Here is a 57,671-nt window from a genome sequence, read left to right on the forward strand (position 1 = left end):
CGCCACGATCGCTACTGATAGCAGAAGCTTTTTCACCGTCGCTCTCCCACGCCATACCGCCTCGCCGATGTTCGGGATGGCAAACGCGGCAGGATGACGTCGTCCCGACGCGTCTCCCCCGTGATTCGGATCTCGGGGGAGCGGTCGCAATCTGCGCGCGTTCGGCGCAAGCGGCGAAACCATTTGCTGTGCCCATCCGCTGCATGGCTGTGCTCGTGGATAGGCATACGGCGCGTCGAACCAGGTTTTCGCGTATACTTGCGAAGTGGCGATCAGCGGTGGGGGAATAAGCGCGTGAGTGTACGTCATCGACTGATCGGCAAGGCGGCGCGGCTGGTCTGGCGTATCGGCAAGCCACGCACGATCGGCGTTCGCGCGCTGCTGCTGGACCGCGACGGGCGGGTCGCGCTGGTGCAGCATACCTATGCCGATCACTGGTATCTGCCGGGCGGCGGCGTGAAGAAGGGCGAGAGTATCGCCGCCGCGCTGTTGCGCGAGCTTGCCGAGGAAGTGGCGATCGCCGACCCGGTGATCGAGCGGGTGCTCGGCGTCTATCACAGCCGCGGGGAGGGCAAGGACGACCACATCGTGATCTTCGTCGTACGAACCGCGGCGAGCGGTGTTCTCGCCCGCGCCGACTTGCGGGAGATCGAACAGGCAGGCTGGTTCCCGCTGGGCGACCTGCCGGAGACAACATCGCCGGCGACCCGACGGCGCATCGCCGAATACCAGCAGGGCGCGACCGGTACCGGGGCCTGGTAACGCGGGCGCTGGTCGGCCCACCGGACTGCACGATAAAAGCAACGATGCGCATAACGTGAGTTCGCGACGTACTTTGCCGGACTGCTACCTTAGTCCTCCGACCGCGGCTGCGGATTGGGAGGAGAGAACATCGTGAGCCAACCCATCGTCTCGACCGCCGACGGTATCGTGCAGGGGAGTGCCGCGGGCGACGTACGGCGGTTCGTCGGCGTGCCCTACGCCGCGGCGCCGGTGGGTGCGAACCGGTTCGCGCCGCCACAACCGGTCGTGCCGTGGCGAGGCGTGCGCGACGCGACGGTGACCGGCCCCAATGCGCCGCAGCGGACCAAGGCGTTTCCCGGCCTCGATACCGTGCCGCTGATCGGCGAGGGTTGGGCGCCGGGCGACGACTATCTGACGGCGAATATCTGGCGGCCCGATGACCACCGGACTGGCCTGCCGGTGATGGTGTTCATCCACGGCGGCGGGTTCGTGATCGGTAGCAAGGATGCGCCGGTGCAGGACGGCAGCACGTTCGCGCGAGACGGCGTGATCTGCGTCGCAATCAATTACCGGATGGGCGTGGACGGCTTCCTGCCAATCCCCGGCGTGCCGACCAACCTTGGTCTGCGCGACATGATCGCGGCGCTGACATGGGTACGGGACGGGATAACCGTGTTCGGCGGCGACCCGGGCAACGTCACCGTGTTCGGTGAGTCCGCGGGCGCGATGGCGATCGCCGACCTGATCGCCTCGCCGCTCGCCAAGGGATTGTTCCGGCGCGCGATCATTCAAAGCGGGCATGGCGGAATGACGCGCCCGGTCCCGGTGATGCAGCGGCTGGTGAAGAAGCTGGCCAAGATCCTGAAAATCACGCCCGACGCCGCCGGTTTTGGCAGCGTAGCGTATGACCGCCTGATCGACGCGGTCGAGGCGGTATCGACACCGACCGCGCGGATCGATTTGCGCGACGAGGCGGGTCGCGAACCGGTGTTCGGGATCAGCCGCTTCGTTCCCGTCCACGGCGACGACGTGCTGCCCCAGCGTCCGCTCGAAGCGCTGGCGAACGGCGCTGGCGCGGAGGTGGACCTGCTGATCGGTACCAATGCCGAGGAGATGAACCTGTATCTCGTTCCCACCGGCGTGCGTGACAAGATCGGGCGGTTGCTGGCGACCTATGTCCTCCACAAGTCGCAACCGCAGGCGCGCAAGGTGCTGAAGGCCTACGGGATCGGGACGAAGGGCAGGAAGCCGGGGCAGGCGCTGACCGATGCGATGAACGATCTCGTCTTTCGCTGGCCCGCGCGTAGGTTTGCCGAGGCGCACAAGGGGCGCACGCACATGTACGAGTTCGACTGGCGCTCGCCGATGTTCGGTGGCGAGCTGGGCGCGTCGCACGGCATGGAACTGCCGTTCGTGTTCGACGCCTTGGCGTGTGCGACCGGCGAGCAGGGTCTGTGCGGACCCAATCCGCCACAGGATCTGGCCGAACGGATGCACGCGCTGTGGATCCGGTTCGCGACCGACGGCCGCCTGCCCTGGGGCGAATTCGATGCCGAGACGCGGCAGGTCTATTCGCTTGTCCAGCAGAATGCGCGACATGAGCCCGTCATGCCGGCCGCACCCTTCCTGCCCTGAGGACCGACGATGTATTTCGAAAGACTGAAACTGACCGGCCGCCGTGCCCTCGTGACGGGTGGCGCGGCGGGGATCGGCCTCGCCTGTGCCCAAGCGCTGGCGGAGATGGGTGCGCACGTGACGATTGCCGACCGCGACGAGACGGCGATCGCGGCAGGACAGGCGGCGCTCTCAAGCAAGGGCTATGCGGTCGAGCGTATCGCGATGGACGTTACCGATTCCGCCCGCGTGACCACCGTCGCCGATCAGCTCGGGGCGATCGACATCCTCGTCAACAACGCCGGCATCGCACGCAGTGAAACCCCAGCCGAAGACGTCGCCGACGAGCATTGGCTGAACGTACTCGACGTCAATCTCAACGGCACCTTCTGGTGTGCGCGCGCCTTTGGCCGGCACATGCTGGCGGCGGGGAAGGGTGCTATCGTCAATGTCGGGTCGATGAGCGGTTTCATCGTCAACCGACCGCAGCCGCAAAGCTATTACAACGCGTCGAAAGCCGCGGTGCACCAGCTGACCAAGAGCCTCGCTGCCGAATGGGCGCCACGCGGCGTCCGCGTCAACGCGGTTGCGCCGACCTATATCAACACCGTTCTCAACAGCTTCGCGGACCGCGAAGGTGAAATGTACAAGCGCTGGATCGACGGCACGCCGCAGGGCCGTCTTGGCGAACCCGAAGAAGTCGCGTCGATCGTTGCATTCCTAGCGTCGGATGCGGCGAGCCTGATGACCGGCAGCATCGTCCTCGCCGACGGCGGCTATAGCTGCTGGTAGCGCACCGATCGGCGAAGCCCGCGAGCCGGACGGCATAGCGCGAGACCTTTCATACAGGTAAGCTATCGGATAGCTCTGACTGTAGAAGTAGCCGGCGATGGATCGGCGCTCTAAAGGGATGAGGATCCAATGCGCTTTAAGACATTGCTCGCCGCAGGATGCGCCGCCGCCGCCTTCACCACCGTGCCAGCCTTCGCTCAGGACGCCGCCGTATCGGCGACGCAGGACGCTGCCGATACGGCCAAGATCGCAACGCCCGTCAGCTCCGATGACATCGTCGTCACCGCCCGCCAGCGCCAGGAGTCGCTGAAGGATGTGCCGATCGCAGTCACCGCGATCACGGGCGACCGGCTGAAGGAGCTCCAGGTCAACACCGTCAAGGACGTCGCGTCCTACACGCCGGGCCTCAACATCAATTCGGACAGCGTGGGCCGCGCGTTCGTGTCGATCCGCGGCATCGGCACGACGCTGATCGACACGGTGCAGCCAGGCGTCGGTATCTTCATCGACGGCGTATATCAGCCGAACACTTCATATTTAAACTCGCCGATCGTCGACGTCGCGCGGATCGAAGTGCTGCGCGGACCGCAGGGGACGCTGTTCGGCAACAACACGCTGGGCGGCGCGATCAACGTCATCACACGCCAGCCGGGCAACGAATGGGAAGGGCGGTTCGACGCCGCGGTCGCCGGCACGGACAATTACGCGTCGGTTTCGGGCTCGGTCAGCGGGCCGATCGTGCGCGACCTGCTGCAGTTCCGCCTGGGCGCGTCCTATCATGAGCAGGACGGCTTCATGCGCAACACGCTGACGATCGGCGACATGAACCCGCTGAAACAGCAGAGCGTCGGCGGCACGTTGCGCTTCACGCCGGCCGACTGGGCGGTGTTCACCGTCAACGGCAATTACGACCAGACCGCGGGCGGCAGCACGTCATATATTCATGTCGCCGGGCCGACCGATTACCGCCTCGACGGCGCGACCAACGTCCTCAACCGCGCGGTGATCGACTATTACGGCGCGAACGTGAAGGGCGAGTTCGATGCCGCCTCGCTGAAAACCAAGATCACCGCGATCGGCGCTTACAACCAGAAGAATGTCGCCGGAATCAACGACGGCGATTTCGGCCCCGTCGACCTGCTCCGCACCCGCGGCGGTTCGACCTTGAAGACCAAGACCGCTGAACTGCGCTTCGATACGCAGTGGAGCGATGCGTTCTCGACATTGATCGGCCTGTACGGCAACCGCTACACGCAGACGAGCGACCAGCTCACGACGATCGATTTCCGTGCGCTGCTGGGGCCGACCTTCCCGGCGCCGGCCTCGACCACGCCGTCGTCTACCTATGTCCGCAACGACACGCGCGCGATCTTCGCCACCGCGTTCCTGAAAGTCGGCACGCTGGATCTCGCCGTTGGCGGCCGTTACGATCACCAGAAGCTGGTCGCGAGCCAGGTCAACGGCACGACGCCGTATACGGCGCCCGAGTACAAGAAGGACCAGTTCCAACCGCGCGTCACGCTGACCCAGCACTGGACACCGGCGGTGATGAGCTACGCCTCGGTCGCCAAGGGTATCCGCGGCGGTGGCCAGAACGGTCCGGGTACGCGGCCGGAGGATGCGACCTACAAGGGCGACAATGTCTGGACCTACGAACTTGGCACAAAGTTCGACGCGTTCGACCGTCGCCTGACGATCAACGCCGACGTGTTCTACAACGACTATAAGGACTTCATCGGCCAGAACTCGCTCGCTCCCAACACCAGCGGGGGATTCGTTGCGATCAACCTCAACACCGGCACCGTCGAAAGCTACGGCGCCGAAGTGGAGGCACATCTGCGCGTGACGAACCAGTGGCGGATCGATGCCGGCGCATCCTATCTCCATGCCCGCATCACCGACGACAGCCAGTATTTCGCGACCACCGGCGTCCACGTATCGAGCGATCGGATCATCTTCACGCCCGATTACAACTTCAACTTCAATACGACCTACACCGTGCCGGTCGGCGCCAATGCGGTGCTGCTCGACGCCGGCATCTTCGGGAAGGGCAGCCGGATCGGCTCCTCGCTCGATCCCAATGTAGCGCCGAAACTATCGGCTTATGCGATCACCAACGCCTCGCTCGGCTTCCGTTTCTCGAGTGGCCTGACCGTAACGGCGTTCGGCACGAACCTGTTCAACACCAAGTTCATCGAGAGCTATATCGACAAGTCGGCGCTGGTTCGCGCCGGGCTCGCGCCGCTGGCGTCGAACCTCGCCATCCAGGGCGACCGCCGCCGCTACGGCGTACGCGCCAGCTTCCGGTTCTAGGATGACCATGCATTTCGACCCAATAGAGCGCGCACCGCTCGACCCGGCGTTCGTCGCGGCGCTCAAGCAGCGGTTCGGCGATGCGCTCCAGATGAGCGACGCAATGCGGCTTCACCACGGCAGCAGCGAGGCGCATTTCGCACCGATGCTGCCCGACGCGGTCGTCTTCGCGCGATCGACCGAGGAGGTGGTCGATCTCGTCAAGCTGTGTACCGCGGCCAAAGTGCCGATCGTGGCGTTCGGCGCGGGCACCTCGATCGAGGGCAACACGCTGGCGGTGCAGGGTGGCGTCTCGGTCGACTTGTCCGAGATGACACAGATCGTGTCGATCAACGCCGAGGATTTCGACTGCACGGTGCAGGCCGGCGTCCGCCGCGAGCAGCTGAACGAACATATACGCGACCTGGGGCTGTTCTTTCCGATCGATCCCGGCGCCAATGCGACGATCGGCGGGATGGCGGCCACGCGGGCGAGCGGCACCAACGCGGTGCGCTACGGCACGATGCGCGAGGCGGTGCTGAGCCTGCGCGTGGTGACGCCCGACGGGCGCGAGATCCGCACCAGCCGCCGCGCGCGGAAGTCGGCGGCGGGATATGATTTGACCCGGCTGTTCGTCGGCTCGGAGGGCACGCTCGGTATCATCACCGAGGTTACGCTGCGGCTGCACGGCATTCCCGAGGCGATCTCGTCCGCGGTGTGCAGCTTCGACACGCTGAACGGCGCGGTCGATACGGTGGTGCAGGCGATCCAGATCGGCGTGCCGCTCGCCCGCGTCGAGATCCTCGACGACATGCAGATGAAGGCGGTCAACGCCTGGTCGAAGCTCGATTACCCCGAACTGACGACGCTGTTCTTCGAATTCCACGGCTCGCCGCGCTATGTCGACGAACAGGCCGAAACGGTGCGTGAACTAGCGGCCGCGAACGGCGGCGGCGATTTCCGCTGGTCGAACCTGCCAGAAGAACGCTCGAAGCTGTGGAAGGCGCGACACGAGGCGTATTACGCGGCGGTCAACCTGCGTCCGGGCGCGGTCGGCTGGGCGACCGACGTGTGCGTGCCGATCAGCCGCCTGGCGGAGTGCATCGGCGAGACCAAGGCCGATTTGCAGGCGTCGTCGGTCCCCGCCACGATCCTGGGGCATGTCGGCGACGGCAATTTCCACGTCGTCTTCTCGATCGATCCTGAGTCCGAGGCGGAGCTCGCCGAGGTGTCGGCGATCAACGCACGGATGGTCGAGCGGGCGCTGGCGATGGACGGCACCTGCACCGGGGAACACGGCATCGGCATTGGCAAGCAGGACTGGCTGGTCGCGGAACTGGGCGATGCGGTCGATCTGATGCGGACGTTGAAGCATGCGCTCGATCCCGACAACCTGTTCAATCCGGGCAAGATCTTCGCGTTCTGAACTACCCCCCCTGCCTGAAGGGGGGCTGGGGGTGGGTCGGCTTGTTGGCAGGCGCTAGTGTGCGCCCCGAGCCGACCCACCCCCGACCCCTCCCTTCCAGGGAGGGGGAAGAAGGATTTGATATGGACAGCCTGCACCTCGTCGACCCTACGCTCCGCCCACTGCTGGATATGTTGCCGCGGATATCGCTCACGGACGACATCCTGCCGGCGATGCGCGACCGGCCCTCGATGTTTCCCCCGGCCGACGAGTCGCTGGCGACGCTGGAGATCCATACGGTTCCAGGGCCTGCCGGAGCCCCGGATATCGACCTGCACGTCTTCCGTCCGGTGGGCGTCACTGGCGTCCTGCCCTGCATCTACCACATCCACGGCGGCGGCTATGTGATGGGCAAGGTCAGCGATTATGATCCACTGGTCCGTCCGCTGATCGCCGACCTGCAATGCATCATGGTGTCGGTCGAGTATCGCCTCGCGCCCGAGACGAACTTTCCAGGTCCGATCGAGGATTGCTATGCCGGGCTCGCCTGGACGATCGCGAATTCCGACAGGCTCGGGATCGATCCGACGCGACTCGGCCTGATGGGGCAGAGTGCAGGCGGCGGGTATGCCGCGGCGCTGGCGCTGATGGTGCGCGACCGTGGTGAGTATGCGCTCGCGTTCCAGCACCTGATCTACCCGATGCTCGATGATCGCACCTGCACAGCGCCACCGCATCCGTACGCCGGTGAGTTTATCTGGACTGCGCAGAGCAATCGCTTCGGCTGGAGTTCGTTGCTCGGCCACGCGCCCGGTGGCGACGACGTTTCGCCCTACGCGGCACCAGCCCGCGCGACCGATCTCGGCAACCTGCCGCCTACCTATATCGCGACCGGCGCACTCGATCTCTTCGTCGACGAGGACATCGATTACGCGACGCGGCTGATCCGCGCGGGCGTGCCGGTCGAGCTTCACGTCTATCCCGGCGGCTATCACGCCTTCGATGTCTTCGCCGACGGTCCGGTCTCGCAACAGGCGCGCCGCGACAGCCACGAGGCACTGCGCCGTGCGCTTGCATAAGGACCTCCCATGACCGATTTCGCCCGACCGTTGGATGCGGCCTCTCCGCCGTTCGCAAGAACGCTGTTGCCGTTGCTCGCGCTCGCGCTGGCGATGGCGGTCGGCTTCACGATGATGGGCTCGTTCGGGACGGTGCAGGAGGGCGCAAAGGCCGAACTCCACCTCAGTGATTACACGCTGAGCTTGATCCAGGGACTGTCGGCGGCACTGCCGCTTGCCGTGTTCTCGATCCCGATCGGTATCCTGGTCGATCGCTACAACCGCGTGCGGGTGATGATCGCGCTCGCGCTCGTGTGGACGCTGGGCACCGTGCTCACCGCCTTCGCGCAGGGCGTGCCGGTGCTGTTCGTCTCGCGCATGCTGACCGGGATCGGCACGACCGGCGCGCTGACCGCGGCGCTATCGCTGTGCGCCGACTTCTGTGTCCCTACGCAGCGGGGCAGGGCGATGTTGATCGTCAACCTGGGCAAGTCGCTCGGCGTTGCGCTCGCCCTGGGCTTGTCAGGCGCGCTGTTCGGCCTGTTCGCCCATGGCGGCGCGCCGTCATGGTTCGCAGGCATGATGCCGTGGCGCAGCGTCCATCTGGGCCTTGCAGTGATCAGCGTGTTTGCCATCCTGCCGCTGTTGCTGTTGCGCGAGCCGGCACGACAGGAGGTTGCGAAGGGCACGCATGCCCCGTTCAAGGTCGTCGCTGGCGAGCTCTGGGCGCGTCGTGTGTTCCTGATCCCGTTGTTCATCGGCCAGATCAGCGTGGTGATGGCCGATGCCGCCGCGGGGATCTGGGTCTCGCCGGTCCTGTCGCGTAATTTTCATCTGCAGCCCGACCAGTTCGCCGGCTGGATGGGCACGCTGCTCTTTGGCTCGGGCGTCGTCGGTGCGATCGTCGGTGGCCTGTCCGCCGACCGGGGGCAGAAGAGCGGGCGGCGTGGCGGCCTGCTGATCGGTGCGATCGTTGCCGCGGCGGTTGGCGTGCCCGCGGCGTTGTTCCCGATCATGCCCTCGGTCCCGCTGTTCGGGGTCGCGGTCGGCCTGCTCGTGACGTGTGGCGCGGTGACGGGCGTGGTGACTTCGGTGGCGTTGACCGTGCTCATTCCCAACGAACTGCGCGGGTTGTGCATCGGCGCGTTCATCGCGATCGCCGGGCTGATCGGCTACGGTCTCGCACCGACGCTGGTCGCGGCGGCAAGCGGCATGCTGGGCGGCGAGGCGCATCTCGCGCAAGGTCTCGCGATCGTCGGCGTCGTGACCAGCGCGATCTCCGTCATCGCGTTCACGGTGGCGATGCGGCGCGCACCGGTATCGGCAACCGCCTGACCTGTAAGATAGCTCTTGCGTGAGCTATCGGATAGCTGCATGATCTACCCAATCCCGGCAATCGGGAACAGGAGATCGGTGTTGGGCGAGGGTAGCATGCAGAAGGAACGGGTCACGGTGTCGCCCGAGATGGCGGCCTTCATCGGCGAAGGCCTGGTCGACCCGACGGCTGTTTCCGCCGACGCGGTAGTCCTCTGCTTCACGGTAGGCGAGGACGCGCCGGCGCAAGTCACCGTCACCACCGACACGGTTCCTTCGGAGGAGCGTGCGATCCTCGTCCTTGCGGTCGAACGTGGCGCTTGCCTGCGGGTCTTCGATTACGCGCCCGACGCGAACATCGCGTGCCATCTGCCGAGCGAATTGCGAATGATGGTCGCGGCGATCCTCGATTGCACGCTGCCCGAACCCTGGCGCAGCACGCATCGTTCGGCAAAATGCATCGAGCTCCTGTCCAGTACGTTCCAGCGGATCGTCGAGGACGACCTTGTCCCGCTCGCAGGTGCCGGGCAATTGTCCGCCCGAGACAGCCAGCGGATCGTCGCGGCGAAGCGGATGATCGACGAGCGCTGGGGCGAGAAGATGACGCTCGACTCGATCGCGCGCGCCTGTGGCCTGAACCGGGCCAAGCTCACGCGCGGCTTCCGCGACATGTTCGCCTGCACGGTCGCCGACGCGCTGCTCGACCGGCGGCTCGGGGCGGCCCGTCAGCTGCTGATCGCGACCGACCTGCCGGTATCGTCGATTGGGTACCAGTGCGGCTATCTCAACAACGCCAGTTTCACGCGGGCCTTCTCGCGCCAGTTCGGCACGACCCCGTCGTCGCTGCGCGCACCACGGCTCGCGGCATGAGCGCGGCGAGCCTGCGACTGGTCGAGGGCGGCTCGCTCGTCGACCAGGCGGTCCACGCGGTCCGTACGCATATCCGCGCCAATGACATGAAGGTCGGCGATACGCTGCCGTCCGAAGGTCATTTCGCGACCGAGCTGGGCGTCAGCCGGCCGGTGCTGCGCGAGGCCTTCGGCGCTCTGGCGGCGTTGCGGCTGATCGACGTGGGCAATGGCAGGCGTGCACGGGTCGCGGCGATCGACGGATCGGTGATGGCGACGTCGCTCGATCACGCGGTGGCGACGGCGCAGATCTCGATGGTGCAGATCTGGGACGTGCGCCGCACGCTGGAACTGCGCACCGCCGAACTCGCCGCGATCGAACGCACCGACGACGAGGCGCGGATGATCGTTGGCTTAGCCGAGGCGATGGAAGCGGCCGGTACCGATGTCGATGCGCTGACCCGCCACGACATCGCGTTTCACCAGGCGATCGCGCAGGCGGGGCGCAACATGCTGTTCCTGCAGATCGTCCGCTCGTTCGCACCGATGATGGTCCACGCGGTGCCTGCCGCCTGGGCAACGCGGACCACCGCGCGGCAGCGTACCGCCGTGTTGGCGCACCATCATAACCTAGCGCGCGCGATCGCCGACCGTGACCCGAAAGCGGCGATCGCAGCAATGAGCACGCATTTCGTCGCGTCCATCGGCGATCTTTTCGCGCGTCTTTGAAGTGCGCCAGGCCCGCATCGTTTTCTCCGGGGTCGGTAACTTTTGAATCTTTCGACTTCGACGCGTACGCGCAGGCGTGGGCATCATCTACCGCATGGGACGTGGTCGCGGCGACCGCTGCCATATCAAAAGCGACGGGCGGAAGAGCAAGATACCGGACATGGCTGGCTTCGCTACCCGTCGCATGCCATTCGCCGTTGTTCGTTCCTCAGCGGCATGCAACATGATGCGTTCATGTTTTTCGGTCTAGCATCTCCACTTCGACGACGGACGACATTCAAGGACGACTGATGCGCGCACCTCGGCTTTCCTGCCTGTTTCTCTCGAGCATCGCCGCTAGCCTCCTCGTTGCGACACCGGCGACTGCAGACTCGATTGCGCCTACCGGGCTCGAACGCGTGTTGAGTTTGCTGGTCGCGGAACGCTCCGGAGACTACGGCATCGCAGCCCTGGACCTTCGCGATGGCTCGACCGCGTCCGTCAGGGGGGACACGCCGTTTCCGATGGCGAGCACGGTCAAGATCGCGATTGCCGCCGCCTACCTTGCGGATGTCGATCAAGGTCGCCGCACCCTCGGCGATATGATCGTTGGTCGTCCTGCCGCGAAGGTCATGGAATTGATGATCGTCCATAGCGACAACCAGGCGACCGACCAATTGCTTGCCGCTCTCGGGGGCCCCGTCGCGATCCAGCAGTGGCTCTCGTCGCACAGGATTACCGGCATCCGAATGGACCGGACTATCGCCCAGTTGCTGAGGGAGCGTGGCCACCTTGCCGACAGCAAGGATGTTGCCACGCCGATCGCGATGGTCACGCTGTTGAACAAGCTCGACAACGGCACCGTCCTGGCGGCCCAAAGTCGTCAATTCCTGCTCGAATTAATGAGCCGTTGCCAGACGGGCACGCGCCGTATCCGCGCCCTGCTTCCCGCGGGTACCAGGGTGGAGGACAAGACGGGTACACTCGACGGTATCACCAATGACGTCGGGTTCATCACTATGCCTGACGGCCGCCGCGTCGCGATCGTGGTGTTTGCGCGAGGGGGGCGCGACCGCCAGCCGGTTATCGCCGAAGTCTCACGCGCGATTTACGACTATTTTGCCGATAGCGCCCGCAACGCGCTCGCGCTCTTCATGCAAATGCGGTGACCTAGGTTTAGTTTCCGGACTGCTACGAACTGTGGGCGGCACTGTTTTTGCCAAACCGCAAAGCATGTATCTGGCCTACGCGGAGGTTTCAGAGGGCGACACCGATGCGCGCATCGTCACGCGGGTCGTCGCAATCGCGCCCAGCACCATCAGCGCACCGCCGAGGTACAGGATGTTGCGCGGTTCGCCGCCCATCAGCGAGTGGTAGAACAGCGGCACGGTCAGGCTCTCGATGATCATCGGGATGACGATGAACATGTTGAAGATGCCCATGTAGACGCCGTTGCGCTCGGGCGGGATCATGTCGATCAGCATGATGTACGGATTGCCCATCATGCTCGCCCAGCCGATGCCGATGCCCAGCATCGCCACGAATAGCGCAGGCTCGGTGCGCAAGCCCGGGATCGCCAGCATCGCCACGCCCGACGCGAGCAGGCACGCGGCGTGCGCGCTCTTTGCGCCCCACCGGCGGGCGAGCGGGACCAGCGCGATCGCGGCGACGAACGCCACCGCGTTGTAGAACGCGCCAAGCTGGCCGACCGTCAGCACGGTATCGCGGAAAGCCTCGCTCTTGGCGTCCGACGTCCCGTGCAGCGACCGTGCGACCGCGAAGGTGATGAACTGCCAATAGGCGAACATCGCATACCATTGGCACAGCATCGCAATCGCCAGCTGTCGCATCGGCCGTGGCATCTCGACCAGCGCGGTCTTGAGATCGCGCAGCGTGCCGCCGAGCGTCAGCGGTTCCTTCGCCAGCCGTGCCTTCTCCTCGGCCGGCAGCGGCAGTTCGGGTACGCGGACGACCGACCAGACGATCGTCGCCAGTGACAGCACCGCGCCGATCAGGAACGCGATCTGCGTGATATCGGGGATGCCGTTGCCATCCACGGCGTCCTTGTTGAAGCCGATCCACACCAGCAGCGACGGCGCCAGATAGGACAGCGTCTGCGCGAGCCCGGTGAACGCGGATTGCGTCAGGAAGCCGGCGGCGCGCTGGTCGTCGGGCAGGCGGTCGCCGACATAGGCGCGGTATGGCTCCATCGTCACGTTGTTGGCGGCGTCGAGTACCCACAACAGGCTGGCCGCCACCCAAAGGGTCGGGCTGTATGGCATCGCCAGCAGGCACAGGCTGCACAGCACCGCGCCGACCAGGAAATAGGGGGTGCGGCGGCCGATCCGGGTCGAGGTCCGGTCGCTCATCGCGCCGATCAGCGGCTGGATCAGCAGCCCGGTCATCGGTCCGGCGAGCCACAGCAGCGGCAGGCTCGCCTCGTCCGCGCCGAGATAGCCGTAGATCGGCGCCATGTTGGCTTGTTGCAAACCGAACGAGAATTGCAGGCCAAGGAACCCGAGGTTCATCTCGATCAGCCGCATGAGCGAGAGGCGGGGTTTGGTCATGAGGCCGAGGTTCATTGTCATGCCTCTTGTGCGAGTTGATCCGGCGTGGACCAATCGATCCTCCCCCGCCAGGGGGAGGTGGCGCCGAAGGTGACGGAGGGGGAGGACACGGAACCTGCGTTTCGCATGCCTCTCCCTCCGTCTGGCAAGAGCCAGCCACCTCCCCCTTGCGGGGGAGGATTGTAAATCCGCCGGATGTTCATGCCGCCGGGCCTGCCCATATGACGCCCCAGGGTTCGACGGTGAGGGTGGCACCGCAAGACTGTTCGGACAACCGATCCTGCCAGCCCGCCAAACCCTCGATCGAGACGGGCGTGTCGGAGAAGTTGAGGAAGACGCGGTCGCTGCTGCAACCGATCCCGAGCAGTGCGGGGGAGCCCGTCGCGATCGACCTCGGCGAACCTGCGCCACCGCTTGCTATACGTGCAGCGCGCAGTGCTTCCAGATCGCCACTGATCCGCCGCGCGGCTGGGCCGTCGAGCGCCGTCCAATCCATCTCCGGCCGATGCAGCCAGCGGCCTTCATGCGCGCGCTCGGCGTCGTCCAGATAGCTGGTGTCGTTGAGCAGACCCGCCTCGTCGCCCATGTACGTCGTCGCCAGACCGCCACTTGCGATCGACAGCGCGTTGAGCAGTGCGATCCGCCGAAACGCCATTTCGCGTGCGTCGTCGTCCATCGCCGCTTCGAGCCCGGCGAGCGACGCCATCGTGCCGTTCGAGCCATGCAGAACCGAACCGTCCGACTGGAACGGCGCGCCGCGGGCCCAGCTGCCGTCACCGCCTTCGAGGAAGCGCGCCGCTACCTTGAGCCGCGCTACCGGGTCGGGATCGATCCGGGCGAGGTCGCCGATCAGTGCGCCCCAGCCGATATCGTCGTGGCACCGCGCGTAACTTAGCCAGTTGGCACCACGCGGCAGGCCACCGCTCGCCTCGACGATCGCGTGGGGCAGGGTGGCGGACTGTTCGGCCAGTGCGACCCAGCCGGCGACCATCAGTGAGTTGTTGTAGACGAGATGGCATTCGGGCTCGAACCCGCCATCCCAGTCTGTGCCTTCGTCCGCGCCGAAATACGGTGGTACAAGCGCGGTCGGGACGATCGCCTCTGCCTTCAGCAGCGTTGCCGGCGCGACGATGTCGAGTGCCGCCCTGAGCGCGCGGACGATGAAATGCGCCTCCGGCCGATTGCGGCAGTCGGTGCCGATCTGCTTCCAGAGGAACGCGATCGAATCGAGCCGGAACGCCTCGAAGCCGTGGTTCGCCAGCCGCAGCATCGTGTCGATGATCGCCAGCATGACTTCGGGGTTGGACCAGTTCAGGTCCCATTGGAACGGATAGAAGGTCGTCCAGACCTGCCCGCCCATCGCCGGCACATGCGTGAAGTTTCCCGGTGCAGTGGTCGGGAACACCTGCGGGAGATCGGCCTCGTACGCCTGCGCCTCGTCCTCGCTCAGGACATGATAAAAGGTACGATAGTGCGGATCGCCGGCCAGCGCAGCCTTCGCCCAGGCGTGATCGTCCGCAGTGTGGTTAAGTGCAAGGTCGACGCACAGGCTGATCCGCCCCTCGCGCAACCGCGCGGCGAGGCGTTCGACATCGGCCATCGTCCCCAGCCGCGGCTCGATCGCGAGATAGTCCGCGACCGCGAACCCGCCATCGCTGTCGCCCTCGCGCGCCTTCAGCAACGCGAGCAAATGAAGATAGCGGACACCGAGCGATTCGAGATGGTCGACGCGGTCGATCAGCCCGCCGACGGTGACGGCGAACCGATCGACATAGGTCGAATAGCCCAGCATGTCGGGCGCGACGAACCAGTCGGGATCGGCCAGCCGCGCTTCGTCGAGCGCGACCATTGCCGCTGGCCGTTCGCCCGCCCGGTCGCGGAGGATCGTCTCCATCCGCGGCCAGAGCGTCGCCAGTCGATCGGTGCCGTACAGCCGTTCGAGCTGGCGTTTAAGCAGGGGGGCGAGCGCGTCGAGACGGCGCTCGGTGGAGGAGAAAGTCACGCTCACCCGCCCTATCAGAAGCCGACGCGGACCGCGGCGGAGATCGTCCGGCCGGTGATCGAGCGTGCCCGGACGATGCCATTGGTCGGGATCGCGCCCTCCTCGGCTTCGGTGATGCCCTTCACGTCGAACAGATTGTTGCCGTTGACCGACAGCGTGACGTTCTCGGTCGGGTGCACCGACACGAATGCGTTGACCTGCGTGTAGCCTGGCATCTTCAGCCCGTTATTGTCCTGCGCGAAGCTGTCGGTGGTGCCGATCACGTTCGCGCCGACGGTCAGACGGCCGACATCGACCTGCGGGGTCGCCTGGAAGATGAACTTGGCCTGGCGACGCGGGCGGTTGCCCTCGACCGCGGGGTTGAGCACGTCCTTGGTGATCTCCGCATCGGTGTAGGTGCCGCCCGCCGACAGCGAGAACGGCCCGCGTGCGATCCGACCCTCGAGCTCGACGCCCTTCGCTTCATATTCGCGGTTGAAGAAGCGCTGCGTCGTCGCCTCGAAATTCTGCTCCTCGGTGCGCGCCCAGAAGCCTGTGGCGTAGAGCGAGAGACCGTTCTGGCGGAACTTGAAACCACCTTCGAGCTGGCGGACGAAATCGACTGCTGCGCCCTCATCGGTCAGGTCGCCGGTGGTCGTGTTGATCGACGGGCCGAACAACAGGCGATCGGCGTTGGCGCGACCGCCGCGGCTGTAGCGGGCGAACACCGCGGTGCTGTCGGTCAGGCGATAGTTCGCGCCACCCGAGTAGGACAGGTAATCATAGTTGTAGTTGAGCGGCGAGCGGCGGTTCGGGATGATCGCGACCTGACGCTCGGGCGCCGAGATCACGTCGTCGCCGTTGATGTCGAAGGTCGTGATGCCGCTGCCGAAGCCTGCACCCAGATCGGCGCCGGCGACGCTGCCCCGTGCCCGACCGAAATCGTAACGCAGCGAGCCGTCGATGTTGAAGCGGCCGATCTCCAGCCCGAGCTGCGCGAACGGCGCGTAGGTCGTGTAGTCGAGATCGTACGACCGGCGGCAGCAATTGCCGAAGCCGAATGCCGAATAGCCCGGCGTGCCGTTCTGCGTGACCGGAACGCCCGCCGCGGTGCGGACATCGACGAGCTGCGAGCGGCCGTCATCGGCGACGGTCTGGACGAACGAGTTCCACAGCCAGTCGCTCTTGATGTCCTGACGCGAGGCGTAAAAGCCGCCGGTGATCGCCAGCGTTCCGGTACCCACCGGCACCGAACCGTTGAGGCGGATGTCGTTGGTGATGTTGTTTAGGCTCTTCAGGTCGACGTCGAACAGTACGACGTTGGCGAGCAACCCATTGCCGTTGAGCGATGCCGGGTTGGCGATCCGCTGACCGTTCTGCGGTCCGCTCGCGTAGAACAGCTGCGCGCCGGCGCCACCGATGCCGTTGGCGATGGTCTGCGCCGAGCCGACGGCCGAGGGGAACGGCGAGGTGAAGCCGCCCGAGATGTCCGAATAGCGGAACCGCTCGACGATGTTCCAGCCGTCCGCGACCGGGATCTGCGTCTCGAGACCGGCCGAATACACAACGGGGTGCTGGCCGTCGCGGATCGAGCGCGTGACGAGCTGGTTGTTGCCGTCGAGCGTCTGCACGGTGCGGATGTCGGCGCTGTGCAGCGTGCCGTTGTTGATCGAGAAATTGGTGATGTTGTTGTAGGTCGGATCGCTGTTCGTGCCGGTTACCTGTACCGGGTTGGGCAGATAGCCGATCGCGCGGTCGTCGAGATACTTGCCGTACAGGCGGACATAGCCGCCATTGCCGAACGACTTGGTGATGTTCCCCTTGAACTGGCCGCCCTTGACGCCATCGAAGCCCACTTCGCGCTGGCCGTCACCGATCCGGTAGAAGCCGCCGAAATGATAGGTCAGCGTGTCGGACAGCTTGCCGCCCTGGTCGAAATCGACACGGAATTCACGGTAGTCGAGCCCGCTGCTCAGCTGAAACGCGCCGCCTTCCTGCTCGCCGGTCTTCGAGATGAAGTTGATGACGCCGCCGGGCGAGTTCGACGCGAAGGTCGAGGCCGAGCCACCGCGGACCGACTCGACCGTCCGCACGTTGAAATCGGCGCGCAGGAAGATGTCGGCATTGCCGAACGTGATGTCGCCGAATTCGAGGATCGGCAGGCCGTCTTCCTGCAGCTGGAGGAACTTCGAGCCGCCCGATGCGACTGGCAGGCCGCGGACCGAGATGTTCGCGTTGCCGTCGCCGCCCGATGCCTCGACCCGGATGCCGGGGAGGTTGCGGAGAAGTTCACCCGAGGTGCGCGGCGCAAGCTGGACCAGCGCATCCGACGTGATCGAGCTGGTCGTGATCGAGGTGTTGAGCTTGTTCGTGCCGCGCGCGACGGCGGTCACGACGATGTCGTCCTGCGGGACGTCGGTGGCGGGGGCTTGATCGGCTGGCGTTGCGGCCTGATCAGCTTGCGGTGCGGTCTGTGCGGCGCCTGCGGTGGCGAACGATGCGGCGGCGATGCCGGCCAGCAATGCGTGACGTACTTTCATGCGACTCTCCCTGCGCGACGGCTTTCTGAGAAGCCCAAGGCCGCCTCCTACCTCCACTGCAATCGATTGCAAGATATATTCACAATCGATTGCAGAAATCAGGCGGACTGTCTCTTTATCAGCGCAGGGGGGACGATCGCGGACTCGGCTGGCTCGCCGGCGACCCGCTTCAACAGGCGGTCGACCATCAATTCCGCCCCGATCGCAAGATCTTGGCGGATCGTCGTCAAGGACGGGGAGGTATGTGCAGCCAGAGAGACGTCGTCGTAGCCGATGACCGAGGTTGTGGTGGGAACGTCGATTCCCGCCTCGGCCAGTGCGCGCAGCGCGCTCATCGCCGCGACGTCCGATGCGGCGAAGATCGCGTCGGGAACGGTGCCGCCCGCGAGATGCGTCGCGACCGCGGCATGAACCGCCTCGGGGCTCATCGGCGTCGCGAGGACCGTGTACGCAACACCGGCCTCGTCGGCCGCCGCAGCGAACCCGGCAAGTCGGTCAGCAAACTCGGGCGGGGCAGGGTCGCCGACGAACAACAGCCGCTGCCGGCCTTGTGCAATCAGATGCTCGGCAGCCAGCCGCCCGCCCGCGACATTGTCCGATCCGATCGTCAGGTGATGCTGACCGGGGCGGTTCGCACCCCACACGATCAGCGGACGGTAGCGCTGCGAAACCCGCTCGATCGCCGCGAACTGGTCCGACTGGCCGACCAGCAGCAGTCCATCGATGCGGCCGCTGTCGACCAGCCGCTCGAGCCAGTCGTCGGCATCGGGAATCACCCGCGACAAGAGGATGTCATAGCCGCGCTCGACGAGCAGGTCGGCGAGAAATCCGAGCAGCGACAGGAAGAACGGGTCGGTCAGATGCTGCGTCTTCGCGTGGCCCAGCGGCAGGACCAGCCCGATCGCACCGGTGCTCTTCATCCGCAGGTTGCGCGCCAGCTGGTTGGGTCGCACGTCGTGCTCGCGCGCCAGCACGCGTATCCGCTCGCGCGTCTGCTCGTTCACGGAGGAATGCCCTGCAAGCGCGCGCGACACGGTTGCGGTCGAAACGCCCGCGAGTGCGGCTAGGTCGGCGAGTTTCATTGTGGTGGAGTTCCTCGTCGGTACGCGCGTAGGCCACGTCCTACAGTCCGCACCGGGGGCCTGCAATTGACGGGCGAACTACCGACGGACTTGTACGATCCGGTAATCGAGAGAGTGCCAACGGCTATATGGCAATAGGATCGCTATGCGATCGCGAACACTGCCGTAGCGTCATCGTCCGCTTGCCGAATGTATCATCGTGGCGTTCGACGCGACCTATCGCACCCTGGCCGGGGCGGTGCCCGGAGCTGCAAGGTAGCGCTCCAGGAACTGCTGGTGCGTCGGCATGCCTGCGACTGCGTCTGCGATCGTGCTGCGAATATTGGTCAAGACGCCAGCCAGTTGCGGGCCACCCATGATGCTGCCTAGGCGGTGGTGGTCGCGCGGGGTCAGGCGCTGGCCGAGCATCACCTGCACCCAGCTGGCGACACGGAACAGGTCATCGCCGCCCTGATACGCCTGCGCGCCCTCGGTGAAGAGCGCGATGCGCTCCACGAGCGTGTCCGGGATCGGCATGTCCCGGCGCGCCGCCCAGAAGGGTTCGGGACGTTCGTTCAGGTGGTAATGGAGGATGATAAAGTCGCGGACGCGCTCGAGCTCGGCCTGCGCCTGATCATTGTACCGCTTGACCAGCGCGGGTGCGATTCCGCCGAACGGGAAGGTCTGCATCAGCCGCGTAATGCCCGTCATGATAAGATGGATGCTGGTCGACTCGAGCGGTTCGACGAACCCGCTGGCAAGGCTGAGCGCGACGCAGTTCCCCATCCATACCTGTCGCCGGCGACCCGTGCGGAACCGGATCAGCCGCGGCTCGGTAAGCGGCGTGCCGTCGATGGTGGCGAGCAACCGTGCATGGGCCTCGTCGTCCGACAGATGATCGCTGGCATAGACCAGCCCGTTACCAACGCGGTGCTGCAACGGGATACGCCAGCGCCAGCCCGCGTCATGCGCTATCGCGCGCGTGTACGGATGCGCCGGGCCCGCCGCGGCCGTCTGCACGGCCAGCGCGCTGTTGGTGGGCAGCCAGTGCGACCAATCCTCGTATCCGGCGGCGTAGGTGCCCTCGATCAGCAGCCCGCGAAAGCCGGTGCAGTCGATGAACAGGTCGCCCTCGACGCGCTCGCCGGACTCGAGGACGAGCGCGCGGATGAAGCCGGTCTCACCGTCGCGATCGACGCTGGCGATCCGCCCCTCGATCCGTTTCAACCCATTCGCCTCGCTGCGCGCGCGCAGGAAGCGGGCGTACAGGCCGGCGTCGAGATGATAGGCGTAGTTGATCTGGCCCTCGGAGGGGAGCGCGAACCGCTCCGCTTTGGCCGCCTGAAGTTCCAGGCAATAGTCGCCGATCTCGCTCGAATTCCCATCGGCCTTTGCGGCAAGCCAGAAATGGTGGAAGTCGCCCATCCAGGTCGATTTGCCGATGTCGCCGAACGAATGGATGTAGCGATCGCCGTCGCGTGCCCAGTTCTCGAACGAGATGCCGAGCTTGAACGTCGCCTTCGTCGCGCGCATGAACTCGCGTTCGTCGAGGCCCAGGATCGTGTGGAACGCGCGCATCGTCGGGATCGTCGCTTCGCCGACGCCGATGGTGCCGATCTCTTCCGATTCGACCAGCGTAATGTCGAGCAGTTGCCCCAATTGTCGCGACAAGGCGGCGGCGGCGAGCCAGCCCGCGGTACCACCGCCGGCGATGACGACTTTCCTGATGCGCTGCTCGGCCATGTTCGGCTCCTATCGGTTGATGCGCTGGAGGATCTTGGCGCGCAACCGGCGTGCCGACATCGCATCCAGCGGCGCGAGTTCGCCATGTGCGTGCTCGGGCAGGTGCTCCCTGGCCTGATCAGCAGGGCCGAAGACATAATGGTCGAACATCGCGCGCCATGCCTGCTTTTCGTGATCAGGCCGATCGCGCAACGACAACAGGCCGTGAAGCAGGGTATTCATGGGCGTATCCATGAACCGTGGCACCGCGTTCCACCAATAGTTGATCATCACGTTGAAAGGGTCCAGCGCCTCGACATTATGCCACCACAACGCCGGGTAGAGCAGCACGTCGCCCGGCTCGAGTTCCGCGACCTCGGCATCCGCCAACGCCTCCGCAAAGTGCGGGTATCGGTCGAGATCCGGTGCGCGGAGGTCGACCATGCTGACCACCTGTCCGGCCGGCGTCGGCTCCAACGGTCCGGGGTAGAGGTTGGCGACCTGGTCCGGCGGGAACAGCGTGAAGCGTCGTCGGCCGACGATGCAGCACGCCAGATTGTTCGACATGTCGTAATGCGTCGAGGCGGTGGTACGATTGCCGATCCAGATGCTGACCAGCGGTGGGTTCTGGGCGAGTTGTGGGTCGCCGAACGGCAGCGCCGCCTGCGCGCGAAGGCCAGGCAGGTACAGATCGATGTCGGTCGAGCCGATATAGATGGCAGGGGCTTCCGGATCGCCGACCCCGGCAAGAAGCTGGTCGAGATAGCCGGACAGCGAGCCGCTCTCTCGTTTGAAGTTCAGCGCGGTGCAGTCGTCGGAATACCCGAAGCGGCCGCCGATCGCCGGATCGCCGACGTACGCCGTGACGGGACGGCCACCGTCGAACTGCTTGAGCCACGTCATTGCGGGCTCCGCACCTTCCAGCCCGACAGCCACCAGCGGCAAGTGGCTGCCGATCCCGCGCAGGATCACCGGAACGCCATCGGCGATCAGGTCGGCGATCGGCACGCTGATCGCGCTCGCGCCATCGATGGCACGCGTACGGCGCGTGATACCTGCCACTGTGATCAACCGTTCTGGCTCAGCAGAGATTGCTTGCGCGCAATCAATTGCTGGATGTTGCCAAGCGACGCTGCGGCCAGGATGGCGAGACGCAGCACGCCCGATCCATGGAGCCGCTCGAGTGGCTCGCCTTTGAGACCAGCTAGATGCTCGAGGTCGACGACCAGCACGTCGGCTATGGTATAGCGACGTTCTTCGCTGACATCGACGGTGAGCGTTACCGGCGTGAGCAGGCCAGCCTCGTCAAGCGCGGTATAGGCAGCCGGCGCGGTCTCCAGTCCCTCGTACAGCAGGCGGAGCACGCCGGTGATATGTTCCAGGTACGGCGTGTTGCCGCCATGTTCCAGGAACAGCGGAAGGCCGGCACTATCGCCGACGCGCCCGTCGTCGAGATCGACGTGCAGCATCGGCTCGCTGACATCGTCCCCAGAGCCCCGGACCATCCCGATCGAGAAGGGGCCGCGCTGGTGACTGGCGGGCACATAGCGGCTTGTCCAATAATCGCCGGACAGGAACAGGTTCTCGTCGCGGTCCAGACCCAACAGGGCATAGGCCTGCAATCCCTCGTCACGGCGGCGGAATATGATGGCGAATTCGCGCTGCACCGCCTCGAACTCTGCGGGGAATATCAGCGTCTGATTGGCCGCGTCGCCGAATGCGGCGCCCGCCCGCGGGCTTACGCGTAAATCGGCATGGTCGACGTTGTTGATCTGTACGGGATTCATCCGCTCCGGTCCTGTTGTTGCCTCACGCTTATCAGCGCGACGGCGACCGACAAAGGAAAAGGCCGTTGCACGGCACGGCGGCGGCCTTCTTCGTGGGGTCGGGAGTGGACCAAGATCCACTCCCGCCGTCATCAGAAACGATAGCGCGCGCCGAGATAATAGCGTGGCTTGAGTTCCTGCACATACACTAGGTTCGTCTCGGTGCGGGCATATTGGCGGAACGGTTCGCTGGTCAGGTTGACCGCTTCGAGCGAGACCGAGAACGCCTTCGTGACGTCGTAGCTTATGCTGCCGTCCAAGGTACCGAACGCGGCGGTGAACAGCGGATTGCGATTGCCGCCTTGGTTCGTAGCCGCGAGATACTTGTCGCGCCAGTTGTACGAGACGCGAGCCGAGATACCGCCCTTGTCGTAGATTGCCGTCAAGTTGGCGCTGTCGCCCAAACCGCTCAGCGCGAAGATGTTGACGTTCGGATCGGCATAGGGATCCACGTTCACGTCGCCACTGACCTTCGTGTACGAAACCGCGAAACCGAAGCCGGTCTGACCGAAGAAGTTGGTCCAGGCGACTTCGAAGCCGTGGATATTGCCTTCCTTGTTGTTGACCGGCCCGCTGATTGCGAAGTTCACGAGCGGATCATTGGCGTCCCCGACAAGATCGACCGCAAGGGCGAGGGGATTGTAGACCGCATCACTGATTTCGCCCGTGGCGGGATTGAGCGCGCCGCGGAAGGCCGCCGTCGCCGCCGCCTGATTGCCGCCATTCTGCTGCAGCAGCGCCGCGTAGGCGAACAGATTTCGATCGGTCTGGGTAATCCCATTGTTCCTGAGGTAGGCCTGCGCAATACCCGACCGCGATCCTGGCGCGCCTGAACCCGGGTCGCGCAGCCCGAACAGGTTACCGTTGGTTATCTGGTTGCCGACAAAGTTGCGCACGTTCTTGTTGAAGAAGCCGACCGAGACGAAACTCGTGGGCTTGTAATACCACTCGAGCGATACGTCGAAATTGTCCGAGATCAGCGGCAACAGCGCTGGATCCTGGCGCGTGGCGGGGGCCGGGGCCGCACCGAGTGCTGTCGGACGGTTTGGAGCGTTTGCCGTCACGGATGCGAACAAATTGCCATAGTCCGCCCGGGCCAGCGTACGGCTGAACGAGGTGCGCGCCATGACGTTGTCGAGCACTTCGATATTGAAGTCGAGCGACGGCAGCAGGTTGTCGTACTTCGACTTCACGATCACCGCGGCGCCCGGAGGTCCGCCGATCACCGTGAAGTCATTGTCCGATTGCCAGGCCAAAGCCGTCGGGATCGACTGAAGACCGACCGACTTGACCCGGGTCCGTTCGTAGCGAACGCCGATCAGCGCGTTTGCACGGCGTCCGCCAATGTCACCGCCCCAGGCCATCTGGCCATAGACCGCCAGGTTTTTCTCGCCGACGGTGTCGTCCGACGAACCCTGCAAGGCGTCGGGGCGTCCCAGCTTCGCATAATAGGGTGAGAAAATGTCCAGCAGGTCGACCGCATCGCCACGAAACGCGACCAGCGCCGATCCGGTCGAGTTCGGGTTATACTTGTCGAACTTGCAGGTCATGCAATAGGTCTTGATGAGATCGCCGGCGAGCTCTTGGACGCGGCCAGTGTCCGTGATGCTCCAGTCGCCGAGGATCTGCTGGTTATTGGAACTGGCCGAGCGGGTCGTTGCATCGACATAGTTGCTGCCGACCACGAAACGGCTATCGTTGCCGAGATCCCAGCCCAGTTCGCCACTGAACTGGTTGACCCTCGACTCCTGCTTGGAGAAGATCCGACGCGCGACCTGCGTGCCCAAGTCGCCGATGTCGAGGATGTTGTTGCAATTGCCACCACGGCCGCCGTTGGTCGCGTTGCAATCGTTCAGAGTTTCCGACTGCTGTGGGAAGCCGCTGCTAAAGTCGACTTTGTGCGTAGCGCGAACCGGAGCGCCGATCGAGATCGTCGTCGCCGACGTGCCGTTCGCATTGTCCGGATTCGTGGTCGACTTCGAATGGTTTGCATCAAGCTTCAGCGACAGCACGTCGGTGAAGTTCCACTTGATGTTCCCACCAACCGAGTACAGCTCGGTCTTCGTGGCGAACCGCTGCTGCTCGTACCCCTTATCCGCCTGTTTAGCCTCGGCCAAGATGATCGCAGTCTGCATCTTCTTGTTGTCGTCGAAGGTTACGTCACTGAACGGCCGCTGGAACCAGTTGGTCTGCTCGCTACGCTCGTCGCTCAACTTGTTGCGCGCATACAGACCATCGATCGTGATCTCCAGCCGATCCGTAGGCTTGAACTGGATGTTGGCCTGACCGTTGATGCGCTCGCGGCGGTTCTCGGAGAACTGATAGCGGCTGTCGTTCGGAATTTGCACGTACTGCGTAGTAGGACGGTTCGTGATATTCGTCGTCGGCGTAATGTACGCACCCGCCGTATTCAAGAAATCGGCCAGCGGGACGATATTCCAATAGTTCGGATTCGACTGGATCGATGTCGACTCGCGTAACTGATAGCTGCCGAAGACGTTGACGCCAAAGGTTTCGCTTGGATTCTTCCAGTTGATCAGGCCAGAGAGTTCGGGCGTGACCTTCTTCAGATTGGCCTCCGCATTCTCGACCGAGCTGTCGTACAGTGCCTTGGCGCCAATCGAGCCCGACAGGCCGTCTTCGCGCGCGTCGAGCGGTCGGCGGGTGACGACGTTGATCGCGGCGCCGATGCCGCCCGTCGGAATGTTCGCCCGGCCGGTCTTGTAGACTTCCAGCGTGGCGACGCCTTCGGACGCTAGGTTCTGGAAATCGAACGAGCGGCCCGTGCCGACCGCGAAGGCGTTGCCCGTGCTGGTATCGATGCTGGTCGACGCCAGCTGACGACCGTTCAGCGTCACGAGGTTGAAGCCGCCGCTAAAGCCGCGGACCGCGACCTGCGAGCCTTCGCCATTGGCGCGGGTGATCGACACGCCGGTGATCCGCTGTAGCGATTCCGCGAGGTTGGTATCGGGGAACTTGCCGATATCCTCGGCCGAGATGGCATCGACGACGCCCGCGGAATTACGCTTGATGTCGATCGCGCGATTGAGACTGGCGCGGATGCCGGTAACGACGATCTCGTTGGCCGGACCGGCCGTCCCTTCGTCGAGCGTGCTAGTCGCGGGCGCCGCGTCGGGTGCGGTCTGCTGCACGGTCGTCGTCTGAGTGCTCTGGCCGGTCGCAACAGTGTTCGTCTGCGCGATCGCAGTGCTGGAAGCTGCCAGCCCGGTCACGACCGCGATGGTCGATACCGAATGCGCGAGCGTGCGCGAAAATTTCTTCATAAATCCTCCCCCATTCCCGGCCGCCCTGATCAGGCCGGATTGCACACGGTCGTTGCCGTGTATGATAGGGCTACCATGAGGGGCGCGGGTGTCAACCGGGAGGGAAGTAGACGTGTACGGTCCGTCAGAAGTTGATCGGCCGACGTTGCGAACAGCCCTCATGGAATACCATTATTTACAGGGGTTTACCTGATCGGGTTGCTGCGCTTGGATATTCCGTACCGATTTCATCAGTAATGAACCTAATGGAATCTGTCTCGGCTGTGATAAATTAAGCACTATTACGATAGTGTGCGGGCAGTGTGCGGAGGACAAGCGCTGGAAAGTCCAACTATCCCGGAATGCCGGTCTTTAAGGTCAGCCATTATTACCCAATTGATCCAATATCGCCATGGCATACCTATAGACATGTACGTCGACTTCAAAGCGAGGCGAGTGAACTTGAAGTAGATTCGTGCAGTTGGATAACGGGCATATGATCCCGATCGTAAGCGATACCTGTCCTTGCGACAGAAGCGACTTAAAGGGACCACCAACGCGCGATTCAATCGATGACGGAAGGTGAGGGGTGCTAGCGGTTCGCCTGTAAAGGCGTGCGGCAGGCTAGTCGCAGTCACCGCTCAGTTCGGCAAGGCGCGCCATCGTGGCGCGCCTTCCGTGGTTTACATCCGGAACGATACCGACGCGACGTACGTGCGGCCGTTCTTGTAGAACGCGGTCGGGCGATCGCGCGAGCCGCTATACTGGGTGTAAGTCGAGTCGAGCAGGTTCTGCGCGTTGACCGTCAGCGTGATCGCCTTGGTCAGGTTGAAGCCTGCCGAGAAGTCGAGCTGGCTGTACGGCGCGACCATGTCGATCGAGTTCAGGCGACCGATCGCGCGAAAATACGACGAGCGGTAGTTATAGCTCAGGCGCGCCTGGAACGGTCCGTTCTCGTAATACGGGATCACGTTGACGGTGTGCTTCGACAGATAGGGAAGGTTCAGCCCCTCGTCGGTCGAGCTCTCGGCGTAGGAGTAGTTCGCCTGCAGGCCGAAGCCGTGCCAGATCTCACCCTGTGCCGAGACCAGCGCACCGTTGACGTTCGCCTTGCCGCCGTTGAGCGGCTGCGACACGAGATAGGACGCGTTGCTCTGCGTCAGCTCGTTGAAGAACGTCTGGCGGCTCAGGCCGTTGAGGATGTAGTCCTTCACCTCGCGGCGGAACAGTTCGAGCGACAACAGCGTCCCCTCGCGCGGATAATATTCCGCCGACAGTTCGTAGTTGGTCGACTGGTACGGCTTCAGGTTCGGATTGCCGCCGCTCGCATCGAGCGTGATGTCGTTGCGACCGACCGATCCGCCGAGCTGTTCGTAGCGCGGACGGGCGATCACCTTGGCGACGCTGCCGCGGAAGATCAGGTGCGTGCCCGCTTCGTACGCGACGTTCAGGCTTGGCAGGAACTTCAGATAGTCGTTCTCGACCCGCTGCGGCACGATCGTCGGCAGGCTGCCGTCGGTGCCGGAGACCTGGTCGGCATAGTTCGACACGTTCTTGGTATAGACGAGGCGTCCACCGATGTTGCCGCGGAAGCCGCTCTGGTCGAAGTTCAGCTGGACGTAGTTCGCCGCGACCGTCTCGTCGACGATGTACGATGCGGTGGGCTTTGCGACGGGGATGTTGATCGAGTTCGCGAGGATGTCGATCACGGTCTGCTGCGACAGGTTGATGTACTTGGTCGCGTTGCCGGTGCCGCCGGTGCCGTCGAACGTACCGTTTGGCGTCGTCATCGTGTCGACGCCCAGGCTCGCCAACGTGTAGTTCGACGTCGAGTAGTTGTTAAAGCCGCTCGCGTTCAGGCGGTTGCGGTGATCGGTGAACTTGCCGCCGATGCGGATTTCCTTGAACGGCCCCGCCTCGAACGGAATGACTGCGTCATAGCCGGCGTAGTAATCGCGATCGATCGTCTTGGAGAAATCGATGCCGCCCGCGCGCGCCGCATTCAGCTGCGTGCCGTTGACGATCACCGGCGCGCCGTCGATCGTCTGCAGCTGCGGACTGTTGCTGCGGCGGTAATTGGCCGGGTTGGTCAGGTCGCCAACGTAATCGACGTTCGCGCTGTCCGACGTGAAGCCATAGCTGTACGGAAGGTCGGTCCGCACATCGAGCAGATATTCGGGATTGCGCCCGCCGATCGCCTTGCTCCAGCCGCCGGTCGCCGACACGGTCGCGCCGCCGGGACCTTCCCACTCGGCGACGAAGTTGAGGTTGTCGGTGGTCAGCTTGGTCTTGCGGATCAGCAGGTCGAGCTGCGCGCTCTGGCTGCCGGCCGAGGCTGCGCCGAAGCTCGCATTGGTGACGACGCCGTTCGCGACCGTCGCCGACTGGAGAACGTCGCCGCTCCATGCGCCGGGAATGACGTACATCGACTGGCTGCTGTTGTTGTAGTTGCCGTCGATGTGCAGCCCGTTGAGCGTCAGCGTGATGTCGTCGGTCGGCTTGGCCTGGACCGTGCCGACATAGCTGATGCGCTTTCGCTCCTGCGTGAAATACGCGTAGTTGATGCCGAACGGCGACACCGCGTTGGCGAGATCCTGACGCGTGCCGCCGGTCACGGTCGCACCCGGGTTCTTCAGGACAGGCTGACCGCTCGCATCGCGGACGAGGCTCCCGTCGGTGTTGGCCTGGAAAAATCGGCTGCCGGCATTCTCGAATCCGAAGAATTCGACACCCGACCGCGTCAGGCTCTGCTTGTCGTAGGTGACGGCACCGAGCACGCCGAAGGTGCCACCCTCGTTATGCCAGCTGTACAGGCCTGACGCGCGGACGTTTCCCTTGTCGGCGCGGTCGTTGTACGAATAGCCGCCCGATGCGAAGATCGAATTGGCGGGCGTGTCGAGTGGACGGCGCGTGCGGACGATGACGGTGCCGCCAATGCTGCCTTCCTCGATGCGAGGCTCGGGCGACTTGTAGACTTCGAGGCGCTCGACGAGTTCGGGCGCGAGCAGCGAATAGTTGAAGGTACGGCTGGTCGGGTCATTGTCGTTGCCGCCCCAGTCCGCCGAGGCGACCGCGTGACCGTCGAGCAGCATGCGGTTGAGCGCCGGATCGGTGCCGTGGATCGCGACCTTCTCGCCCTCGCCGAAGCGACGATCGATGCTGACGCCTGGAACGTGCGAGAGGGATTCGGCAACGTTGCGGTCGGGGAACTTGCCGATCGCCTCGGCGCTGATGACATCGACGATCGCGTTGGCGTTGCGCTTGACTGCAATCGCGCTGCGCAGGCTGCCGCGGATGCCGGTGACGACGATGTCCGTATCAGCGCCGTCCGCTACGGGATCGCCCTGGGGCGCGGTGGCGGCGGGGGCGGACGATGGCGCGGGCGCCGACTGCGCGAGAACGGGTTGCGCGAAAACTGGTACCAGACCGAATATCGCCGCACCGGATGCGAGCAAAACCTGCTTACGAAAAACCATCGTCAAAAGCCCCTTCCCATCGACGCCGCAGCGTCACCCTTCGACACGGTCCTGCCCGTATCGCTCGACTCACCTCACTGGCCGGACCTCTAAAGGGCACTGTCATCGCAGCGTGGTATTGGTAATATATAACCAATCTAATTCCTGACGCTATCGGAAAATTACAGTTTCGCGTCGGCTTATGGCCCCGCAAAACTTGCGATCACCATGAGATAGCGATGCGCCGCGTCGACTGATTAGATTTGAAGCTGGCACAGGTGACCCGGCAATCTCAAAATGCCACTACAGAACGACCTTACCAATCTATAGCATACAGCAAGCGGCGTCCGTCGTCCGCATTGTCCATCCGGCTGCCGAACTCAAAAAACCGCCGGGTTAGTCATCCGGCGAGTGTGGGCAGCTTATGGAATCGCGCCTGTTCGGCTAGATCGATTGGTCCGAAATGCGACCATCCGTGATCTGCGTATGACGATGCGCTGCGGATCGCGTGCGACTTGATGTCGAAAATTCGAGTTCGGTCGTGGTTTGGGTTGGAAGGCAGGCGAGATCCAGCGTCGCTGATCGGCAATCTATGCCGAACGATCGCGCCCGCCGATCGTCTCCGACTCGTTCGCGGGCCCGCCGATCATGTAGAGTGCCAGCTGCAGCAAACTGGCGAGGTGTTCCATCGAAACACCTCGCCAGTGGCGATCATCCGCGCGTCTTCGCCCGGCCGACCGATCGTTCGTTCGTTCGTTCTAACGTCTCAGAAGTTGATCCTCACGCCGACGTTGCCGGCATAGGATCGCTGTTGCGAGGACAACACGCCGGTTCCCGTGGCGTAGAGGACCAGCGCGGAGGCCAGCGGCAGTTGGAGTCCGGCCTTGCCGACGAACGCGCTTTGCGAAGGTCGAGCGCCTGCGATCGTGAACGAGGGATCGGCCAGCGCGACAAAATCGACTCCGATATCGCGGTCGCGGCGGAACTCGTGGAGGTAGCTCGCTTCGATCATCGGCCGCAGCGCGAGGCCGTTCCCGAACGGCACGCTGCCATCCATCCGCAACCCGACATTCACCGGGAGCGACGTCGTGGTCTGCTTGCCCGCCTGCAACGCCAGCACACTGCCGCGCTCTGCGAACGCATCGGTGTAGAGACGCGCATATTCCACCGCGACGAACGGCGTCAGGTCGAACGACTGGACTGCGATGCGCTGACCGATTTCGCCGCGCAGGCGCAACTCCGCGGCGTCGTACCGTGCGATCTCGGTTTCGCTGGCGACTCTGCCGATCCCGCCCGCAGTCCGCGTCGTACGGATCGCATAATGGCCATAGCCCAGCGACCCGAGAACATACGTGCCCGTCGGCAGCGCATACGAGGTGTAGGCCGAGACGTGATAGCTCGACGCCTTGCCCTTGGTCGCGCGCGCCGCGGTGTTGAAACGGGTATCGAGCCCGCCCGCGACGAAACCGGCACGCCACCCGGTCGAGACCTCGCCGTCGAGCCCGATCACGCCGCCCCAGCTGTTGCTGCGACGATCGACCGTACCGTCGCCGTCCCGGCCATCAGTCCATTCCCGACCACCCAGCGGCCCGCCCCAGAGGTGCATCTGGGTGTCGGTCAGGACCGCACGCTGCTGATCGGTCACGGCATCGCCGAATACCCGCCCGGCAAACAAGGCCGCGCTGTTTGCATCAGCAAGGCCTTCACCCGACAGGGTGTCGAGCGCTGCAGTACCCGCCGCCGCCGAGCCCTGACCCGTGGCATAGACCGTATTGAGTAACGTTGCCGCACCGGCACCGCTCGCCAACGGCACCGCACTCGTCAGCGCCGCCGCGACGCGTTGCTGGTTCGCGGTAACCCCGAGTGCGCGATAGTCGATATCGGTCCGGTTGAGGTTCAGGCTTGCCGCCGTCGTCGAATAGTCGAGCACGCCGCGCAGGTTGGCGGGAACACCCGTGACGTTGGCGAAGCTGCCCGAAACCCCACCGGCTGCCGTGACCAAAGTGATGCGCGTGACCGGTAGCGTGCCGACCGAACCCTGGACGCGCACGGTGCCGTCGAGCTTAGCCGCGCCGGATACGACCGTGCGGCTGGCAAGCGTAGGCGATACCGTCTGCACCAGCGTCGCACCACTGGCGAGCGTGAGCGGACCGTTGATCGTCAGCGTGCCCGGCGTGGTTCCCATGCCCGGCACCAGCGTACCACCGCTGTTGACCGTGACGGCGCCGGTGCTACCCGTGCCACCAAAGACGGCCCCGGTGTTGACGGTCGTCGCCGAGACGATCGAACCGGTGATGGCCAGCGCGCCGCCATTGACGATCGTCGGGCCGGCATAGCTGTTCTTCCCCGTCAGGGTCAGGCTGCCGGTGCCGTTCTTGGTCAGCCCGCCGGTTCCGCCGATATCGTTGCCCCAGCTGTCGGCGGCCGCATAGCCACCTTGCGCGGCGTCCATCGTCACCGCGACCTGGCCGTTGAACGCGCCATAGCCGTCGTTCGCGGCATAGAGGTTCAGCTGGCCCCATCCGTCCAGCGTGTTGCCGGTAAGCACGGGATAGCCCGAGGGGAGGGCGGTGGTCGCGAGGATCTCGGTCCGCTGTGCATCGGTCAGATACCCGAACCGCGTCAGCAGCAGCACTTGCGCCTGCACCGGCACGTCCGCGGCCGTCATCGCCTTGACCGGACCGACCGGCGCGAAGCCGTAGGTCATCTCGGCAAGGTACGTTGCCTTGTTCTGCGCGACGTTGGCGTACGGATCGGCGGCGGTTGCGCCGGACGCGTTGGCAGCGGCGATGCATGCCGTCACGGTCGCGGTGCCGCAGGCCGACGCTAGATACGACTGGGTCTGGGTATAGGCCTGGTAGACAGCATACGCGCTGGCGTTGGCGGGGTTGGTCCAGTCGAGGCGAATGCCCTTCGCGTCATACAAGGCAGCGTAGATATTCGTCGCCGACAGCGCCGTCGCCTCGATCCGCGCACCCATGATGTCGAGCGGCGAATGCATCCCGGCGAGGATGCGATTGGTGCCCAAGTCCGCTGCGCGCGCGAGCAATTCCTGCCCTTGCTGCGGGATCAGGAACGCCGTGCCCAGCGCTTGCAGCATGCCCGAATTGGTATGCCCGCTCGGATAGGCGCCGTCCGCATAGGGGTTGGACGAGTTGATGATCTGAAGCATCGGCGTCGGTACGTTGACGTCGGTCGTCACGCGGTAAGGTCGCGGCGAGGCACCGATGCCGGGAACATACTCACCGACCTTGAACGTCGCCGCGGTGAACTTGCCCGCGGAATCAAACGTGCCGAAATTGGGTGCGGTGATCGGCTTGCCGCCATTTGCCGCAACCATGTCCGCCGTCACGACGAACCCGCGTACCCACTGCGTCGTGGAGGCATAGGGTGTCGGCGTGGTGAAGCTCGACAAATACGACGGCACGATGATCGCCGCGGTGTCCGCCAGCGTCAGCGCGCCGCGATTGGTGTTGACGTTGTAGTTGGCGAACCGTGGGTCGAGCGGATCGATCGGTGGGTTCTCGCCCTGATACCGCGCGAACGTCCGCTTCGCGGGCTCGGTCGACGAACTCGCGCGGACCGTGTTGTTGATGAACGCGACCGCGGCGGCCAGCGGCGTGGCGGTACCGTTGCCGAACTTCTCGGCGCCGGGGCTGAAGCTGTTGCCGAGATTGATATTGGCGACATAGTCCGCGAGCGTCGCGGTCGCATAGCTGGTCGGGGTAAGCGTGTTCGGCGCCGACCCGCTGGTCGAGGCACCGGCGCCCGCCATGTAAAGGTCGGTCAGCGCGCCCAGGCCATTCAGGATGCTGTACGCCTGATTGGTGCGATCGTCGTGGATCGCCGCGAGGGTCTGGCTCGGCGTGCGTGCGTTGGTCATCGTGACAACGGTCTTGTAGTTCTGCACCATCACTTCGGGATGGTCGCGGATCAGCTTCACATAGCTGTCGAGTAGCTTCGGAACGATGCTGCCGATCGCCGGATTGCTCTCGTTGACGTAGTTGACCGGTGGCGATGTCGGGATCGTCTGCGCCGCGATCGACAGCGGCGTCAGCATCGTTGCCGACGCTGCACAGACCATGAATTTACTTAAAGACACACCATTCCCCTTACGCGTTTCGAAGCGGGGCATGGCATCGTGCGGCGACGGTTTTATGCGACTTATGTTGCAGGTGCGTCATAAAGACGGGGGTCGCGGAATGATCGCTTGGGCGGTCAGGTTGCTGGACGATAAGTCCGACATCATGCAAACTGTGTCAGAGCGAGGGCCGCCAGAGTGGGTGCTTGCGGCGCTCAGTTTATCTTCCGCAGTGCGGCGAAAACTGCCCGATGGGCATCGGACGCTCGCATCAGACCCTCAAGTCATGGCGGGATTGGCCACGCTAGGATGCCGCGTTGGACGTGCCGCGAACGCGTTACGCCCGTCTAACCAAGACCGTCTCGCCGTTCGACGAGGGGCATCGCACCCTCGTCGAACGGCGGAGCGCCATCAGGCGGCCTTCGCGGCCATCCGTGCGGCGAGCTTCTCTTCATCGGTCCAGACCTTCCGCTCGCGCGGTGCCTTCGCCGGCTTGACCTGCTTGACCGGACCGCCACCCAGCACGGGGGCGCGCTTGGTCGAATGGCGCGCCACTTCGCAGTGCCATTCGTGATCGTCCTGGACGGTCAGGGTCCGACCGATCTCGCGCTCGACGTCGTGCAGCCAGGCGCGCTGCTCGGCATCGCACAGCGTGATCGCGAACCCGCTGCGACCGGCGCGACCGGTGCGGCCGATCCGGTGGACATAGCTTTCCGGGAGGCTGGGCAGGTCGTGGTTGAACACGTGCGTCACGGTATCGACGTCGATTCCGCGCGCCGCGATATCGGTCGCGACGAGCACCTGGACGGTACCGGCGCGGAAGGCGTCGAGCACACGCTCGCGCTGGCCCTGCGACTTGTTGCCGTGGAGCGCCTCGGCGGTGATGCCCGCCTCGCCGATGAACGCGCAGACGTCGTTGGCGATGTTCTTCTGCAACGTGAAGACGACCGCCTGACCCATGTTGGGGGTCTTGAGCAGTGCCAGCAGCGCCGCTTTCTTGTCGGTCGCATCGAGGAACATCACCGACTGGTCGATCCGGTCGACGGTGGTCGACGGCGGGGCGATCTCGACCTTCGCCGGATCGCGCAGCAGGCTCTCGGCCAGCGCCGCGATCGACGTCGGCATGGTCGCCGAGAACAGCAACGTGTGGCGATCCGTCGGCAGCGTCGCGACGAGCCGCTCGATCGGCTTGGCAAAGCCCATGTCGAGCATCTGGTCGGCTTCGTCGAGTACCAGCGCCTCGAGTTGCGACAGGTCGCAGAGCCCCTGATCGACCAGATCGAGCAGGCGACCCGGTGCGGCGACGATGATGTCGACCCCGGCTTCGAGCGCCTTGACCTGATGGAACTGGCTGACGCCGCCGAAGATCGTCATCACGCTCGGCTTCAGATGACGACCGAAGCTCTCGAACCCGGCAGCGATCTGCGACACGAGTTCACGCGTCGGCGCGAGTACCAGGATGCGCGCGCCGCCCTTGGGTGCAGGGCGGGGGTCGGCAGCGAGGCGGTGGAGCAGCGGCAGCGCGAAGGCGGCGGTCTTGCCCGTGCCGGTCTGCGCCATGCCAAGCATGTCGCGTCCCTGCAGCAGCATCGGGATCGACTGCGCCTGGATCGGGGTAGGGTGGGCGTAGCCTTCCTCAGCTAGCGCCTGCAGCAAAAACGGCGCGAGGCAGAGATCGGCAAAGGTCATGGTCATGGTCACGCGGCGCCTCCAGCGCTGAGCTAAACTGCGCCGAGTAGGCAAGCATCTTGTGAGCGCGGGCTGGTAGGTGTGATGCTGCACTGCGTCAATGTTGAAAGCGAGGCGCGGGTGGTCGCGGGGAAGCACTGCCCCAACCCGACCGCAGCGTCATCGGCCGGGTTGCTGATCCCGCCAGATCCAGCGCAGCACGTCAGGCAGGATCGATCCGCCATCGGCATCCGAATGCATACCTTCGGTCCAGGCATGGTTGATGTCGTATCGCGGCCCCGCGTGCTTTTCCGCGTCCGCATGCGCATTGGCCCATTCGAGCGCTTTCAGCATCTGCTGGTTCGCGAGAAACCAGTTGCCGTGTTCGTTGTCCAAGTCGTTGCGTCCGTCCTGAAGAAAGACGCGCAAGGGGCGGATCGCGCTCTTCCGGATCAGGCCGGGATAGGTATCCCCGCCATAGGCCAGCGGCGTTCCGTCCGGACCAAGTTTCATGCCGATCGAGGTATAGCTGCCGATGAAGCTTATGACGTTGCCGAACGCGTCCGGATGGCGCCATGCGACCGTCCATGCGGCGATCGCACCACTCGACGTGCCGCCGATCGCGCGCCGCTTCGGATCCGCCGAAAATCGCCATCGCCGCGCCACGGCGGGCAGCAACTCGTCCAGTGTCATCCGGGCATAGGCGTCGGAAACCGCGTCATATTCCTCCGGCCGATGGTCCGGGTTCTGCATGCCGAGCGTATCTGGATACCAGACGGAGACATTCCCCGGCGTGACGAACACGCCCAGCGTCTGCGGAATCTCCTTCTGCTCGATCAACGCATCGAGAACCGCAGGAAGCCTCAGCGACCCTTCCGGGTTGACCGCGCGCTGGCCATCCTGGAACAGCAGCAGATTGGGTGGCCTCGACCCGTCGTAGCCTGCTGGCACATACACCCAATAGCGCCTGACCGTGCCCGGATAGACCCGTGAGTGAAGCTCGAACGGGCCCTCGACCCTGCCGTGCGTCAACGAAGTTTGAGCCGCGGCGTCGGCCACCCTGACGGCAGCTACCGACGTGGTACCCGATGCCAGCGCCAGCAACATCGTCGCCATGATGATCGTCCGCATCGCCGTTCCCCAATCGTCGCAGCGGTTCTACCACACGGGGATCGGCAAGATAGACGGGGTAATCGATCGCGCCCTCGGACATCCGCCACACTCGCTGCGGTAGCGTAGCGTCATTAGCCGCGAATGGGTTAGGTCAAGGCGGTCCATACGACGGACGCGTGCTTGTCGGAACGCCTGGTGCGAGCGCCGTACCAGCCCGTCATTTGCCGTAGTTGCTGGGAGCGGATCGGTGCAGGTCCCACGCCGCCATCGCGTGTCTGATTGCGGCGCAGATCGTTTCCGCAGGTATGCCGTCGCGCGCCTGGATCGAGATACCGAGCACCAATCCGTCGTACAGCGCGACCAGCCCTGCGACATCGGCACCGGGGTCGAGATCGCCTGCGTTCACGCCAGCGGTAATACACCGACGCAACGCTTGCCGTGTGGCATCGCGCTCGATCCGCGTCAGCGCGCGCGTCGACGCACTGGCTTCGGACGAGATCATCGCCGACAGCGTGACCATGCAGCCAGTGGGATGCGCGACGTCGGTTTGTACCGCAACCGACGCGATCAATGCTTGTTCGAGCCGCGCGCGGGGCGGCAGCCGTTCGTCATCGAGCGCGTCGATGATGCTGCCATGCCGGTCCAGGTACCGCGTCAGCGCTTCCCGGTAGAGCGCTTCCTTCGAGCCGAACGCTGCGTAGAAACTTGCCGACGAGATGTCGCCCATCGCGTGGCGCAGCGTCAGCAGCGACGCGCCCTCATACCCGTGCTCCCAGAACAAGTGCATCGCGCTGTCCAGCGCCGCATCCCGGTCGAAACCGCGCGGTCGTCCGCTCCGTGCCATAAGTCTCCGCTCCTGACGTTGTGGACTAATCGATCCATTATTCGTTGACAAGCCGCGTTCGGTCGTCGACTGCACTGGACCAGTCGATCCAGAAGTGAGTATTCCGTGCGTCCAAACCCTATTCCGACCGACGCCGGCGCGAGCGAGACGCTGCCGATCTCAGCCTTGCTGGCGCTGGCGATGACCGGCTTCACCGCGATCCTGACCGAGACGCTGCCCGCCGGTCTATTGCCGCACATGGCAGCGGGGCTGGACGTATCGGAGTCCCTCGCGGGGCAGACGGTCACTGTGTATGCGGTCGGGTCGCTGCTCGCGGCGATCCCGCTCACGCTGTACACGCAAGGCTGGCGTCGCAAGCCGACGCTGCTGGTTGCGATCGTCGGGTTCCTGATCTTCAACTGCTTTACCGCGGTGTCGACCTCCTACGCGCTGACGCTGGTCGCGCGGTTCATGGGCGGCGTCGCGGCGGGGCTCGGCTGGGGGATCATCGCCGGCTATGCGCGGCGGATGGTCGTCGCCCCTTTGCGCGGCAAGGCGCTGGCGATCGCGATGGTCGGTACGCCGTTGGCTCTGTCGATCGGCGTTCCGCTGGGGGCGATGCTGGGCACCACGCTCGGCTGGCGCATGGCGTTCGGGCTGATGTCGATCACGACGCTGGTCCTGATCGGCTGGGTGCTGTGGCAGGTGCCGGATTTCCCCGGACAGCCGGCGGAACAGCGACTGTCGATCGCGCGCGTCTTCCGCACGCGCGGCGTACGCACCGTGCTCGTCACGCTGTTCGCGTGGATCACCGCGCACAACATCCTCTATACCTACATCGCGCCGGTTGCCGCATTGTCGGGCGTGCAAGGCCGGCTCGACCTGCTACTGCTCGGGTTCGGCGTTGCCGCGCTGGTCGGGATCTGGGTGACGGGCGTGCTGGTCGATCGGGCGTTGCGGCCATTGGTACTCGTGAGCCTGACGGTGTTCGCGGCGGTGTCGCTCGCGCTCGGGCTGTTTGCAGCCAGCCCCGTCGTGACGATCGCGGCGACGATCCTGTGGGGCCTGTCGTTCGGCGGTGCCGCAACGCAGCTCCAGACCGCGCTGGCCGATGCTGCGGGCGAGGGCGTCGATCTTGCGAACGCGATGCTGACGACGACGTGGAACGGCGCGATCGCCGCGGGCGGGATCGTCGGCGGCGTGATGCTCGACCATCTCGGCGCGGGTTCGCTCGCTTGGGCCGTGCTGGCGCCGACGTTGCTGGCGCTCGTAATCGCATCACGCGCCCACCGTTACGCCTTCAAGCCCGGTCCACGGGCATTCGATTGATGCGCCGGTCGCGCAGCTAACTCAGGAGATTTCGATGAAAGCCTATCAAGTCGGCGCGCAGGACGGCATCGACGCGCTCGTCGCAACGACCCGGCCGGACCCAGTTGCCGGCCCCGGCGAGGCGCTGGTCGCACCGCGTCTCGTCGGCCTCATCAGCCGCGACGTGCAGCTGTTGCGCGGCACCTATGGTCCTCGCCAGCCCGAGACCCGGATCCCGATGTCCGAAGGCGTCGGCGAGGTCGTCGCGATCGGGGAGGGCGTGACCGAAGTCGCAATCGGCGACCGCGTCGTCTGCGGCCATTTCGCGAGTTGGCTGGACGGCGCGTTCCGGTCGGACGTCTTCGCGCACGATATCGGCATCACGCACGACGGCTGGCTGGCCGAGCGCATCGTCCTGCCAGCGGCGGCGCTGATCCGGGTCCCGGATGCATTGGCCGACGCAGACGTCGCCGGACTCGCGTCGGCGGCGTTGACGGCCTGGAACGCGTTGGTCGAGATCTGCCACGTAAAGGCTGGCGACACCGTCCTGTGCCTCGGCACCGGCAGCGTCTCGCTTGCCGCGCTGAAGATCGCCAAGGCACGCGGTGCGCGCGTCGCGATCACCTCGTCCCAGGATGCGAAACTCGAGACGGCGCGGACGCTCGGCGCGGACATCATTGTCAACTACCGGACCTCCCCCGATTGGGCAGCCGAGGTGATTGCCAAGACGGACGGCAAGGGCGCCGACATCGTGATCGAAACCGGCGGCGTCGATACGCTGGGCCAGTCGATCGCAGCGGCCGCGGCAAACGCGCGGATCACCGTCGTCGGCGTGTCGCCGGGTGAGGGACCGGCGATCCCCGACTATCTGTCGCTCATCATCAAGAACGTGACGATCCGCGGTATCGCCAACGGCAGCCGCGCGATGTTCGACGACCTGCTCGACGCGATGGTGGCGGACGGGATGACGACGGTGGTCGACCGGACCTTTCCCTTCGACGACGCGCCGGAAGCCGTCCGCTACTTCGCCGCCGCCGGGCATCTCGGCAAGGTGATGATCGCGTTCTGACCGCGCCTGATCGCCGGCATCACGCGATCTTGTCGGCAAAGGCGCGAGGTACGCGCACGACCGTGCCGTGGCGCGCGTTCTCGGGAAACCGGATGCGCGCGCTTTCATCGGTCCAGTGGACGAAGTCCGTGGTCGAGGCGCCACCGAACCGATGCTGCTCGTACACGTCGTAATAGACCATGTAGCGGTCGCCGAGCCGTATCGCCGTCGGCCCCTCCGTCATCGGTTTGGTGAACGGCGCGCTGACTGGCCCGAACGGACCGGTCGGCGAGGCCGCGGACCGGCTGACCAGCCACCGCCGCGTTTCGGTGTCGTGCGTCTCGTCCTTGTAGATTAGTCGCAACCCGCCGTCGGCCAGCCTCAGCCAGGTGAAGTCGATCGAGTCGGTACCCGGATCGAACAACAACTTGGTCGGCGTGAACGTACGGAAATCCTTGGTGCGCGTATAATAAGGACGCAGCTTGATCCCCGCGAACTTTTCGCCCGCAGTCGCCCCGAAACGGCCGTCGATGCTGCTCGACCACATGAGGACGAAGTCGCCCCGCGCGCGATCGTAAATCGCCTCGGGCGCCCAGCTGTTACGGGCGCCGACAAAGCCTTTCATCACCGGAATGGTCTGTTGCGGCGACCAGTGCATCAGGTCGCGCGACGTGGCGTGACCGATGACGGGGCCGAACCAATCGCTCGTCCAGACGAGATGCCAGAGCCCGTTCGGTCCCTGCAACAGGTTGGGATCGCGCATCAGCCTGTTCTCGCCGACCATCGGCGTCAGGAAGCCACGACCATTGCCCAGCGCGCGAAAGACATACCCATCGTCGCTGCGGGCGAGCTTGAGCCCCTCGCGCCCCTCATCCTGGTCGGTGAAGTAGCTGAGCAGGAACACGTCGTCCGGCGCCGGACGTGCGGAGACGGGCAGGGCGGCACACCCGATCGCCGCACCGATACCGGTAAGGGCCGTACGCCGGTCGATGAAGTCCATGGTCGAATGCTCCGATACGGCGCACGCGCCCGAGTTCAGCGATCAGTGTGACAGCTGGATCGGCCATGTAAAGCACGCAGCATTTGGAGCACCTCGGGGCGGGCATAGCCCTACCTCGGATCACGCCCGCATTGCGTACTGGCGGCAATGTTCCAGATATCCCGCCTCATGGCTTCCCGCCAAGGACACGACGCTCTCCCACAGCCAGTTCGGCGCATCGATCGCGCCGCGACGGTCCGCATCGAGCACGCTCGCCCATTCGTGACGCGTGTCCGTATCCATCTGGCGTGCGTGCGCCTTGCCGACAACGAAGGCGAGATACCGCGCCGCCTTTACGGCCTGTCCCGCGCTGAACTGCTCGACCTCCAGCTTCAGGTCCTGCGGCGACAGTTCGCGAACGAACAGCGACCGATCGAGCGCACGCGCCGCGACCATCCGGCTACCGAGATGAGGAGACAGCGCGCGCGCAGCCTCGACGACGCGCGCCGCCTGGTCGGCCGGCATTTTCGCACCCTTTGCGGCAGGCGCGATCGGTGTCGTCGCTTCCTTCAGGTCGATCAGCGCGTAGTCCGATCGCCCCTTCGCGTTCTTCAACCCGACCAGAGCCGCAAACCGCAGCAGCCCAAGCGAACTGCATCCCTTCATCCAGTAGGCGGCGTCGACCAGCCGGACGGTCCGGTCCCGGTCCTTCGCGTCCAGCGAGAGAACCAGGGTGGCGACGTCCGGCTCGGTGACCAGTTCGGCGAGCGCATCGCGTTCGGATTGCTCCAGCGGCCAGAACTTGTCGCCGAGCGGGATCATTGGCTCCTGCGTCGCGAACCGCTCCTTGGCGAGATGCCGCCAGCGGCGTCCCAGCGCGCGACGCTTGACGCTGCGGACCGCCTCGGGCTCGGGGCCCGCATCGTTGCTCGCGGGATCGGCCATCGCGCTGGCATAGCCGGTGACCATCTCCTCGATCATGTGCGCGGTCGTCACGCCGGGCAGGTCGGAACCTCGCGCCGCAGTCGCGAGCGACAGGCCGAGGCGGATCAGGTCGTGCGCCGGATTGCCGATCACCGCTTGGTCGAGGTCGCGGATCTGGATGGCGATCCGCCCGCCACCATCGTTGATCGGGCCGAGGTTACCGAGATGGCAGTCGCCGCAGATCCAGATCGCCGGCCCCTGCGGAACGCGTCGCGACGCGGAAGACTCGTCGAGCCATTCGTAGAACTTGGCCGTGTTGCCCCTGACATAGGCATGGGTCGAGCGCGCCATCTTAAGCTGGCGCTTGGCGGCCAAGATAGCCGGTCGCTCGGCCAGTGTCGGTTTCGTCATATCAGTCCTTTATGCCGCGACGGGCGGTCCGTCGGGCAGAATATGCTCGTTACGCTCGGTGGACTTGATGCGGCCAACTCAACGGTAGCCGGCCGCAGATCGCTTACGAAAAGCCGACGACCGCATGCGGGACATAGGGTTCCTCCAGCCGCGCGATCTCGCGGTCGGTAAGGCCCAGTTCGAGCGCCGCGATCGCATCGTCGAGATGCGCGGTCTTCGACGCCCCGATGATCGGCGCGGATACCTCCGGTTTCGCCAGCACCCAAGCGAGCGCCACCTGTGCCCTAGGCACGTCGCGTTCCTTGGCGATCGTCGCGACCGTCTCCACCACCTTGCGGTCCGCCTCGACGGTATGCGCGTACAGCGTCTTGCCGAACTCGTCGGTCTGCGAACGTCCGGTGGTCTGGTCCCAGTCGCGCGTCAGGCGTCCGCGGGCGAGCGGGCTCCAGGGGATCACGCCGACCCCTTCGCCCTCGCACAGTGGCAGCATCTCGCGTTCTTCCTCGCGGTACAACAGGTTCAGATAATCCTGCATCGTCGCGAACCGCGTCCAGCCATTCGCCTCGCTGACGTGCAGCATCGTCGCGAACTGCCACGCGAACATCGACGACGCACCGATGTATCGCGCCTTGCCTGCCTTTACGACGTCATGCAGCGCCTCCAGCGTTTCCTCGATCGGCACGTCGTAATCGAACCGGTGTATCTGGTAGAGATCGACATAGTCGGTGCCGAGCCGTGTGAGGCTGGCATCGATCTCGGCCATGATCGCCTTCCGGCTGAGACCGGCGCCGTTCGGGCCCGGACGCATCCGCCCGTGCACCTTGGTCGCGATCACCACTTCGTCGCGGCGGGTGAAGTCCTTGAGCGCACGACCGACGATCTCCTCCGACGTGCCATCCGAATAGACGTTGGCGGTGTCGAAGAAGTTGATCCCCGCCTCGACCGCGGCGCGCAGGATCGGCCGACTGGTTTCCTCGTCGAGCGTCCACGCGTGATTGCCGCGATCGGGGATGCCGTAGGTCATGCAGCCCAGGCACAACCGCGAAACGTCCAGGCCGGTGCTGCCGAGTTTGGTGTAGTCCATGGTTCGTCTACCTCAGAGGTTCACGTGCCGAACGAACGGCACCGCGATGCGGTCCGGTATGATCGGCGCGATTGCGGAAACGCAGCGTCGCGGAGCTCGACGTACGCGGCAAACGCGCGAAGAATGCAACGATCATGGTCGTCCGTCGTTCGCCCTGCATTCCCAAACTACACCGAAGGACCGATATGTTCGGACACAAGAAGAAGGTGCGCTATGCCGTCGTCGGCGGTGGCCAAATCTCTCAGCAGGCATTCATGCCGGGCATCGGTCGCACCGACAACTCGGAACTCGCTGCGCTGGTCACGGGCGATCCGGTCAAGGCGGACAAGCTCGCCAAGCTCTACGGTATTAAGGCGTGGTCGTACGAACAGTATGACGAACTGCTCAAGTCGGGCGAGATCGACGCCGTCTATGTCGCGACGCCGAACTTCCTCCATCTGCAATACGCGGTTCCGGCGCTCGAAGCGGGCATCCACGTCCTGCTCGAAAAGCCGATGGCGTCCAGCGTCGCCGAAGCCGAACAGATCATCGCCGCGCAGAAGAAGGGCGGCGCCAAGCTGATGATCGCCTATCGCCTCCACAACGAACCGGGCACGGTCGAGATGATCACGCGCGCCCGCAACGGCGAGTTCGGCGAGTTGCGCAGCTTCGTCTCGGTGTTCGCGCAGAATGTCGCTGAGGCCAATTCGCGCGGTCACAACGGTTACTGGGGCGGTCCGGTGCCGGACATGGGGACGTACCCGCTGAACGCGGTGCGCAACCTGTTTGGGCAGGAACCCATCGCCGTGCACGCGATCGGTACAAAGACCCCCGGGCGCGGCTTCAACTTCCACGACACCGTGGCGGTCACGCTGCGCTTCCCCGATGAACGCGTCGCGCAGTTCAGCGTCAGCTACGCCACTGCATCGGCCGAGTTCTTCGAGCTCGTCGGCACGAAGGCGAGCATCCACGCGTCGCCCGCCTTCATGTTCGGGCCGAAGATCGGCATCACCTATGTCGAGAAGACCAGCGCCGGCAGCAAGACGCACAGCTTCGATCCGGTCGAACAGTTTGGCAACGAGACGCAGTATTTCTCGAACTGCATCCTCGAGGATCTCCATCCCGAAGCCGACGGCGAGGAAGGCCTGTTCGACATGCGTGTCCTGGCCGCGATCGAGCGATCGCTCGACACCGGCGAGACCGTGACGCTCGAACCCGCTTCGCGAAGCCGCCATGTCGAACCGGACCAGGCGCTCAAGCTCAAGCCGGCGAAGGAACCCAGCGAGGACGAGATGATCAGCATCATCCCCCAATCGGCATGATCGAGGCCGGCGTCCGTCTCTTTCTCCGCGATGAATAGCGGGGCAGGGGATGGATGCCGGGCGATTGCCGTGGTGCTTCCGCGAAGGTCGTTTTCCGGTGACTGACTCGACCTGCGTGATCGGCACCGCCGGCTGGAGCATACCGGCCGCGGATCGGCCGAACTTTCCGGAAACGGGCACCGCGCTACAGCGTTACGCGGCCGTGATGCACGGGGTCGAAGTGAACTCGTCCTTCCACCGGCCACACCGGCAATCGACCTGGGCTCGATGGGCCGCCAGCGTTCCCGACGATTTCCGGTTCGCGGCAAAGATACCCAAGTCGATCAGCCACGATCTTCGCCTGCACGACGCCGCCGCGCCGCTCGATCGCTTTCTCGACGAGGTGTCCGGCCTGAGTGGCAAGCTTGCGCTCCTCCTCCTGCAACTACCGCCAAGCCTCGTCTTCGATCATGCGACGGTCACCCGCTTTCTTGCGGACGTCGGCGAACGAACCGACACCAGCATCGTGTGTGAACCGCGCCACGCCAGCTGGTTCGAGCCCGATGTCGACAGCCTGTTAGCGGCCCAAAAAGTAGCACGGGTCGCTGCCGATCCCGCCCGGGTCCCGGCGGCGGCACGGTCGGGTGGTTGGCGCGGGCTCACTTATTACCGGCTGCACGGGTCGCCGGACATGTACCGAACCGCGTACGGGCGCGACCGCCTACGCGACTATGCGCGCTTGATTGCCGAGGACCGCGCAGCGGGGCGCCCGGCATGGTGCATGTTCGACAACACGGCCGCCTCTGCGGCGCTGGGTGATGCGCTTCAGTTGACCGAACTGGTCGGCGCATCGTCGGACGGCAGGGCGGGCTAAAACCCGATCTTCGCCAGCGCGGCGGACAATTCCGCATTCGACGCAGTATCGTCCTTGGGAGAAAGCCGGTTCAGCACGGTCTGGACGCGCGTTTGCGCGACCTGGAGCGTCTTGTGCCGCACCTCACGCGTGGCGTTGGTCCGCCAGGATGCACTTTCGCCCAGCAACGCCGCCCATTTGGCCTCTTCTGCGGCCAAGATCGCCAGCGCCAGCCGCAACCCGTCTCGCCGGCCATGCGCATACTCGTCCGACATCAAGCGGTTTTCTCCGTGCGACCCGACACCATTCACCGTCACCGCCAATCAATAGGCCGAGCGCCCCGTGAAGGGCTACCCGATACCAATGATCAGTCCGCCTTGATGCCGTAGCGCGCATACCGCCTGTCGACGCTCGGTAGAAGCCGCCGTGCAATCGCGAATTCCTTCGTCGCTTCGGGTCGCCGGTCCGATTTCGCCAACACGATTCCGCGCATGAAATGGCTTTCCGCCTGATTGGGTGTCGACGCCAACACCGCGTCGAGATCGGCCAGCGCCTGCTCGTACTTTCCGAGCCGATACCAGACCATCGCCCGGCTATCGAGCGGACCACTCGTGTCGGTGCTCAACTCGATCGCCCCCGTACAGTCTTTTAACGCGCTGTCGATCATGACCATGCGCGTTCCCTTGGCCCAGCATCGTGCGTTCATCAGCGACGGCGAACCCGGCTTGTCCGCGATCAGGCTGTCGAACAGCACGAGTGCTGCGGTGACGTCGCCATATTCTCCGAGCAGGCCGGCCTTGGCTTCGCGAAACGCGTTGCGCATGCTGCCGCCCAGCGCAATGCGCTGATCGAGCAGCGCCAGCGCGCCGGGCATGTCGCCACCTTCGGCCTTCAGGTCGCTGAGCTGGCCGATCGCCTGTTGCGACGAAGGATCCAGGGCACGCGCTGCTTCCGCGTCCTTGAGCGCCGCTGCCATGTCGCCCAGCTCGTGCGACTCCGTCGAGCGTTGGAGATAGAGATCGATCGTCGGGGTGATCGCGATTGCGTGCGTCAGGTCGGCGACGGCACCGCGGCGATCCCCCACGCCGCTTCTGAGTGATGCGCGGCTGGTATAGCCGCTGGCTTCGTCGGGATCGTCGGCGATCGACTTCGCAAAGATCGCCTCGATCGCCCTCAGTTGCGTGGCACCGGGCGGGTCGCTGGCGTTGATGTCCCAGCGACGCCGCGTGTCGGCCGAGGCGACGATACGTGGCGCGCGGGCCTTCGCGGACGTCAGGGCATCGCGCTCCGCCGGAATGCGGGCAACCGCGATCTCGCCGCCGACCGTGTCGATCCGCTCGTCGAGCGTGAACGTCCCGTTCGCAAGGCTGGCGCTGCGAACGATGTCATACCCGGCGATGTTCGCCTTGAGATCGGGTTCTCCCTCTAGTGCGAACGCCCGGCCACCGTCGGGGAGGCGCAACCGCAAGCGATAGCGCATACCGTCGGGTTGGTTGACCAGAACGGGAACGGACGCCCAGGTCGCCTTGCTGCGGTCGGGATCGAAGTTGACCTGATCGATCAGCCTATCGACCGCGCGCTTGCGGCGACGGTCGTCGGTCGTCCAGATCGTGCTCGTCGCGCCGCGTGCCTTCAGCGTGACCGCACCGGTGATCGGATCGGACGTGATCGACGTATCGACGAATTGCCCCTCGCCCAGAAACCCCTGCAGGAACTGCCCGACGGCCTGACGCTGCTCCTTCTCGCCCAATTGAGTCTTGGCCATCGTCAGCATCGCCGCCGGTCGCCCGTGGACGATCGCCGTCGCCTCGAACGCGCTTGGCAGGTCGACGCTGGCGGTTTCGTCCGCCTCGACGATCAGGTCGATCACCGGACGCGCATTTGCGTGCGTCGCGATTCTGAGCAACGCGGCACCGTCGGCGCGGATCGGCAGGACATAGCCGACGTCGGGTGTGTCGTGGATATCCGCAAGCCTCGAACCGGCGCCCGTCCCATCGAGCCACAGGGTCTGGCCGCCGATCGTCGCCTTCACGAAGACGTGGTTAAACGCCGCCGCGCTCGGCAGCCTCTCGGCCACGAAGTCTCCCGATCCAACGGCGGCGAGGATCGGCTCGGCATCGATACCCATCGCCCGCAGCATCGACAGCAACAGCACGGTCTTCGCCTTGCAGTCGCCGTAGCGAACCTCCCACGTCCGCGCGGGTTTCTGCGGAACATAGTTCCCGCCGTCCATCCCGACGGCAAGATAGCGGATCTTGTCCTGGACGAGTTCCAGCGCGCGTTCGGCCCTGCCGATCGGCGTCGCATCCGCCTTCATGATCGCGTCGACCTCGGTCCTCAGCGGGGAGCCGGGCGCGATGGCGTTGGCTTCCGGGCCATATAGCGGTTCGAAGGTCTTCGAGACGTCCGCCCAGTCGGCGAACGTGGCGAATTCGATCATCGGCGGATGCCGGAACCGACTTGGCGCATCCTGCGGCATCTCGACCGGCTTTGGCGCGGGCAGGGCTAGGTCGAGCACGGTGTATTGCCCGTCGCGGATCGGCACGGCCTTGACGCCGTCGGCTTCCAGCTTCCAGCGCGGTGGCGTCGCGGTCGGCCACGATATGCGTGCGCGGGCGAAGGCAACCCGAGCGGGCAGGGCGATCATCGGAACGACGTTCTGCACGCGCCCGCCCAACGCGGCGTCTTTCGATGTCGTCGACGCCCTCAGCCGCAGGATGTCGCCGACCTGAAGACCTTCGACCGCCAGCGTCGCCGTCAGGATACCCGTCAATTCGCGCTGTTCGAGCGCCTGTTCGCGTCGCAGGACCGTGAACTTCTGACCGTTCGCCAGCAAGTCGATACGCTGGCTCCCGCGCCAGATCGCTAGTTCGTGGACGATGATGTCGCCCTTGTCCGGCGCCCAGGGCAAGGCGAGCGACGTCGCCTGCGCCAGCATCTCTGGCGACGTGATGTGAGACGCGACATCGATGTAGGACCACAGCCGCCCGTCCTCGATCCGTTGCTGCGTATCGAAGATCACCAGCGCCGGCGTATCTGCGCCCGTCTTCGCCGCGTCCGGCAGCACGGCCGGAATGACCCAGCCGGGCGCGGGCTGATACAAGGGAAGGTCGCCGGCCTGCGCCGCAGACGTCGCCATGCACCCCAGCGACACCGCCGCAACCACTATACTTCGCACAATTCGGCCCCCCGATAGTCCCCGCGATAACGATATCGGCAAATTCGTCCGCAAGCCCAGAGAAATCGAAGATCGATGATCGACATGCGCAAATCGCCATCACTGTAAGTCAACTCTTTCCGCATCTCGGGAGACGGGATCGATCCGCCAGCTCTCTATTCCGCGGGCAAGTGATCGCTCTTGGGCGGCGTCGGTTCGCCGATCGCGTCCAACATTGCCGTGATCCGCCGAAACTCGTCCCGCAGTGCCGGCACGGCATGGTCGATGAACGCGCGAACGACGCCTCGGCTTCCCCGGTCCGGATGGAACACGAGGTGCGCCGGCTGCGGTGGCGGCTCGAATGCTGTCAGGACAGTGACGAGGCGGCCTGTCGCCAGATCTTCCGCCACCTGATATCCCCGCGTGCGCACCAGCCCGAGGCCGCGAACCGCCGCATCGATACCCGCGCCCGCATTGTTCAGGCTCAGGCGGGTCCGAACCCGGATCGATCGGACGCGGGCGCGCTCGGTCTCCGATCCGAACGACCATAGTTCGCCATCGCCTTCGACGTTCAACCCGACGCAATCGAACCGACCCAGATCCTGCGGCGTCGCCGGTATGCCGCACCGCGCGATATAGTCGGGCGAGGCGCAGACGAGCGTCCGAACGTCGCCAAGCTTGGTCGCAGTCATCGTCGAGTCCGGCAGTGGTGCCAGCCGAACCGCCATGTCCACGCCTTCGCCGACGAGATCGACGAGGCGGTTTACCAGCAACACGCGCGCACTAGTCGACGGCTCGCGGCGCAGGAACGCTTCGAGCACCGGCATCACCTTCAGCCGTCCGAAGAGCTCCGGGGCGGTCAGGACGAAACTGCCACGCATCGGGCCTTCAGACGGGACGGGCGCGATGTCGCCGAGCCGCAGCAACACGTCGCGCCATACTTCCACGTGCCGTTCCCCCGCCGAGGTCAGGTGCAGCCGACGCGTCGACCGGAGCAGTAGCGCTTCGCCGGCAATGCCCTCCAGCAACGCGATGGCGCGCGTCACGCTGGCCGCAGACCGACCATGCCGACGCCCGGCGGCGGCGAGCGATCCTTCATCGACCGAGGCCACAAACAATTTCATCGCATCAAGCCGGTCCATCGTTGCGAAACCTGCAACTGAGCCGACCGGCATGCAAGCATTATGATCCTTGGTGAAACGATTATCTGGAGTGTGCAACAAAGGACAACGCCATGAGAACGAACCTGACTACGCCGACCCGCCGAGGTGTCATGTCTGCCTTGGCCACGGGTCCTGCAGTCCTGGCGGCGGCGCGCTCGACCGTCGCGGACGCGTCGCGCGTCGCCACGTCACCGAAGAATGCGGCGGCAGCATCCGTCCGGTATCGCAGGCAGAAAGTCGGCGACGTCGACCTGTTCTACCGAGAGGCCGGGCCGGTTGACGCGCCGGTCATCCTGCTTCTCCATGGGTTCCCGACGGCGAGTCACATGTTCCGCGACCTGATCCCGCAACTGGCCGACCGGTTTCGGGTCATCGCGCCGGACCTGCCCGGGTTCGGCCAGACCAAGGCGCCGCCGCGCGGGACATTCGCCTATACGTTCGATGCCTTGGCGACCGTGGTCGGCGGTTTCGTCGAGGCACTCGGCCTGACGCGGTACGCGCTCTACATCTTCGATTATGGCGCACCCGTCGGTCTGCGTCTCGCGATGCGCCATCCCGAACGCGTCTCGGCGATCGTCTCGCAGAACGGCAACGCGTACGTCGAGGGCTTCAGCGACCAATGGGGACCGTGGGAGGCGTATTGGCGCGATCCGAGCGCAAGCAACCGCGAAGCCTGCCGGTCTTCGCTCGCGCCCGACACGATCCGGAACTGGCAATACGGCACTGGTGCCGATCCGGTCCGGCTATCACCCGACGGCTATGAGCTCGACATCGCCTATATGGCGCGACCGGGTGCGGACGAGATCCAGCTCGACCTGATCCTCGACTACCGGACCAACGTCGCACTCTATCCCGCCTTCCAGGCGTATCTGCGCAAACATCGTCCGGCCTTGCTGGCAGTCTGGGGCCGGCATGACCCCGCGTTCCTGCCAGCCGGCGCCACCGCGTATCGCCGCGATGTCCCGGACGCGGAGGTCCACCTTCTCGACACCGGCCACTTCGCGCTGGAAACGCACCATGCCGAGATCGCGGCGTTGATGCGCGACTTCCTCGCACGGAGGACCTGAGACGATCCCCGGGCGGGGCTGCAAAGTCAGCCGCGTTCGGGCTCGGCCGCCGTCTCGCGCGCCGCAAGCCAGATTGCGAACGGCGCGGCTTCCATCGGGCGCGCGAACCAGAACCCTTGCGCCTCCTCGCAACCGAGCTGCGTCAGGATGGCGGCGGCCTCTTTGGTCTCGATCCCCTCGGCCACCACACGGTAGCCGAGCTTGTGTGCCAGCCCGATCATCGTCTCGACGAGGACGAAATCGGGCCCGGCCGGTTCGGTGAGGTTGCGCATGAAAGCCTGGTCGATCTTCACGATCCGCGCGGGCAGGCGCTGGAGATAGGCGAGGCTGCTGTGTCCCGTCCCGAAATCGTCAATCGCAAGGCAAATGCCCGCTTCCGCCAGTTCGCGCAGCATCGCCAGCGCTTGGTCGGGCTGGTCCATGATGGCGCTTTCGGTCAGCTCGATCTCCAGCCGCTCGGGCCGCAGATCGCGCTTGGACAAGGCCAGCTGGATTCGGTCGATCAGGTCGGCCTCGCCGAGATTGGCGGCGGAGATGTTGACCGACAGGACCGGCGAGATCCCGGCACAATTCCAAGCCGCCATCTGATCCATCGCCGCATCGATCACCCACTGCGTCGTCGCACGCGCCAGCGACGTCTCCTCGATGATCGGGATGAACTCGGCGGGCGATACCTCGCCAAGTCGAGGGTGTCGCCAGCGCAGCAACGCCTCCGCGCCCAGGCACCGTCCCGTCGCGAGCTCGATCCTTGGCTGGTACACCAGTCGCAACTGGTCGCCGGCTTCGAGTGCCGCACCGAAATCCTGCAACAGGCCGTATTGGCGGCGGTGGGCGATGTCGTTGGCGGGCGAATGCAGCGCGATCGCGCCATCGGCGTTGCGTGCGTCCTGTGCAGCGCTGGCCGCCCCCCTCAGCACGTCGTCGGCCGAAACGCTGCCGATCACGAACGACCGGACGCCGATCGCGACGTTCGTGACGAAGCGTACCGACGACGTGGCATGCATCGTTTCGAAGCTCGACCGGAGCAGCGAAACGTAAGCCAGCTCCTCGACATCCGGCGGCGAGATGAACGCGAACTGCGCGCTACCAACCTGATAGGCGACCCGCCCGGGCCCCAGCGCCACGCGCAGCGCCTGCGACGCTTCTCGGATGAAATCGTCGACGCGGGCAACACCCAACGCACGCACGATCCGGCTGATCTGATCTTCGCGCGCCATGTCGACCACCACCGCGAACCGGTGCTCGCCCGGATGGTCCCGCTCCAGATCCATCAGGTCGTCGCGGAACTGGTTCCGGGTCGGCATGCCGGTGACCGGATCAATCCGTCCGAAGGCGTGCTGCAGCTCGATCTGCGCCATCACCATCGCCGCCAGATCGACCAGCGCGGCAAGCTCGGCCTCGGTCGCCTTGCGCGGTTCGGTCCCCAATACGCAAAGCGATCCGAGGCCGTAGCCATCGCTGGTCACCAAAGGTGCACCCGCATAGAAGCGCGTTCCGGCACGGCCAAGCACGCTGTCGGCGTAACACGCGTCGGCCTGGAAATCCTCGATGACGAGCGGCTGGGTCGTCTCGGCGACCTGCGCGCATGGGGCCTTGTCGCGCGGGATGCTGCGATGCTCGACGCCGACGCGCGACTTGAACCATTGCCGGTCGCGATCCGTCAATGACACCGCAGCCACCGGCAATCCGAAGATCTGGCTGGCCATCCGGGTTATCCGATCGAAGCCCTCGCTGGCCGGGGTATCGAGCAACTTCAGCTGGTACAGGGCGTCCAGCCGAGCCTCTTCGTGATGGTCGCGCACACGATTCCTTTCACGTTCCCCTCTATAATCAAAACCTTAATGGTTTAATCCATGTCAGACTAGATAAATGAAACCTAGGTTTATCTAGCGCTAATCGTGCGCGGCCCGGTTAAGTCTGGACTAGCGCCGTCCGCCCCCTATTCTGTTGGCGGGGAGAGCGGGCATGCGATTTGCGAGACTGTGGGCGGCGCTAGCGATCGTCGTCGCGCCGGTTGCCGCGTTCGGAGGCGATACGCCGCACGTCACGCTTGCCACGCCCAACGTCTCGGACGGCGCGATCACGCGCTTTACCGTGCGGTTCAGCGACGCGATCGTCCCGCTCGGCGATCCGCGCGCCGCCTCGCCGTTGAAGGTCGAGTGCGTGGTGTCGGGCGAAGGGCGCTGGGTCGATCAGCAGACCTATGTCTGGGACTTCGCGCAGCCCTTGCCCGGCGGAACGCGCTGCACCCTTGCGACGCGCGAAGGGCTGAAGAGCGTGGCCGGCTACGGCGTCGATGCGGAGAGCTTCACCGTCGATGCCGGCGGTCCGATCGCCCGCGCGGTGCTGCCCGGCGAAGGCGATATCGAGGAGGACCAGGTGTTCCTGGTCGCCGCGAACATGCTTGCGACCCGTGAATCGATCGCGGCCAACGCCTATTGCGCGGTCGACGGGATCGGCGAGAAGATCGCTGTCGACGTGCTCGCGCCCGACTTGCCGGGCAAGCTGCTCGCCGGGTTGGGAAGCAACTACTCGGTCACCAGTTTCCTCGAAAGCGCCGGGCTGCCCAAGACGGTCCCCGCCGATGCCGCGTCGCGCCAGCGTGCACTTGCCGGCATTACCGCGCTGAAATGCCGTCGCCCCCTGCCGCCCGGCCGCGACATGGCGCTGGTGTGGGGCGCGAACACCGCCAGTGCGGGGGGCAAGCTTGCCGGCGCCGACCAGCGGTTCGACTTCACCGTCCGCAAGCCCTTCACCGCGCGGTTCGAATGCTCGCGCGTCAACACCGCGGCGGGATGCAGCCCGGTCGAGAAGGCGTATCTGCGGTTTTCCGCGCCCGTGCCGATGAGCGCGGCGACGCAGGTCCGCCTGACGCTCGCCGACGGCAAGTCGATCGCGCCTGTGTTCAGCGACGAGGAGAAGACCCGCGCGACGATCGAGCAGGTCACGTTCGCCGCGCCCTTGCCGGCCGCGACGCGCGGGACGGTGGCGATCCCCGCCGACCTAAAGGACGAAAGCGGCCGCATCCTCGCCAACCGCGAACGTTTCCCGCTCGAGGTGAAGTTCGACGATGCCCCGCCGCTCGTGAAGTTCGCAGCCGATTTCGGCATCCTCGAAGCGAAACAGGGCGGCGTGCTGCCCGTCACCGTGCGCAACGTCGAGCCGTCGCTGCAAGGGCAGACCGCGGGCATCGGTGGCCAGCGGCTGCGCGTGGGCGGCACCGATGGCGAGATCGCCGCGTGGCTGCGCCGCGTCGAGGAGGCTGGGAAGACCGACTACCAGACGATCGAGCGCAAGGGTGCCGAGCCGCTCCAGATCAACCATACCGGCGAGAAGCCGCTGCTGTTCGGGAGCGGGGGCGGCGGGGCGAGTGGCGGGGCGGGCGATCCGTTCAAGCTTGATCTGCCGGGCAAGGGCAAGGACTTCGAGGTTGTTGGATTGCCGCTCGGTAAGCCTGGTTTCTACGTCGTCGAACTCGCCAGCCCGACGCTGGGGCGTGCGCTGCTCGGTCGCGACGTGCCGCGCTATGTCGCGAGCGCCGCGCTGGTCACCGATCTCGCCGTACATTTCGAATGGGGGCGCGATCGCTCGCTCGCCTGGGTCACGCGACTGTCGACCGGCAAGCCGGTGGCGAATGCGGTGGTGCAGGTCAGCGACAGCTGCACCGGCAAGCCGCTTGCGCGCGGCGCGACCGACAAGAGCGGCGGGCTGATGGTGGCGCGCGGGCTCCCCGAACCCGAGACCTATGGCAGTTGCAAGGGCGAGGGTGGGCCGCACCCGCTGATGATCTCGGCGCGTACTGGCGACGATTTCAGCTTCACGCTGACCGACTGGGGCGAGGGCATTCGGCCGTTCGATTTCGACCTGTCCTATGGCTATTTGGCGGCGACCAACATCATCCACACTGTGTTCGATCGCGCGTTGGTCCGTCAGGGCGAGACGATCCACATGAAGCACATCCTGCGCCGCCCCGACGCGCGCGGCTTCTCGTTGGCGCCGGGCTTTACCGGCACGCTGCGGCTTTCGCATCGCGGCTCCGACACGCAGTTCGAGATGCCCGTGACGATCGGCGCGAACGGCACCGGCGAAACCGTCTGGACCGCTCCGAAGGGCGCACCGATGGGGGATTACGACCTCGTCTTTGTCGTCGGCGACACCACCACCGAATCCGCGCAGTCGTTCAAGGTCGACGAATACCGCCTGCCGACGATGCGCGCGAGCGTGACCGGGCCGAAGACCGCGCTCGTCAAACCACGCACCGCCCAGCTCGATCTGTTTGCCGGCTATCTCTCGGGCGGCGGTGCCCCCGGCTTGCCGGTCGACGTCCGCATCGGCTGGTTCGCCCACAGTGCGACGCCTGTCGGCTACGACAAGTTCCGCTTCGGCGGCGAACCGATCACTGAAGGTGTCAAGCCGCTCGACGGCGAGGGCGAGGACGCGAAGACGCCGTTGCCGCCGACCCAGATGCTGCCCGCGACGATCGGCAGCGACGGTACGCGGCGGATGACGGTCGACATGCCGCAGACCCTCCCCGGCACGACCGATATGCAAATCGAGATGGATTACCGCGATGCCAATGGCGAGACGCTGACCGCCTCGAAATCGATCCCGATCTACGCCTCGGGTGTGCAGCTCGGCGTCGCCACCGATGGCTGGATGATGCGCGCGGATGATCTGCGCCTGCGCTTCGTCGCGCTCGATACCGACGGCAAGCCGATCAAGGGGCAGAAGCTGTCTGTCGCGCTCTACAGCCGCCAGATTCTGACTGCGCGTCGTCGGCTGATCGGCGGGTTCTACGCGTACGACAACCGGATGCGGACGACCAAGCTGTCGGCTTCGTGCAGCGCGACGACCGATGCGCAGGGGCTCGCGCAGTGCAAGGCCGATCCGGGCGTCTCGGGCGAGATCTACGCGGTCGTCACCACCACCGACGCCGATGGCAACGTCGCGCGTGCGGTGAAGTCGGTATGGCTCGCGGGGAACGACGACTGGTGGTTCGGCGGCGACAATGGCGACCGGATGGATGTCGTCCCCGAGAAACTCACCTATGCGTCGGGCGAGACCGCACGGTTCCAGGTACGGATGCCGTTCCGCTCGGCGACCGCTCTGGTCAGCGTCGAGCGCGAGGGCGTGTTGTCGAGCTTCGTCACCGAATTGTCGGGCAAGGATCCGGTGATCGAGGTGCCGATGGACGCGGCCTATGCGCCCGACGTCTATGTCTCGGTGCTGGTCGTGCGCGGCCGGGTCGAGAGCGGGTTCTGGAGCTGGATCCACCGCATCGCGCGGACGCTCGGGCTGTCGGACACGCCCGAGGATGCAGCGGAGCCGACCGCGCTGGTCGATCTCGCCAAGCCCGCCTACCGCCTCGGCATCGCCAAGGTGAAGGTTGGCTGGGAGGGGCATACGCTCGCCGTCGCGGTCAAGGCTGACCGCGAGCGTTACGCGCCGCGGGGAACGGCCAACGTCGCGATCCAGGTTCGGAAGCCCGACGGCAGCCCCGCGCGCGAGGCCGATGTCGCGTTCGCCGCGGTCGATCAGGCGTTGCTGCAACTCGCACCGAACGACAGCTGGAACATCCTCGACGCGATGATGGGCGATCGCCCGCTCTCGGTCCTGACCGCGACCGCGCAGATGCAGGTCGTCGGCAAACGGCATTATGGACGCAAGGCGCTCGAAGCGGGTGGCGGCGGTGGCGGCGGCGACCTTTCGGGGCTCAACCGCGAAAATTTCCAGCCGGTGCTCCTGTGGAAGGGCCATGTCCCGCTCGATGCGCAAGGGCGTGCGCGCGTGTCCGTGCCGCTGTCGGATGCGCTGTCGTCGTTCAAGCTGGTCGCGATCGCCACCGACGGTGCGCAGGCGTTCGGTACCGGCAGCACCGACATCCGTACCGCGCAGGATCTGTCGCTCTATGCCGGGATGCCGCCGCTAGTCCGTTCGGGCGATTTCTACGGCGCGCGCTTCACGCTGCGCAACGGATCGGACCGTACAATGACGGTCACGGCGAACGTCGACGTCTTCCCGCGGATCGCGCAGGGCAAGCCCCTGACCGTCAATATTCCCGCGGGTGGTGCGGCACCGGTGGCGTGGAACCTCACTGCGCCGTCCGGAGTCGATACGCTGCGCTGGACGGTGCGGGCTAGCAGCAACGATGGCCGCGCGACCGATCAGGTGACCGTGACGCAGGACGTCATCCCGGCGGTTCCGACCGAGATCTGGGCAGCAACGCTTGCGCAGGTCGGTGAGGCCACGATGATCCCGATCGCGCCGCCGATGGGCGCGCTGCCGGGTCGTGGCAGCGTCGACATACACCTTGCCGATACGCTGGCGCCGTCGCTCGCCGGGGTCCGCGACTATATGAGTCGCTATCCGTTCAACTGTTTCGAGCAGCGTCTGTCGCGGATCGTCGTGCTTGGCGACATGGCGGGCTGGGCGACGCTGGCGGGTGAGATCCCCACCTATCAGGCGCCCGACGGCCTGCTGCGCTACTTCCCCGGTGACAGCCTGCAGGGGTCCGAGGCACTGACTGCCTATGTCCTGTCGATGACGGGCGCGGCGAACCTGTCGCTGCCGCCGGTGCAGCGCGCGCGGATGATCGAGGCGATGAAGGCGGTGCTCGACGGGCGCTTGCGACATGAGGATTATGGCGATGTCCGCCTGACCAAGGTCGCGGCTCTGGCGGCGCTCGCGCGGCAGGGCGAGACCACCCCGGCGATGCTCGGCCAGATCGGCATGACGCCCGCGGAGATGCCGACCGCGAGCCTCGCCGATTACATCACCGCGCTGACGGCGATCCCCGGCGCGTCGACCGAAGCGAAAGCGCAGGCCGAGGCGGTGTTGCGCACGCGCCTGGTGTTCGAGGGCACCCGGCTCGATCTGTCGGACTCGGCCAACGCGTCGTGGTGGTTGATGTCGTCGGCGGACGAGGCGGCGAACAAGGCGACCGCGGCGGTGCTCGGGCGGCCGGGTTGGCAGGACGATGCGCCGCGCCTGATGGTCGGCACGGCGCTGCGCCAGTCGCGCGGGCATTGGGATACGACCACCGCCAACGCCTGGGGGGCGATCGCCGCGCGGCGGTTCGCGCAGGTCTATCCGGCGCAGGCGGTCACGGGGACGACGATGCTGTCTTACGCAGGGCGTAGCGTTGCGCGCGGCTGGCCGCTGGCGGAACCGGCGCGGACGGTATCGTTCCCGCTCGCTGCCGCCGGACCGCTGCGGTTGGCGCAAGGCGGCGGAGCGGGGCCGTGGGCGACCGTGTCGATCTCGGCGGCGGTGCCGCTGCGGCAGCCGCTGTTCGCCGGCTATCGCCTGACGCGGAAGGTCGATGTCGTGCAGGCGCGCACGGCAGGGCGGCTGACGACGGGCGACGTGCTCCGCGTGACGCTGTCGGTCCAGGCGACCGCCGAGCGCAACTGGGTCGCGATCAGCGATCCGGTGCCCGCCGGCGCGACCGTGATCGGCGACCTCGGTGGCCAGTCGCAGCTGCTCCAGCAAGGCGGCGCGGCAGATGGGGAGGGCGGCGGCC

37 protein-coding genes (2 of these 37 cut by a window edge) are annotated in these 57,671 nt (G+C 65.3%); 16 read left to right on the top strand and 21 right to left on the bottom strand.

Annotated features, from left to right (window positions below; translation table 11 throughout):
- Positions 1–36 carry the start of a M10 family metallopeptidase C-terminal domain-containing protein gene (locus ASE69_RS00460; RefSeq protein ID WP_162236817.1) on the bottom strand. It extends 1,395 nt beyond the left edge of the window, so 36 of the gene's 1,431 nt are visible here — the first part of the coding sequence; its start codon is at positions 34–36; its stop codon lies off the left edge, out of view.
- Between the two features lie 258 nt (positions 37–294).
- Between ASE69_RS00460 and ASE69_RS00470 the strand changes: the two genes are divergently transcribed.
- From ASE69_RS00470 to ASE69_RS00515, 10 genes are all read left to right on the top strand, one after another.
- Complete coding sequence (locus ASE69_RS00470; protein ID WP_056481437.1) at positions 295–762, top strand: NUDIX domain-containing protein; 468 nt, start codon at positions 295–297, stop codon at positions 760–762.
- A 132-nt stretch (positions 763–894) separates the two neighbouring features.
- On the top strand, positions 895–2,379 hold the full coding sequence (locus ASE69_RS00475; RefSeq protein WP_056481439.1) for a carboxylesterase/lipase family protein: 1,485 nt from the start codon (positions 895–897) through the stop codon (positions 2,377–2,379).
- A 9-nt stretch (positions 2,380–2,388) separates the two neighbouring features.
- The gene (locus ASE69_RS00480) at positions 2,389–3,150 is read left to right on the top strand and encodes an SDR family NAD(P)-dependent oxidoreductase (RefSeq protein WP_056481441.1); all 762 of its coding nucleotides are present in this window, start codon (positions 2,389–2,391) and stop codon (positions 3,148–3,150) included.
- A gap of 129 nt (positions 3,151–3,279) precedes the next feature.
- Complete coding sequence (locus ASE69_RS00485; RefSeq protein ID WP_056481444.1) at positions 3,280–5,463, top strand: TonB-dependent receptor; 2,184 nt, start codon at positions 3,280–3,282, stop codon at positions 5,461–5,463.
- A 1-nt stretch (position 5,464) separates the two neighbouring features.
- Positions 5,465–6,868 carry an FAD-binding oxidoreductase gene (locus tag ASE69_RS00490; protein ID WP_056481447.1) on the top strand — a complete coding sequence of 468 codons (1,404 nt, stop codon included), beginning with the start codon at positions 5,465–5,467 and terminating at the stop codon, positions 6,866–6,868.
- 122 nt (positions 6,869–6,990) lie between these two features.
- Positions 6,991–7,926: an alpha/beta hydrolase gene (locus tag ASE69_RS00495; RefSeq protein WP_056481449.1), complete on the top strand. Its 936-nt coding sequence runs from the start codon at positions 6,991–6,993 to the stop codon at positions 7,924–7,926.
- A 9-nt stretch (positions 7,927–7,935) separates the two neighbouring features.
- Positions 7,936–9,240: an MFS transporter gene (locus ASE69_RS00500; RefSeq protein ID WP_235517864.1), complete on the top strand. Its 1,305-nt coding sequence runs from the start codon at positions 7,936–7,938 to the stop codon at positions 9,238–9,240.
- Between the two features lie 96 nt (positions 9,241–9,336).
- The gene (locus tag ASE69_RS00505; RefSeq protein WP_056481455.1) at positions 9,337–10,089 is read left to right on the top strand and encodes a helix-turn-helix transcriptional regulator; all 753 of its coding nucleotides are present in this window, start codon (positions 9,337–9,339) and stop codon (positions 10,087–10,089) included.
- Positions 10,086–10,796 (top strand): FadR/GntR family transcriptional regulator, encoded by a 711-nt coding sequence (locus ASE69_RS00510; RefSeq protein ID WP_056481457.1) that lies wholly within the window; start codon positions 10,086–10,088, stop codon positions 10,794–10,796. Before ASE69_RS00505 ends, ASE69_RS00510 begins: the two co-directional genes overlap by 4 nt.
- 398 nt (positions 10,797–11,194) lie before the next feature.
- A complete protein-coding gene (locus tag ASE69_RS00515) occupies positions 11,195–11,944 on the top strand; it encodes a serine hydrolase (RefSeq protein ID WP_235517993.1) in 750 nt (249 codons plus the stop codon).
- A gap of 75 nt (positions 11,945–12,019) precedes the next feature.
- Here ASE69_RS00515 and ASE69_RS00520 read toward each other — a convergent pair whose 3' ends face one another.
- The 13 genes from ASE69_RS00520 to ASE69_RS00580 form a co-directional block, all read right to left on the bottom strand.
- A complete protein-coding gene (locus tag ASE69_RS00520) occupies positions 12,020–13,357 on the bottom strand; it encodes an MFS transporter (protein WP_056482883.1) in 1,338 nt (445 codons plus the stop codon).
- A 184-nt stretch (positions 13,358–13,541) separates the two neighbouring features.
- On the bottom strand, positions 13,542–15,344 hold the full coding sequence (locus ASE69_RS00525; protein ID WP_156362077.1) for an alpha-amylase family glycosyl hydrolase: 1,803 nt from the start codon (positions 15,342–15,344) through the stop codon (positions 13,542–13,544).
- Between the two features lie 14 nt (positions 15,345–15,358).
- Positions 15,359–17,863, bottom strand: a complete 2,505-nt coding sequence (locus ASE69_RS00530; protein WP_056481461.1) for a TonB-dependent receptor domain-containing protein — start codon at positions 17,861–17,863, stop codon at positions 15,359–15,361.
- Between the two features lie 98 nt (positions 17,864–17,961).
- The gene (locus ASE69_RS00535; protein WP_056481462.1) at positions 17,962–18,945 is read right to left on the bottom strand and encodes a LacI family DNA-binding transcriptional regulator; all 984 of its coding nucleotides are present in this window, start codon (positions 18,943–18,945) and stop codon (positions 17,962–17,964) included.
- Positions 18,946–19,161: 216 nt separating this feature from the next.
- Complete coding sequence (locus ASE69_RS00540; RefSeq protein ID WP_056481464.1) at positions 19,162–20,667, bottom strand: tryptophan halogenase family protein; 1,506 nt, start codon at positions 20,665–20,667, stop codon at positions 19,162–19,164.
- A 9-nt stretch (positions 20,668–20,676) separates the two neighbouring features.
- A complete protein-coding gene (locus ASE69_RS00545; protein ID WP_056482885.1) occupies positions 20,677–21,708 on the bottom strand; it encodes a cupin-like domain-containing protein in 1,032 nt (343 codons plus the stop codon).
- A gap of 5 nt (positions 21,709–21,713) precedes the next feature.
- Positions 21,714–22,433, bottom strand: a complete 720-nt coding sequence (locus tag ASE69_RS00550; protein ID WP_056481466.1) for a SapC family protein — start codon at positions 22,431–22,433, stop codon at positions 21,714–21,716.
- Positions 22,434–22,564: 131 nt separating this feature from the next.
- Positions 22,565–25,756: a TonB-dependent receptor gene (locus tag ASE69_RS00555; RefSeq protein WP_082452748.1), complete on the bottom strand. Its 3,192-nt coding sequence runs from the start codon at positions 25,754–25,756 to the stop codon at positions 22,565–22,567.
- 662 nt (positions 25,757–26,418) lie between these two features.
- A complete protein-coding gene (locus tag ASE69_RS00560; RefSeq protein WP_056481468.1) occupies positions 26,419–29,211 on the bottom strand; it encodes a TonB-dependent receptor in 2,793 nt (930 codons plus the stop codon).
- Positions 29,212–29,956: 745 nt separating this feature from the next.
- Positions 29,957–33,292, bottom strand: coding sequence for an autotransporter domain-containing protein (locus tag ASE69_RS00565; protein ID WP_162236818.1), 3,336 nt, complete (start codon positions 33,290–33,292; stop codon positions 29,957–29,959).
- 390 nt (positions 33,293–33,682) lie between these two features.
- Entirely contained in the window at positions 33,683–34,966 is a 1,284-nt protein-coding gene (locus ASE69_RS00570; protein ID WP_056481472.1) for a DEAD/DEAH box helicase, read from the bottom strand.
- Between the two features lie 153 nt (positions 34,967–35,119).
- Positions 35,120–36,070 (bottom strand): alpha/beta hydrolase, encoded by a 951-nt coding sequence (locus ASE69_RS00575; protein WP_056481475.1) that lies wholly within the window; start codon positions 36,068–36,070, stop codon positions 35,120–35,122.
- 199 nt (positions 36,071–36,269) lie between these two features.
- A complete protein-coding gene (locus ASE69_RS00580) occupies positions 36,270–36,896 on the bottom strand; it encodes a TetR/AcrR family transcriptional regulator (RefSeq protein WP_056481478.1) in 627 nt (208 codons plus the stop codon).
- Positions 36,897–37,001: 105 nt separating this feature from the next.
- Here ASE69_RS00580 and ASE69_RS00585 point away from each other — a divergent pair, with 105 nt between their 5' ends.
- Together ASE69_RS00585 and ASE69_RS00590 are read left to right on the top strand one after the other, a co-directional pair.
- A complete protein-coding gene (locus ASE69_RS00585) occupies positions 37,002–38,204 on the top strand; it encodes an MFS transporter (RefSeq protein ID WP_235517865.1) in 1,203 nt (400 codons plus the stop codon).
- Between the two features lie 34 nt (positions 38,205–38,238).
- On the top strand, positions 38,239–39,252 hold the full coding sequence (locus ASE69_RS00590) for a zinc-dependent alcohol dehydrogenase family protein (RefSeq protein ID WP_056481485.1): 1,014 nt from the start codon (positions 38,239–38,241) through the stop codon (positions 39,250–39,252).
- Between the two features lie 19 nt (positions 39,253–39,271).
- Here ASE69_RS00590 and ASE69_RS00595 read toward each other — a convergent pair whose 3' ends face one another.
- From ASE69_RS00595 to ASE69_RS00605, 3 genes are all read right to left on the bottom strand, one after another.
- Positions 39,272–40,231 carry a glycoside hydrolase family 43 protein gene (locus ASE69_RS00595; protein WP_056481486.1) on the bottom strand — a complete coding sequence of 320 codons (960 nt, stop codon included), beginning with the start codon at positions 40,229–40,231 and terminating at the stop codon, positions 39,272–39,274.
- Between the two features lie 120 nt (positions 40,232–40,351).
- The gene (locus ASE69_RS00600; protein ID WP_056481487.1) at positions 40,352–41,545 is read right to left on the bottom strand and encodes a DUF2252 family protein; all 1,194 of its coding nucleotides are present in this window, start codon (positions 41,543–41,545) and stop codon (positions 40,352–40,354) included.
- A 103-nt stretch (positions 41,546–41,648) separates the two neighbouring features.
- Entirely contained in the window at positions 41,649–42,629 is a 981-nt protein-coding gene (locus ASE69_RS00605) for an aldo/keto reductase (RefSeq protein WP_056481490.1), read from the bottom strand.
- 185 nt (positions 42,630–42,814) lie between these two features.
- Between ASE69_RS00605 and ASE69_RS00610 the strand changes: the two genes are divergently transcribed.
- Entirely contained in the window at positions 42,815–43,930 is a 1,116-nt protein-coding gene (locus ASE69_RS00610; RefSeq protein WP_056481494.1) for a Gfo/Idh/MocA family protein, read from the top strand.
- 97 nt (positions 43,931–44,027) lie between these two features.
- Positions 44,028–44,783 carry a DUF72 domain-containing protein gene (locus ASE69_RS00615; protein ID WP_056481497.1) on the top strand — a complete coding sequence of 252 codons (756 nt, stop codon included), beginning with the start codon at positions 44,028–44,030 and terminating at the stop codon, positions 44,781–44,783.
- On the opposite strand, the gene ASE69_RS00620 is transcribed toward ASE69_RS00615, so the two are convergent.
- The 3 genes from ASE69_RS00620 to ASE69_RS00630 form a co-directional block, all read right to left on the bottom strand.
- Positions 44,780–45,037 (bottom strand): hypothetical protein, encoded by a 258-nt coding sequence (locus tag ASE69_RS00620; protein WP_056482890.1) that lies wholly within the window; start codon positions 45,035–45,037, stop codon positions 44,780–44,782. The two genes, ASE69_RS00615 and ASE69_RS00620, sit on opposite strands and share 4 nt — an antisense overlap.
- Positions 45,038–45,129: 92 nt before the next feature.
- Positions 45,130–47,940: a DUF3857 domain-containing protein gene (locus tag ASE69_RS00625; protein ID WP_321163555.1), complete on the bottom strand. Its 2,811-nt coding sequence runs from the start codon at positions 47,938–47,940 to the stop codon at positions 45,130–45,132.
- 155 nt (positions 47,941–48,095) lie between these two features.
- Positions 48,096–49,043 (bottom strand): LysR family transcriptional regulator, encoded by a 948-nt coding sequence (locus ASE69_RS00630; protein ID WP_162236819.1) that lies wholly within the window; start codon positions 49,041–49,043, stop codon positions 48,096–48,098.
- 110 nt (positions 49,044–49,153) lie between these two features.
- Between ASE69_RS00630 and ASE69_RS00635 the strand changes: the two genes are divergently transcribed.
- A complete protein-coding gene (locus ASE69_RS00635; protein ID WP_082452751.1) occupies positions 49,154–50,149 on the top strand; it encodes an alpha/beta fold hydrolase in 996 nt (331 codons plus the stop codon).
- A 26-nt stretch (positions 50,150–50,175) separates the two neighbouring features.
- Here the strand turns inward: ASE69_RS00635 and ASE69_RS00640 are convergent, their stop codons facing one another.
- Positions 50,176–51,951, bottom strand: coding sequence for an EAL domain-containing protein (locus tag ASE69_RS00640; RefSeq protein ID WP_056481506.1), 1,776 nt, complete (start codon positions 51,949–51,951; stop codon positions 50,176–50,178).
- Between the two features lie 163 nt (positions 51,952–52,114).
- Here ASE69_RS00640 and ASE69_RS00645 point away from each other — a divergent pair, with 163 nt between their 5' ends.
- Positions 52,115–57,671 carry the 5' portion of an alpha-2-macroglobulin family protein gene (locus tag ASE69_RS00645; protein WP_056481509.1) on the top strand. Its footprint extends 200 nt past the window's final position, so only the first 5,557 of its 5,757 coding nucleotides appear in the window; the start codon lies at positions 52,115–52,117; its stop codon lies beyond the right edge, outside the window.

Source organism: Sphingomonas sp. Leaf208, from assembly GCF_001421415.1.
GTDB lineage: Bacteria > Pseudomonadota > Alphaproteobacteria > Sphingomonadales > Sphingomonadaceae > Sphingomonas.

Excerpts from the sequence above, each read along its gene's own strand:
- ASE69_RS00480 (WP_056481441.1), top strand. The coding sequence starts at position 2,389 with ATGTATTTCGAAAGACTGAAACTGACCGGCCGCCGTGCCCTCGTGACG.
- ASE69_RS00485 (WP_056481444.1), top strand. The coding sequence starts at position 3,280 with ATGCGCTTTAAGACATTGCTCGCCGCAGGATGCGCCGCCGCCGCCTTC.
- ASE69_RS00490 (WP_056481447.1), top strand. The coding sequence starts at position 5,465 with ATGACCATGCATTTCGACCCAATAGAGCGCGCACCGCTCGACCCGGCG.
- ASE69_RS00495 (WP_056481449.1), top strand. The coding sequence starts at position 6,991 with ATGGACAGCCTGCACCTCGTCGACCCTACGCTCCGCCCACTGCTGGAT.
- ASE69_RS00500 (WP_235517864.1), top strand. The coding sequence starts at position 7,936 with ATGACCGATTTCGCCCGACCGTTGGATGCGGCCTCTCCGCCGTTCGCA.
- ASE69_RS00505 (WP_056481455.1), top strand. The coding sequence starts at position 9,337 with ATGCAGAAGGAACGGGTCACGGTGTCGCCCGAGATGGCGGCCTTCATC.
- ASE69_RS00510 (WP_056481457.1), top strand. The coding sequence starts at position 10,086 with ATGAGCGCGGCGAGCCTGCGACTGGTCGAGGGCGGCTCGCTCGTCGAC.
- ASE69_RS00520 (WP_056482883.1), bottom strand. The coding sequence starts at position 13,357 with ATGAACCTCGGCCTCATGACCAAACCCCGCCTCTCGCTCATGCGGCTG.
- ASE69_RS00530 (WP_056481461.1), bottom strand. The coding sequence starts at position 17,863 with ATGAAAGTACGTCACGCATTGCTGGCCGGCATCGCCGCCGCATCGTTC.
- ASE69_RS00535 (WP_056481462.1), bottom strand. The coding sequence starts at position 18,945 with ATGAAACTCGCCGACCTAGCCGCACTCGCGGGCGTTTCGACCGCAACC.
- ASE69_RS00540 (WP_056481464.1), bottom strand. The coding sequence starts at position 20,667 with ATGGCCGAGCAGCGCATCAGGAAAGTCGTCATCGCCGGCGGTGGTACC.
- ASE69_RS00550 (WP_056481466.1), bottom strand. The coding sequence starts at position 22,433 with ATGAATCCCGTACAGATCAACAACGTCGACCATGCCGATTTACGCGTA.
- ASE69_RS00555 (WP_082452748.1), bottom strand. The coding sequence starts at position 25,756 with ATGAAGAAATTTTCGCGCACGCTCGCGCATTCGGTATCGACCATCGCG.
- ASE69_RS00560 (WP_056481468.1), bottom strand. The coding sequence starts at position 29,211 with ATGGTTTTTCGTAAGCAGGTTTTGCTCGCATCCGGTGCGGCGATATTC.
- ASE69_RS00570 (WP_056481472.1), bottom strand. The coding sequence starts at position 34,966 with ATGACCATGACCTTTGCCGATCTCTGCCTCGCGCCGTTTTTGCTGCAG.
- ASE69_RS00575 (WP_056481475.1), bottom strand. The coding sequence starts at position 36,070 with ATGCGGACGATCATCATGGCGACGATGTTGCTGGCGCTGGCATCGGGT.
- ASE69_RS00580 (WP_056481478.1), bottom strand. The coding sequence starts at position 36,896 with ATGGCACGGAGCGGACGACCGCGCGGTTTCGACCGGGATGCGGCGCTG.
- ASE69_RS00590 (WP_056481485.1), top strand. The coding sequence starts at position 38,239 with ATGAAAGCCTATCAAGTCGGCGCGCAGGACGGCATCGACGCGCTCGTC.
- ASE69_RS00595 (WP_056481486.1), bottom strand. The coding sequence starts at position 40,231 with ATGGACTTCATCGACCGGCGTACGGCCCTTACCGGTATCGGTGCGGCG.
- ASE69_RS00600 (WP_056481487.1), bottom strand. The coding sequence starts at position 41,545 with ATGACGAAACCGACACTGGCCGAGCGACCGGCTATCTTGGCCGCCAAG.
- ASE69_RS00605 (WP_056481490.1), bottom strand. The coding sequence starts at position 42,629 with ATGGACTACACCAAACTCGGCAGCACCGGCCTGGACGTTTCGCGGTTG.
- ASE69_RS00610 (WP_056481494.1), top strand. The coding sequence starts at position 42,815 with ATGTTCGGACACAAGAAGAAGGTGCGCTATGCCGTCGTCGGCGGTGGC.
- ASE69_RS00620 (WP_056482890.1), bottom strand. The coding sequence starts at position 45,037 with ATGTCGGACGAGTATGCGCATGGCCGGCGAGACGGGTTGCGGCTGGCG.
- ASE69_RS00630 (WP_162236819.1), bottom strand. The coding sequence starts at position 49,043 with ATGAAATTGTTTGTGGCCTCGGTCGATGAAGGATCGCTCGCCGCCGCC.
- ASE69_RS00635 (WP_082452751.1), top strand. The coding sequence starts at position 49,154 with ATGAGAACGAACCTGACTACGCCGACCCGCCGAGGTGTCATGTCTGCC.